This window comes from Streptomyces sp. NPDC019937, assembly GCF_040631655.1.
Classification (GTDB): domain Bacteria; phylum Actinomycetota; class Actinomycetes; order Streptomycetales; family Streptomycetaceae; genus Streptomyces.
This window is the reverse complement of record NZ_JBEYAL010000019.1, coordinates 114,939-166,356: the sequence shown is the minus strand read 5'-3', so window position 1 is coordinate 166,356 and position 51,418 is coordinate 114,939. Positions and strand designations below refer to the sequence as shown.

Sequence of the window (51,418 nt, the reverse complement as noted above, 5' to 3'; positions counted from 1 at the left end):
GGTTGATAGGCCAGATATGGAAGCCGGGTGACCGGTGGAGTTGACTGGTACTAATAGGCCGAGGGCTTGTCCTCAGTTGCTCGCGTCCACTGTGTTGGTTCTGAAATAACGAACTGTGTTGTTATCCGGTTTGTTTGTTTCATAGTGTTTCGGTGGTCACAGCGTTAGGGAAACGCCCGGTTACATTCCGAACCCGGAAGCTAAGCCTTTCAGCGCCGATGGTACTGCAGGGGGGACCCTGTGGGAGAGTAGGACGCCGCCGAACAATTTTTGAAAAAGGCCCGGTCGGGAGCTTCGGCTCCGGACCGGGCCTTTTCGTATATCTTCACCACCTCCCCGGTGAGGGACCCGGGTGGCACTACCGGTAGAGTCATGGGGCATCATTGGCTGATTCCCTCACAGGAGGCCCCCGGGTGGAGGTTCAGGAGACACGGGTCCAGACGGATCGTGTACTCACCATCCCGAACATCCTCAGCACCGCTCGCCTCTTCGGCGTACCGCTTTTCCTGTGGCTGATCCTCCGGCCCGAGTTCGGCGGGCCCAAGAGCGACCTCTGGGCCCTGCTGGTGCTGGCGCTCAGCGGCGTGAGTGACTATCTGGACGGGATGCTGGCCCGTCGCTGGAACCAGATCAGCAGCCTTGGCCGCATCCTCGACCCGGCCGCCGACCGGCTCTACATTCTGTCCACGCTCATCGGCCTCACCTGGCGGGACATCCTGCCGCTCTGGCTGCCGGTGGTTCTCCTCGCCCGCGAGGTCGTGCTCGTTGTCATGGTGTGGATCCTGCGGCGCCACGGCTATCCGCCGCCCCAGGTGAACTTCCTCGGCAAGGCGGCGACGTTCAACCTCATGTACGCCTTCCCCTTGCTCCTTCTGAGTGATGGAAGTGGCCCACTTCACACGACCGCCGCTATTTTCGGATGGGCGTTCGCCGGATGGGGTACAACACTCTATTGGTGGGCAGGAGTCCTCTACGTGGTTCAGGTCCGCCGGCTGGTGAAGGCGGACGCCGCGGCCGACTGAGTTCGCCGCCTTGGGCAGCCCAGGACCGGGTGCCCGTAGCGATTTCACGGGCCATCGGGCGTGCGCGGTCGGCATGACCGTCATCTCTTTCGAGGAGGACGCTTCCGACATGAAGGCCGTCGTAATGGCAGGGGGCGAGGGAACTCGTCTGCGCCCGATGACCGCGACCATGCCCAAACCGCTGCTTCCCGTGGCCAACAGGCCGATCATGGAGCATGTGTTGCGGCTGCTCAAGCGGCATGGCCTGTCCGAGACCGTGGTCACCGTGCAGTTCCTCGCGTCTCTGGTCAAGAACTACTTCGGGGACGGCGAGGAGCTCGGCATGGAGCTCACCTACGCCAACGAGGAGAAGCCGCTCGGCACCGCGGGGAGCGTCAAGAACGCGGAAGAGGCGCTCAAGGACGACGCCTTTCTGGTGATCTCGGGTGATGCCCTGACCGACTTCGACCTGACCGAGCTGATCAATTTTCATAAGGAAAAGGGCGCGATGGTCACGGTGTGCCTGACCAGGGTCCCCAATCCGCTTGAATTCGGCATCACCATCGTCGACGAGGCGGGCCAGGTCGAGCGCTTCCTCGAAAAGCCCACCTGGGGCCAGGTCTTCTCGGACACGGTCAACACCGGCATCTATGTCATGGAGCCCGAAGTCTTCGACTATGTCGATCCCGACGTGCCCGTCGACTGGTCCGGTGATGTCTTCCCGCAGCTCATGAAGGAGGGCAAGCCCATCTTCGGCTATGTCGCCGAGGGCTACTGGGAGGACGTCGGCACCCATGAGAGCTATGTGAAGGCCCAGGCCGATGTGCTCGAGGGAAAGGTCGACGTCGAACTCGACGGCTTCGAGATCTCGCCCGGCGTCTGGGTCGCCGAAGGCGCGGAGGTGCATCCGGAGTCCGTGCTCCGCGGCCCGCTCTACATCGGTGACTACGCCAAGGTGGAAGCCGGGGCCGAGATCCGGGAGCACACCGTCGTCGGCTCCAACGTCGTCGTGAAGAGCGGCGCCTTCCTCCACAAGGCCGTCGTCCATGACAACGTTTACGTGGGCCAGCAGAGCAATCTGCGCGGCTGTGTGATCGGCAAGAACACCGACATCATGCGCGCCTCCCGCATCGAGGACGGGGCGGTGATCGGCGACGAATGTCTGATCGGTGAGGAATCGATCGTCCAGGGGAACGTTCGGGTCTATCCGTTCAAGACCATCGAAGCGGGCGCGTTCGTCAACACCTCGGTCATCTGGGAGTCCCGGGGACAGGCCCACCTCTTCGGGGCCCGCGGCGTGTCCGGGATCCTGAATGTGGAGATCACCCCCGAGCTGGCGGTGCGGCTGGCCGGCGCGTATGCCACGACCCTCAAGAAGGGCTCCACGGTCACCACGGCACGCGACCACTCCCGAGGCGCCCGCGCCCTGAAGCGGGCCATGATCTCCGCCCTGCAGACCAGCGCCATCGACGTCCGGGACCTGGAGAACGTGCCGCTGCCGGTGGCCCGCCAGCAGACGGCCCGGGGCAGCGCCGGCGGCATCATGATCCGTACCTCGCCCGGCGTTCCCGACTCGGTGGACATCATGTTCTTCGACGAGCGCGGCGCCGATCTGTCCGCCGGTGGCCAGCGCAAGCTGGACCGGGTCTACGCGCGCCAGGAGTACCGCCGGGCGTTCCCCGGGGAGATCGGCGACCTGAGCTTCCCGTCGAGCGTCTTCGACTCGTACACCGGCTCCCTGCTGCGGGCCACGGACGTCAGTGGCATCGCCGAGTCCGGTCTCAAGGTCGTGGTGGACGCCGCGAACGGCAGCGCCGGGCTCGTCCTCCCCAGCTTGCTGGGGCGGCTCGGAGTGGACGCGCTGACGATCAACCCGGGGCTGAACGAGTCGCGCCCCACCGAGACCGCCGACGGCCGCCGCTCCGGGCTCGCCCGGCTCGGGGAGATCGTCGCTTCGGCCCGGGCGGCCTTCGGGGTCCGCTTCGACCCCGTCGGCGAGCGGTTCTCCCTCGTGGACGAGCGCGGCCGCATCGTCGAGGACGACCGGGCCCTGCTGGTGATGCTGGACCTGGTGGCAGCCGAGCGCCGCAGCGGGCGGGTGGCGCTGCCGGTGACCACGACCCGTATCGCCGAGCAGGTCGCGGCGTACCACGGCACCCAGGTGGAGTGGACGACGACCGCGGCGGACGACCTGACCCGGGTCGCCCGGTCGGAGACGACGATCTTCGGCGGCGACGGCCGCGGCGGCTTCATCATTCCCGAGTTCAGCAGCGTCTTCGACGGTACGGCCGCCTTCGTCAGGCTCATCGGCCTGGTGGCGCGTACCCAGCTGACCCTCAGCCAGATCGACGCGCGGATTCCGCGGGCCCATGTGCAGCGGCGCGACCTGGCCACCCCCTGGGCGGTCAAGGGCCTGGTCATGCGGCATGTGGTGGAGGCCGCCGGCGACCGGTCCGTGGACACCACCGACGGGGTCCGGGTGGTGGAGTCCGACGGCCGCTGGGTGATGGTGCTGCCCGACCCGGCCGAGGCCGTCACTCATCTGTGGGCGGAGGGCCCGGACGACGCGTCCGCACAGGCGCTGCTCGACGAGTGGGCCGGTGTCGTGGACAGCGCGGGCCGCTGATCCGGGGATCTTCCATGGGCTCTTGAACCCGTTTGAACACGTTGGGGCGCCGTCTCCCGGCCCCGTATCCGGCACGCCGGTGGGGCCATTGGGAGACGGCGCCCCCGACGTGCGACGATGTGCGGCATGTCGCAGCAGCCCCCCGTTCGGAGCACAACAACGTCGAGCCCGCGGCCGCGCCTCGACGCGTCCATGTCGCTGCTGACCAACGTGATGGACCACAGCCTCGACGACGGCTACGCCGAGGCGGCCGCGCGGCGCGGCGAGACCGGCCGGTCCCGCCTGCCGCGCACCCTGCGCGGGCGGCTGACCGTGGCCCTCGGCCTGGTGATGGTGGCGGTCGTGGTCACCATCGGGGCCGCCGAGGCCCGGATATCAGCGCCGACGCTGGCCAAGGAGCGGGGAGAACTCATCGACCGCATCGAGTCGGGGAACGCGAAGGCGGACCGGCTCACCAAGAGCGTGGACACGCTCCGCGGCGAGGTGGAGGAGAAGCAGCGGCAGGCGCTGCAGAAGCACGGGGGAGCCAAGGGCGACCTGGTGGCGCTGCTCTCGGGGGCGACCCAGGTGTCCGGCCCCGGCGTCAAGCTGGTGGTCGACGACGCCAAGCAGTCCGCGTCGGGGAGCGGCGGGGGTCCCAGGGAGAGCAACGACTTCTCCGATACGGGGCGGGTGCGCGACCACGACATGCAGCGCGTCGTCAACGGCCTGTGGGAGTCGGGCGCCGAGGCCGTCGCGATCAACGGACAGCGGCTGACGGCGCTGTCGGCGATCAGGGCCGCGGGAGACGCCATACTTGTCGACAACAAGCCCCTGGCGCCGCCGTACACGGTGCTCGCGGTGGGGGACGGGCAGCGGCTGAGCACCGCTTTCCAGGACAGTGCCGATGGCCAGTACCTGCACGTGCTGCAGGAGAACTACGACATCCGCACGAGCATTTCCGCCCAGGACACGGTGCGGCTGCCGGCCGCGCCGAGCCTGATCGTACGTAGCGCAGAACCGATAGCCGGCGGCGCCGGCAAGGGTGGCACCGAAAAAGGGAAGGGCACATCGTGATCGCGGTATTGGGCCTGATCGTGGGAGTCGTGGTCGGACTGGTGGTCCGACCCGTGGTGCCGACGGTGGTCGAGCCCTATCTGCCGATCGCCGTCGTCGCGGCACTCGACGCCGTGTTCGGCGGCTTCCGGGCGATGCTGGACGGGATCTTCGACGACAAGGTCTTCGTCGTATCGTTCCTGTCCAATGTGGTGGTGGCCGCACTGATCGTCTTCCTCGGTGACAAGCTCGGCGTCGGCGCCCAGCTGTCCACCGGGGTCGTGGTCGTCCTCGGCATCCGCATCTTCTCCAACGCTGCCGCGATCCGTCGGCATGTGTTCCGGGCGTGAGGCCGATGACGACCGACGACACCCCCGAGAAGCCCCAGAACTCCGAGCAGCCCGAGCAGCCCGAGCGGGCGGGAAGGCCCGAGCGGTCCGAGGCACCGCGCGAACCGGAGCGCCCGGAGCGGGCCGAGCCGGCCGAACCAGCCGGGAAGGCCGAGCAGCCCGAACGGCCCCAGCGGTCCGAGCCGGCCGAGAAGCCCCGGTCGGCCGACTCGCCCGAGAAGCGGGCCACGGCCGAGAAGCGCGGCGCCGAGCGGCCCGCCGCGCCTGAGCAGCCCGAGCAGCCCGCGAAGCCGAGCCGGCAGGGCCCGCCCCAGCGGCCCGCCGACTCCGCGCCGCCCGGGAAGCCGCGCGCGCAGGGCGGGCCGGAGCAGCGGGCGGTCCCGCCGCGGCCGTCGCTGCCCAAGCCGCCGGAGAAGCGCGCCGCGACCGGGAGGCCCGAGCAGCCCGGGGCGGCGGAGAAGCGCGAGGCCGCCCCGCGGAAGCCCCCGGCGCCCCAGGCGACGCCCCCCGGCCCGGGCGGCCCCAAGGGCCCCGCCCGCCCCGCCCTGAGGGCCCCGCTGCCGCAGAGCGCCCCGCCCGGCGGTGCGGCCCCCAAGGGCGCCCCGCCCCGGGGCCCGGCCGCCACCGGCCGCCCCCCGGCCCCGGTGCCGAACGGGCGGCGCCCGTCCGATGGCGCGGGCAGCGGCGGCGGATCGGCGAACGGACCGGGGCTTCCCGCCGGGTCCGCGCCCGGCGGGAAGCCCGAGGGCGCGGAGGAGGAGACGCTGACCGGCCGGCAGCGCCTGCTGAAGGGTGTATGGCCGCCCCGGGTGACCCGGGCGCAGCTGATCGTCGCCGTGCTGCTGTTCGGGCTGGGTCTCGGCCTGGCCATCCAGGTGCGTTCGACCAACGAGAACAGCGTGCTGCGCGGGGCCCGCCAGGAGGACCTGGTGCGGATCCTGGACGAGCTGGACTCGCGCACCCAGCGGCTGCAGGACGAGAAGCGCCGTCTGGACAATCAGCGCACCGAGCTGGAGAACAGCTCGGACCAGGCGGAGGAGGCCCGTAAGCAGACGCTCCAGAAGGAGCAGCAGCTGGGCGTGCTCGCGGGCACGGTCGCCGCGCAGGGGCCGGGGATCACGATCACCATCCACGACGCCCAGGGCTCCGTGGAGGCCGACATGCTGCTCGACACGGTGCAGGAGCTGCGGGCGGCGGGCGCCGAGGCGATCCAGATCGGCTCCGTGCGGGTGGTCGCCAACTCCTACTTCTCGGACGTCGGCGGCTCCGTGGCGATCGATGGACGGAAAGTGACGCAGCCGTACGTCATCAAGGTGATCGGCAAGCCGGAGGATCTGGAGCCGGCGCTGAACATTCCGGGCGGAGTGGTGCAGAGTCTGGAGAAGGAGCAGGCCACCGTGTCCGTCCGGCGGGAGAAGAAGATCGTTGTGGATGCCTTGCGGTCGGGGAAGAGCCCTGACTACGCTCGGTCGTCATCACGGTGAGGCGGTTCGATATGAGGGTCTCTCGGGGAGACCATGTGGATGCGGGGGGTCGACGCACCAGAAGAGTCGCGCGTGATGGAAACTGTCTGGTGGTCACGGACGTTGTGAGGATGTCCGGACCGTCTGCTGGTGTGTGCATCGAGGGTTTGTCCTGCCCCACGGGCGGGTCTGTTTCAGTCAAGGGGAATCGCCCGTGAAGTTGTTCGGGAAGTTGTTCGGGAAGAGTGCACGCCAGGACGGCGGCAGCGGCACCGCTCGCCACCGCGCGGGGCGTGCTGCGGACGAGAGCGGAGGGGGGAGCGAGGACCGGCCGCTGTTCCGGGATCAGGTCGGCGGCCAGGGCGGTGACATTTCGGGCGGCCAGGGCGCGTCTTCTGTTGACCCCTCGGCGGCCGGGCGCATAGGTTTCGAGGACTCATCGGCCTCGCGGAGTGCTGGAGGTCCCGGATTGCCTGTTTGTACGAGGTGCGGGCATCGGAACGCGGAGGACAGCCGGTTCTGCTCCAACTGCGGCGCGCCGCTGCGGGGCCAGGCGCCCTCGGAGCGCGCCTCCGAGACCACGTCGACGATCTCCATCTCCGGTATCGAGGCGTACGACTCCGAGGTGACCGGGCAGAATCCGCTGCCGTCGCTCAGCCCGGAGGCCCAGGCCGCCGTGGAGGCGCTGCCGCTGGGTTCCGCGCTGCTGGTGGTCCGCCGCGGGCCGAACTCGGGCAGTCGCTTCCTGCTGGACAGCGATCTGACCACGGCCGGCCGCCACCCCCAGAGCGACATCTTCCTGGATGACGTGACGGTCTCCCGCCGCCATGTGGAGTTCCGGCGCGGCCAGGACGGCAGCTTCACCGTCGCCGATGTCGGCAGCCTCAACGGGACGTACGTCAACCGGGAGCAGATCGACGCGCCGGTGGTCGTGAGCAGCGGCGACGAGGTGCAGATCGGTAAGTACCGGCTGGTCTTCTACCCGAGCCAGCGGGGCGTCGGCATCTGACCCGTCAGGGGAGGTCCGTCCATGCTTCAGACACCGTCGGGCGGTGCCGGTACCGGCACCGCCCCCGCGGGCGGCCGCTCCATGAGCATCGGCGCCGTCCTGAATCTGCTGCGGGACGAGTTCCCCGAAGTCACCATCTCCAAGATCCGCTTCTTGGAGGCCGAAGGGCTGGTGGAGCCGCGGCGCACGCCGTCGGGCTACCGCAAGTTCAGTCAGGAGGATGTGGAGCGGCTCGCTCTCATCCTCCGCATGCAGCGTGACCACTACCTGCCACTCAAGGTCATCCGGGAGCACCTGGAGGCCCTGGAGCGGGGTGAGCGGCCGCAGCTTCCTGCCGTTTCGCAGGGGGCGCGGCCGCATGAGCTGCTGGAGCCAGGAGCCCGGGACATTCCGGAAAGCCCGACCGTGGCCCGGGTGGGCCGGGCCGAGCTGCTGGCATCCGCCCAGGTCAGCGAGGCGGAGCTGGCCGACTGGGAGTCGTACGGGCTGATCGCGCACGGCGCGGACGGCGGCTATGACGTCGAGGCGGTGACGGTCGCCCGGCTGCTCGCCGAGCTGGGCCGCTTCGGTCTCGAGCCACGTCATTTGCGGATCATGAAAGCGGCCGCGGAGCGCGAGGCCGGACTGGTCGAGCAGGTGGTCGCACCGCTGCGGTTGCATCGAAACCCGCAGACCAGAGCGCATGCGGAGGCCAGCGCGCGCGAGCTGGCGACGCTCTCCGTCCGGCTGCACGCGGCCCTGGTGCAGTCGGCTCTGCGGGCCGCCGCACACTGACCGATCCGGCCCCGACTATCCAAACCGGCCGGGCACGTCCTAGGGTTGCTGTGTGAACGAGCTCGACGTCGTGGGTGTCCGGGTGGAAATGCCCTCCAACCAACCGATCGTGCTCCTGCGTGAAGTGGGAGGCGACCGCTACCTCCCCATCTGGATCGGACCAGGGGAGGCGACCGCGATCGCCTTCGCACAGCAGGGCATGGCTCCGGCACGCCCGCTGACCCACGACCTTTTCAAAGACGTACTCGAAGCGGTCGGCCAGACGCTCACGGAGGTCCGGATCACGGATCTGCGGGAGGGGGTCTTCTACGCCGAGCTGGTCTTCGCCAGCGGTGTGGAGGTCAGCGCGCGGCCGTCCGACGCCATAGCGCTCGCGCTGCGCACCGGGACGCCGATCTACGGCAGCGACGGCGTGCTGGACGACGCCGGCATCGCCATCCCGGACGAGCAGGAGGACGAGGTGGAGAAGTTCCGCGAGTTCCTCGACCAGATCTCGCCCGAAGACTTCGGAAGCAGCAGCCAGTGAAGCGGTCTGCCGGTCCTCGCTAGCGCATTCGAGTAGCCTTTCCCGGACGAGGGACACGGGAAACCACTCTCAGGGTGATTATCACTCGGCGTGCCGAGTGTGGCGATCGTTGACGCACCCCGGGTGACTGCCTACCTTCGAGAAGGCAGGTCGAGGACGGAGGTCGGCGTGAGAAGCACCGGCGACGGCACGGCAGCCGGCGGTCCGTATGCGCTCCAGGAGAGCGCACCGGCCGATCCGGCACTGAAGGCTCGGGTCGCGGCACAGCCCACGGCATCACGTGAGCCCGCCGCGGGGGGTACGGAGACGGTCGGCTACCGCGGACCCACGGCGTGCGCCGCCGCGGGCATCACCTACCGCCAGCTGGACTACTGGGCGCGCACCGGCCTGGTGGAGCCGAGCGTGCGGCCCGCGTACGGGTCGGGCAGCCAGCGGCTGTACAGCTTCCGGGACGTGGTGGTCCTCAAGATCGTCAAGCGACTGCTGGACACCGGTGTGTCCCTGCAGAACATCCGGGCCGCGGTCTCGCACCTGCGCACCCGGGGCCTGGACGATCTGGCCCAGATGACGCTGATGAGCGACGGCGCGACGGTGTACGAGTGCACCTCGCCGGACGAGGTCGTGGACCTCCTCCAGGGCGGCCAGGGCGTTTTCGGGATCGCGGTGGGCGTGGTGTGGCGGGACGTGGAGAGCGCCCTGTCCCAGCTGCACGGGGAGCGGGTGGACACCGGCGAGACGCTGGTGGGCCACAACCCCGCCGACGAACTCGCCCGGCGCCGCAACCGGGCGGGCTGAGCGCGCTCCCTCCGGGCGGTTTCCCCGCCCCTGCCGGCGCCGATTGTCAGTGGTGTGCGGCAGCATCGGAGATGTGAGGGGTGCGCCGACGATTCTGCATCTGGACATGGACGCCTTCTACGCTTCGGCGGAGCAGGCGGCCAAGCCCAGCCTGCGCGGGAAGCCGGTGATCGTGGGGGGCCTCGGGCCGCGCGGGGTGGTGGCCACCGCGTCGTACGAGGCCCGGGTGTTCGGGGTGCACTCGGCCATGGCGATGGCGCAGGCCCGCAGGCTCTGTCCGAACGCGGCCTATCTCACCCCCCGCTTCTCCCTCTACCGCCAGGTCAGCGACCAGGTCATGGGGCTGCTGCGGGCGCTGTCGCCGCTGGTGGAGCCGCTGAGCCTGGACGAGGCGTTCGTGGACCTGGAGGCGGGCGGCACCGAGCCCCGGGTTGCGGCGGCGCGGGCCGTGGCGGAGCGGCTGCGGGCCGATATCCGCGCGGTGACCGGGCTGACCGGTTCGGTGGGCCTGGCCGGTTCCAAGATGCTCGCCAAGATCGCCTCGGAGCAGGCCAAGCCGGACGGCCTGACGGTCATCGAGCCCGGCACCGAGCGGGAACTGCTGGGCCCGATGCCGGTGCGCACCCTGCCGGGCGTCGGCCCGGCCACCGCGGAGGCGCTGCGCCGGGCCGGTATCCACACCGTCGCCGAGACGCGGGAGGCGGGCGAGGCGGAGCTGATCCGGCTGCTGGGCCGGGCCCATGGCGCGTCGCTGCACCTGATGGCCGGCGGGCGGGACGAGCGGCCGGTGGTCGCCGAGCGGGACGCCAAGTCCGTCTCCGTGGAGGACACCTTCGACGTCGACCTGACCGACCGCACCCGGGTGCAGCTGGAGGTGGCGCGGCTGGCCGACCGCTGTGTCCGGCGGCTGCGCGAGGCGGGCCGTTCGGGGCGCACGGTCGTCATCAAGGTGCGGCGGTACGACTTCTCGACGCTGACCCGTTCGGAGACCCTGCGCGGGCCCACCGACGACCCCGGCGTGGTCAGGGAGGCCGCGGCGCGGCTGATCGACGGGGTGGACACCACGGCGGGCGTGCGGCTGCTGGGGGTGGGCGTGACGGGGCTCGCGGACTACACACAGGAGGACCTGTTCGCTCAAGCCGCCCAAGCAGCTCACGCCGCTCAGGCCGCTCGGGCCGCCGAGGCCCCCCACGAGGCCCTGGAGGAGCCGGAGGGGGGCTGGGGCACCCGGGCGCCGGAGCCGGAGAGTCCGGGCGTCTCAGAGGCCGCTGAGGGCGCCGGGAGGCCGCGGGTCTGGCTGCCGGGGCTCGATGTGCGGCACACCGAGTTCGGCGCGGGCTGGGTGCAGGGCAGCGGGGTGGGCCGGGTGACCATACGGTTCGAGGTGCCCTGGTCGGGTCCCGGCCGGGTGCGGACGTTCGCCGTGGACGACCCGGAGCTCGAGCCGGGCGAGCCGCTGCCGCTGGTGCGGCCCCCCGAGGGTGCCGACGGCCCGCCCGGGGCGCCCGCGCCGGGCGAAGGCCGGGGGAGGGGTCAGCCGGTGACGTCCAGCCCGTAGTGGTGGTACAGCTGCAGTTCCTGCTCCGGGGAGAGATGGCGGCCGACCCCGAGGTCCGGGGCGTCCTTGATCAGCGCCCGGTCGTACGGCACCCGCAGCGCGTCGCCGACGACCTCGCTCGGTTCGAGCGGTACGAAGACGTCCCGGCTGAACAGGCCGGTGCGTACCGCCGCCCACTCGGGCTCGCCGGTCGCGTCGTCGAGGTAGACCTCGTCCACGGTGCCGATCTTGGCGCCCTCGCGGTCGAATGCCTTGCGGCCGATCAGGGTCCGCGGGTCGATGTCCGTCTGCACGCTCTCTCCCACAGGTGGCGATGGTCACGGTGGCGATGGTCCAGTGATACCTACCAAAAGCCACATCCCCGCACGCGGCCACTCGAGCACCCCCTGGCCCAACCCCCGTCGGCAGACGCGCTGGTACGCTGGCTGTGGCTGCAGACCCCGTGCGGGAGAGTCTTCCGGCGATCGTGCCGGAGGCGCCGAAGGAGCAAATCCTCCCCGGAATCTCTCAGGCACACGTACCGTGCGGGCGAGGTCACTCTGGAAAGCAGGGTGGGCCACGGGGAGCACAGCTCCGGAACCCCTCCTCACCGACGGTGAAAGCCGGTCGAGCGCCTATGACCGGTGAAGCTCTCAGGTTGAGATGACAGAGGGGGAGGCCGTCCGGGCACCCGCACCGCGGTGCCCCTCGCCGGTCGTGCCAGACCAGGAGGCCCCCGCAGATGACCACTCACCGCATCTCGCTCGCCGAACTGGAGCGCGGTACTCCATTCGAGCAGCGCCATATCGGCCCCGACGCCGGAGCACAGGCGAAGATGCTCGCCCAGGTCGGCTTCGGCTCCCTCGACGAGCTGACCGCCGCCGCCGTACCCGAGGTCATCAAGAGCGCCGAGGCGCTGCGGCTGCCGCCGGCCCGCAGCGAGGCGGAGGTCCTCGCCGAGCTGCGCGGCCTCGCCGACCGCAACCAGGTGCTGCCGTCCATGATCGGCCTCGGCTACTACGGCACCTTCACCCCGCCGGTGATCCTGCGCAACGTCATGGAGAACCCCGCCTGGTACACCGCCTACACCCCGTATCAGCCGGAGATCTCCCAGGGCCGGCTGGAGGCGCTGCTCAACTTCCAGACCGTCGTCGCCGACCTGACCGGCCTGGACACCGCCGGTTCCTCGCTGCTGGACGAGGCCACGGCCGCCGCCGAGGCCATGGCGCTCTCGCGCCGCGTCGGCAAGGTCAAGGAGGGCGTCTTCCTGGTCGACGCCGACTGTCTGCCGCAGACCATCGCGGTCATCGAGACCCGCGCCGAACCGACCGGCGTCGAGGTCGTGGTCGCCGACCTGACCGACGGCATCCCGGAAGAGATCGCCGAGCGCGGCGTCTTCGGCGTGCTGCTCCAGTACCCGGGCGCCTCCGGCGCGGTCCGCGATCCGCGCCCGGTCATCGAGCGGGCCCATGAGCTGGGGGCGATCGTCACCGTCGCCGCCGATCTGCTCGCGCTCACCCTGCTCACCTCGCCCGGCGAGCTGGGCGCGGACATCGCGGTCGGCAGCACCCAGCGGTTCGGCGTGCCCATGGGCTTCGGCGGCCCGCACGCCGGGTTCATGGCCGTGCGCGCCGCCCACGCCCGCAGCCTGCCCGGCCGGCTCGTCGGGGTGTCGGTGGACGCCGACGGCGACAAGGCGTACCGGCTGGCGCTGCAGACGCGGGAGCAGCACATCCGCCGCGAGAAGGCCACCAGCAACATCTGCACCGCGCAGGTCCTGCTCGCGGTGATGGCCGGAATGTACGCGGTCTACCACGGCCCGGACGGGCTCGCGGGCATCGCCCGCCGCACCCACCGCTACGCCACCGTCCTCGCCGAGGGGCTGCGGGCGGGCGGCGTCGAGGTGGTGCACGGCGCCTTCTTCGACACCCTCACCGCGCGCGTCCCCGGCAAGGCCGCCGACGTCGTCGCCGCCGCCCGCGAGGCCGGGGTCAACCTCCGGCTGACCGACGCCGACCACGTGGGCATCGCGTGCGACGAGACCACCGGGCGCGCCCAGCTGGCCGCCGTGTGGTCCGCCTTCGGCGTCGACGGCGGGGACGCCCCCGGCATCGACGAGCTGGACGCGGCGGCGGCCGACGCGCTGCCCGCGGAGCTGCTGCGCTCGGACGCGTATCTGACCCATCCGGTCTTCCACCAGTACCGCTCCGAGACCGCGATGCTGCGCTACCTGCGGCGGCTGGCCGACCGGGACTATGCCCTGGACCGAGGCATGATCCCGCTCGGCTCCTGCACCATGAAGCTCAACGCGACCACCGAGATGGAGCCGGTCACCTGGCCGGAGTTCGGCGCGCTGCACCCCTTCGCGCCGGTCGAGCAGGCCCACGGCTATCTGACGCTGATCCGCGAGCTGGAGGAGCGGCTGGCCGACGTCACCGGCTACGACAAGGTCTCCCTCCAGCCGAACGCCGGATCGCAAGGCGAGCTGTCCGGACTGCTGGCCGTGCGGGCGTACCACCGGGCGAACGGCGAGCCCCAGCGCACGGTGTGCCTGATCCCGTCCTCCGCCCACGGCACCAACGCGGCCAGCGCGGTGATGGCGGGCATGAAGGTCGTCGTCGTCAAGACCGGCGAGGACGGCGAGGTGGACGCCGCCGACCTGCGCGCCAAGATCGAGCAGTACGGGGACCGGCTGGCCGTCCTCATGGTCACCTACCCGTCCACCCACGGCGTGTTCGAGGAGCACATCACCGAGATCTGCGCGGCCGTGCACGACGCGGGCGGCCAAGTGTACGTGGACGGTGCCAACCTCAACGCGCTGGTCGGGCTGGCCGAGCCCGGCCGGTTCGGCGGCGACGTCTCCCATCTGAACCTGCACAAGACGTTCTGCATCCCGCACGGCGGCGGTGGCCCGGGCGTCGGCCCGGTCGCGGTGCGCGCGCACCTCGCGCCGTACCTGCCCAACCACCCGCTGCAGCCCGCCGCGGGCCCGGCCACCGGCGTCGGCCCGGTCTCGGCCGCGCCGTGGGGCTCGGCGGGCATCCTGCCGATCTCCTGGGCGTACATCCGGCTGATGGGCGCCGAGGGGCTGCGCCACGCGACCCAGGCCGCGGTGCTCGGCGCCAACTACATCGCCAAGCGGCTGGAGCCGCACTACCAGGTGCTCTACACCGGGCCCGGCGGGCTGGTGGCGCACGAGTGCGTGGTGGATCTGCGGCCGCTCACCAAGGCCACCGGGGTCACGGTCGACGATGTCGCCAAGCGCCTGATCGACTACGGTTTCCACGCGCCGACGATGTCGTTCCCGGTCGCCGGGACGCTGATGATCGAGCCGACGGAGAGCGAGGACCTGGCGGAGCTGGACCGGTTCTGCGAGGCGATGATCGCGATCCGGGCGGAGATCGACAAGGTCGGCTCGGGGGAGTGGCCCAAGGAGGACAACCCGCTGCGGAACGCGCCGCACACGGCCGCCACGCTGAGCGGGGCGTGGGACCACCCGTACAGCAGGGACGAGGCGGCCTTCCCGGCCGGGGTCTCGGCCGCCGACAAGTACTGGCCGCCGGTGCGGCGGGTCGACGGGGCGTTCGGGGACCGGAACCTGGTCTGCTCGTGCCCGCCGATGGACGCGTACGAGAACTGACGGGGACGGACCCCACGCACAACGACGGGGCCGGTTCGGCGCGAGCGCACCGGGCCGGCCCCTGGTGATGCCAACGTCGCCTGGGTGGTCGGCCTAGGCGGCGGTCACGACGTGCTCGGTGGCGAGCGGTCGGCACGGGGCGATGACGCGCCCGTCCGGCAGCAGCTCACCGGTGTCCTCGAAAAGCAGGACACCGTTGCACAGCAGGCTCCAGCCCTGCTCCGGATGGTGCGCCACGAGATGGGCGGCCTCTCGGTCGGCGGAGTCGGCTGACGGGCACGGTGGTTGATGCTGGCACATGGCGAGGTTCTTTCGCTGCGGTGAGGTGTATGTCCTGCTGCTCGCTGCGGCGTTCATGTTGGCCGCCCCCCGGTTGGTGTCGGTCGGATGCTCCCAGTGTTGCCCCGCGGCACGGATTCCGCAGGGATTTCGCGGCACCGGTCCTGCTGGATAATGACGCATCACCCGACCGGACGGTTCACCGTGGCGGGACTGTTACCCGCTCGCAGCAAGGCGCCCCGTGGCCCGGTGGGCCGCGGGGCGGCGGGTCCGGCGCGGAAGGGGCAGGTCAGGCGGGGGAGCCCAGCAGTGGGGCGGGGGTCAGCCGATGGGTGAGGACGGGCAGCAGATCGGCCGCGGGGTGCGGGCGGTGGGCCGCGATGCCGGGCGGTGCCGGGGCCAGTGGCACCAGCAGGTCCCCGGCGCCGAGGCCGCCTTCGGCGGCGTCCGCCGCCGGGTCGCCGTGCAGCCACAGTGCGACCATGTACAGCTCGGGGATGGACAGCAGCCGCGGCTGGTAGGCGGTGGGCAGTGACTCGGCCTGGCGCAGGGCGAGTTCGGCCGAGGCCACGTACGGCCCCTCGGAGAAGTGCGAGAAGGCCCAGCCGTCGGCGGTGAGCATGGCCTCGGCGGCGGCCACCGTGCGGTCGCCGTCGCGGAGCATGAAGCGCCAGCCGGTCAGTCTGACCCGGGGCGGGCCGGCGGGGGTGGTGATGTCGTCCAAGAGGTGGACGGGAAGCGGGAGTTCGGGTTCGAAGGGGCCGGACAGGGAGCTGAGTGCCGGGGTACGGACCTCATGGACGGCGGTGGGGGAGCCAAGGGCCGTGAGGACGCTGCGCAGGGCGGGCGCCGGGGCCGGGGGCACAAGCAGCGGCATGGTGGGTCGCCTCTCACGTCGGAGACACGGTGGAGCGATAGCGGGCCGGGGTAGGGGCACGCGCTGTCGGTGTACAGAGCTCGGAACGCGGGTCAGAGGGGGCCGGGACGAACTGTCCGGGCGTTATCTCTCTGCCTCGTAAAGCGAGTTTATACGACCCATGTTCCGGGCGTGTTTCGGCTAGCCGTCCCCGATATTGCGCACAAGGTGATTTCAGGTCCGCGCAGGTGCGGGGATTTCCCCCGATTCGGTGCCGGATGCACGGATATGACCTGGCAGTTTACGTCCGCCGCGGTAGGCTGGATCCCACCGATCCATTTTCATGGAGCAATGCGCCACTGTTGAGAGCCTAGCGGCTGGACGGGCCGCGCGGGGCGTTATCGATCACATTGGCGGGCATCATCGAGCGTGGTGTGCGCGGTGCGGGCGCCGTTGATCCACTCGAGGAGGTAGCTCCGATGGGGGAGAAGGTCATAGCCGGTGAGTTCGACCCGTCGGGTCGGCAGCGGCAGCGCGGACGCTTGCGGCAGGGCCTCGACGCGCTGTCCCGGCTCCTGGCCGACAAGCGATTCGACCGCCCGAGGAATCTCATGGGGCTGGAGATCGAGCTGAATCTCGCAGGCGCCGACGGGCTGCCGAGGATGATGAACACGGAGGTTCTGGAGCGCATCGCGAGTCACGATTTCCAGACCGAACTCGGACAGTGCAATCTTGAAGTAAATATCGTGCCGCACCGTTTGCACGGCAGGGTTCTCGACCAGCTCTCGGAAGAGCTGCGGACGGGGTTGTCATATGCCGACCGCAAGGCGCGTGAGGTGTCCTCCGAGATCGTGATGATCGGAATTCTGCCGACGCTCGCCGCCGGGGATCTCGGATCGGCCAACCTGTCCTACGACGACCGTTACAAACTTCTCAACGAACAGATGCTGGCCGCCCGCGGCGAGGATTTCCTCATCGATATCGAGGGCCGGGAGCGCATCAGCTACGCCAGCGCCACCATCGCCCCCGAGGCCGCCTGCACCTCCGTCCAGCTGCACCTCCAGGTCACCCCCGGGCGCTTCGCCGCCGTGTGGAACGCCGCGCAGGCCGTGGCCGCCGTGCAGATCGCCATCGGCGCCAACTCCCCCTTCGTCTTCGGCCGCGAGGTGTGGCGCGAGTCCCGCCCGCCGCTGTTCCTGCAGGCCACCGATGTGCGCGCGCCGGAATACGCGACGCAGGGAGTGCGGCCGCGCACCTGGTTCGGAGAGCGCTGGATCACCGACGCGTATCAGCTCTTCGAGGAGAACCTGCGCTACTTCCCCCCGCTGCTGTCCACCGGCGCCGACGAGGAGCCGCTGCGCATCCTGGACGAGGGCGGTGTGCCGGAGCTGCAGGAGCTGGTGCTGCACAACGGCACGATCTACCGCTGGAACCGGCCCGTCTACCAAGTCGTGGACGGCGTGCCGCATCTGCGCGTGGAGAACCGGGTGCTGCCCGCGGGGCCCACCGTCACCGATGTCATCGCCAACGCGGCCTTCTACTACGGGCTGGTCAGGGCGCTCGCCGAGGAGCCGCGCCCGGTGTGGACCCGGCTGCCGTTCAGTGCCGCCGCGGCCAACTTCGACGCCGCGTGCCGGCACGGCATCGACACGGTCCTGCAGTGGCCGAAGCCCGGCCGCTCCTCGTCCCTGGCGCGCGTCCCCGCCGTGCGGCTGGTCCGCGAGGAGCTGCTGCCGCTGGCCGCCGCCGGACTGGACGCCTGGGGCGTCGAGCCCGCCGACCGCGACCGCTACCTCGGGGTGATCGAGCAGCGCTGCGCCCTGCGGGTCAACGGCGCGTCCTGGCAGGCCGCGACCTACCACCGGGCGCGGGACAGCGGGTTGGGCCGGGACGCGGCGCTCGCCGCCATGACCCGCCGCTACTGCGCACTGATGCGCACCGACGCCCCGGTGCACACCTGGCCCGCCGACCTCTCGGCTTGAGAGCCTGGTGCCGCTGACACGACACCCCCTAGGGCGCCCCGGCCTCGCCCGCGGCGACGATGGCCTTGAGCATGGCCGTGTTGATCTGCGCGGGGTCGTTCACCCGCTGTGCCGATCCGCCGGTCGCCCGGGCGATCTCGCGGCACGCGGCCTGGTCGGCGTCCGGGCCGACCGCGATGGCGATGAGCGGTACCGGGCGGTCCGGGTCGACCAGCCCCTTCAGCTCCTTCACCAGCGCGGAGCGCGAGATGCCGTCCGGATCCTGGTTGGCGCCGTCGGTGAGGAGCACCACCGCGTTGAACTTGCCCCGCACGAAGGTGTCCTGGGCGTGTTCGTAGGCGGCCAGCGTGGTGTCGTACAGCCCGGTCGAGCCTTCGGGGAGCGGCTTCAGCGCCTCGAAGGCGGCTGACAGCGCCTCCCGCTGGCCGGTTCCGTCCGGGGTGCGCGCCCCGAGCTGCCGGGCCGCGACCAGTTCCCGGTAGTCGCGGTCGCCGTCCAGCTCGGTCGAGAACTCCCACAGCCCGATCTCGTCCCTCGCGGTGAAGCGCGAAAGGGCCTGCCGCAGCGATGCCTTGGTGACGTCCATCCGGCTCTGGCCGGGGCGGCCCGGCACCGGGTCGTTCATCGACGCCGAGGCGTCGACGACCGTGTTCAGCCGGGCGCTCTGCACGGTGATGGTCCACATGCCCAGGGCCGCTTCGACCTCCCGGGCGGACGGCCCGGGCGAGGGCGTGGCCGTGTACGGCTGGGGGGTGCGGCCGCCCGCGGCCCGCGCCACGTCCTCGCTGACCTTGCCGTCCGGCGTCCGGAAGCCGTCCTTGCGCAGGGCGGCGCGGCCGCGGGCGTCGGTGAGCAGCGTCATGAAGCGGGTGGCGGCCCGCGCCCGTACGGTGGTCAGCTCGCGGTCGTTGAGCACCGTGTACGGGTAGTCCAGCTCGGCCGTGCCGTCCTTCGGGTAGAACAGGCCGAGGCGGGACGCCTTGTCGGCCTTCGCGTTGTGGGCGAAGGCGGCCTGCTCGGACAGGACCACCGCCTCCTCGCGCCGGGGCAGTGACCTCAGCAGGGCGGCGTCGGTCGTGGCGGCCCGCCGGGACAGCAGCTTGGCGTTGGCCGCGGCGCGCGTATCGGCCGCGGCCTTTCCGCCGGCCGCGCCCGCCGTGGCGATGGACCCGTTGATCCGGGCGAGGGCGAGCAGCCCGGTGGCGCTGCGCGCCGGGTCGGCGGTGCTCAGCCGGGGGCCGTCGCCGCCGCTTCCCGCTTCGGCCAGTCGCGCCCAGTCGTACGTCTTGTCCGGCCAGCCCAGCCGGTCGGCCGCCGTGGACGTGGCGGCGACCGTGACCGGCGAGGAGGCGACCCCGCCGAGCGTGTCCAGGGGCGCGGCGCTGACCGGGGAGGTGGCCGCGCGCTCGACCCAGACCCTGGAGTCCGGCACCCACACCTGGAACCCCGGGGAGTGGCCCGTGTCACCGAGCGCGTTCGCGACCTCGTACGCCGGGCGACTGGCGACCTTCACGTCCAGACAGCGGCCATCGGACCGGATGCCCGCCTTCCGGGCGTGGTCGGCCACGGTGCGCAGGGCCGGGGCGATGTCGGGGGAGGCGGCCACGGAGAGCCGCACCGCGTTGCTGCGGCAGGACCCGGCGGACGCCGGCAGCCCGCCGCGTAAGACCACCACGGCGCCGGTCGCGACGGCCAGTACCAGCGCTGTGGAGATCGCCACGGTCCGGCGTCGGGAGGACGCGCCGGGTCTGGACCCCGTATTGTCCGGTGCGGAGTGATCGATGCGTCCGGTGTGATCCGCGTGATCGGTGTGATCGGCGCGGTCCATGGCATCGAAGATGCCGGAGTAGTCGGGACCGTCGGATTCGTCGGGCTGGCTGTGGCGTCCCATGGCGATCTGTCTCTCCTGGAAGATGACGCTGTCGGGCGGGACGGGCGCACCGGCGGATGGCGCCCGGCCCAGCCTGCTCGTGCGCGATCTCGGATGTGTTTTCGAGACCTTAGCGGGGCGGGCGCGCCGATGAGGTAGGAAGAGCGGAAGTGGAGGCAGGAGTGCAGTCAGAGACGCGTGGGGCGATGCTGTCCGAGGGCGACCTGCCGCGGCGGACGCTGCGCGACGAGACGCTGCTCGTGCTGGCGTTGTCGCTCGGCGCGAGCGCCCTGTCCGCGCTGATCAGCTTTATCGGCTCGGTGACCAAGCCCGGCGGGCTCAAGGACCAGGCGGCCACCCTCAACGCCTCCCAGGCACCCGGCCGCCCCTGGCTGGACCTGGCCTGGCAGCTGTTCGGGATCGCGACCGCGCTGGTGCCGGTCGCGCTCGTGGCCCATCTGCTGCTGCGGGAGGGCGCCGGGCTGCGCGCGATCGGCTTCGACCGCACCCGGCCGCGCTCCGACCTGGGGTGGGGCGCCGCGGTGGCGGCGGGCATCGGCGGCACCGGGCTGCTGCTCTACCTGGGCGCGCGGGCGGCGGGGGCCAATCTGACGGTGGTACCCGAGGCGCTGCCCGAGGTGTGGTGGAAGCTGCCCGTGCTCATCGTCTCCGCCGTGCAGAACGCCGTGCTGGAGGAGGTGGTCGTGGTCGGCTATCTGCTGCGCAGGCTCGGCCAGTTGGGCTGGACGCCGATGGCCGCGCTGCTGGCCAGCTCGGTGCTGCGCGGTTCGTACCACCTGTACCAGGGGATCGGCGGCTTCTTCGGCAACATGGCGATGGGCGTCGTCTTCGTCCTGCTCTACCGCAGGTGGGGGCGGGTCGGGCCGCTGGTCGCCGCGCATGCGCTGATCGACATCGTGGCGTTCGTCGGCTACGCCCTGCTGGCGGGCAAGGTGGGCTGGCTGCCCACCGCCTGACCCGAACCGCCTCCCCCGGCGGGCCGTTCACACCAGCAGCTCCCCGTCGATGACCGTGACGGCCCGGCCGGCCAGCAGCGTACGGTCGCCGCGCAGGGCGGTGCGGACCAGCCCGGTGCGGGCGGAGGCCTGGAGTCCGGTCAGTTCCCCGCGGCCGAGCCGGGCGGACCAGAAGGGCGCGAGCGCGGTGTGCGCGCTGCCGGTCACCGGGTCCTCGTCGATGCCGACGCCGGGGGCGAAGACGCGCGAGACGAAGTCATGGCCGCGGGCCGGGTCCTCGGGGAGCGCGGTCGCGATGACGGCCCGCCTGACGAGCCGCCCGAGCGCCGCGAGGTCGGGGTCGAGGGCCCGTACGGCCTTCTCGTCGGCCAGCTCCACCAGCAGATCGCCGACCTGGGGGCCGGTGTCGTGGGCGGAGACGACCGTGGCGCCGAGCGCGTCGGCCACCTCGCCCGCGACCGGGACCTCGGTGAGCGGGGCGGTCGGGAAGTCCAGGGTGATCGTGCCGCTGGGGTCGCCGGTCGCGGACAGCACCCCGCTGAGCGTGGCGAACCGTACGGTGCCGGTCGCGGCGCCCGTCGTACGCAGCACATGGGCGGTCGCGAGCGTGGCGTGGCCGCACATGGCGACCTCGGTGGCCGGGGTGAACCAGCGCAGCGCCCAGTCGGCCCCGGCCCCGGGGGGAAGCGGGTGGGCGAAGGCGGTCTCCGACAGGTTGACCTCGGCGGCGACGTCCTGGAGCCAGGTGTCGTCCGGGAAGGCGTCGGTGTCCAGGAGGACGACTCCCGCCGGGTTGCCCGCGAAGGGGCGGTCGGTGAAGGCGTCGACGATTCGTATCCGCATGGCCCGACCGTAGGCGGCGGCCGGCGCGCCGGACCATGGCCAATCCCCGAAGGGTGGACTCGTTCCGGCATTGTCATCCGATCGGTTCCGATATATCGTTGAGGCATCGTGATGGATCGACGATGGAAGGAGCGTCACGATGAGGCATCACCGTGGACATGAGCACCGCGGACCCGGCCGACGCGACCGGGGTGACTTCGAGGAGCGGCGCGCGGCCTTCGGGCCGTTCGGCCCCGGACCCGGCGGCTTCGGCGGATCCCCCTTCGGCGGGCCTCCGTTCGGCGGCCGCGGCCATGGCGGAGGCGGGCGCCGCGGCCGGGCGCGGCGCGGCGATGTGCGCGCCTCGATCCTGGCCCTTCTCAAGGACCGCCCGATGCACGGCTACGAGATGATCCAGGAGATCGCCGAGCGCAGCGGGGGAGCGTGGAAGCCGAGCCCCGGCTCGGTTTATCCGACGCTGCAGCTCCTCGAGGACGAGGGGATGATCAGCAGCGAGAGCGACGGCGGCAAGAAGCTGTACGCGCTCACCGAGGCCGGGCGCGCCGAGGCGGAGGCGGGGCCGCAGGCTCCCTGGGAAGAGGCCGGGCGCGGCATCGACTGGGAGGCCATGCAGGAGGTCCGGCAGGCCGGGTTCGGGCTGATGGAGGCGTTCGCGCAGGTCTGGAAGACGGGCAGCCCCGGGCAGCGGCAGAAGGCGCTGTCCGTCATCAACGAGTCGCGCAAGCGGCTGTATCTGATCCTCGCCGAGCAGGACGACGAGGAAGGCGACGAGGGCTGAAAAGGGCGGTGGCGGCTACGCCACCAGCGCGGCGAGCTTGCGCAGCGACTCGTTCAGCGCCGCGGTCGCCGAGTCCTTGAGCTTTCCGGCCATCAGGGACACCGCCGCCCCCGTGAAGTCGCCGTCGACGCGGACCGTCGTCGCGTCCCCGTCCGGCGCCAGCGCGTAGCGCGTGCCGAGGTTCACCCCCATCGGGCCCTTGCCCCGGGTGGCGAGCACCCGCCCGGGCGCGTACTCCTCGACGGTCCAGGTCACTTCGGCGGGGAAGCCCATCAGCCGCATGTTCTCCTGATAGGTCGCCGCGGCCTCCAGCGAGGCGGGGGCGCCCTGGGGGAAGCCGGTGTGGGTGACGTTCCAGTCGCCGTACGTGGAGAAGTCCGTGAGCTGGGCCCACACCTTCTCGACCGGTGCCTCGATGCGTAACTGAGCGCTGACCTCGGTCATGGGGTCATGTCCCTTCCGGGTGTCCGGCGGCGGGGCTGCGCACCGTAACCCCGGCGCCGGGAACATTCAATACTGACGATCCGTCAGCCATCGGCTTCCGGTGCGGCCGCGGGCGCCGCAGGCGGCGCGCCCGGGGAGGGCGCCGCAGCAGCCGGTCGACGTGCTCCCGGCGCAGCCCGTGCGCGGGGTCGACCGGCAGCAGCAGCCGGTCGCGCCGCAGCCGGGACCGGGTCACCAGCCGCTCGGGGATCACATCGTCCACCCAGGCGAACGGGCGGCCCGCGGCGTACCGCAGGATCGGCGCCCACTTGCGGCCCGAGAGGAGGTCGAGCACCGGCAGCCGCGGATCGTCCGGCCGCGGCTCGTAGCCCGTGAACTCCACGACCGGAAGCCGGGGCAGTTCGAGGAGTGGCGCGATATGGCGGTTGGCCTCGTGCTCCCAGGTCGTGGCCCAGACGAGTTCGTAGGTGGCGGACAGCTCGCGCAGCCAGTCGGCGTGGGTGACGGAGAGGAGGACGGTGAAGTCGAGTACGTCGTGGGCGGCGAACCCGTCGGTCGGCAGAACCGGGTTGAGAACACCGTCGATGTCCAGGAAGAGCAGCGGCCGGGCGGTCATCGTCACTCCTTGGCGGCACTGTGCGGCGGAAAGGCGCGGTTGTGAGTGGGGGACGGCCCCGGAGCGGCGCAGGTTGCGTGTCGCGGGGGTTTCGAGGGGGTTCCGGGGTCGGGAGGAAGGCCGGGTCCTCTCCTCCCCGAGGATGATTTCCGGTCATCCGTGCCCAACTACCGTGGGACCCGCACATGCTTCCCGCTGAGGACGCTTCGGCCTCAAGGGACTGATGGGGTGAGAGCGTGCGAAGTCCTGCCCTTTCCGCTTCCGTCGACCCGGCCGGTGCCGGGTTCGAGGACCGGCTGAGCGAGCCGTTGACCGCCGTGGTCACGGGAGCCCACCGCCGCGCCGTACGCGACGGGGACAACCAGCTCGACACGGCCCATCTGCTGCACACCCTGGTGGAGAACGACCCGCGGGTGTGGGGCGCGTTCGCCGGTGGCCCGCCCCAAGTGGCGCGGCTGCTCGGCTATCTGGTGCAGCGCACCATCGGCTACGGGCTCCGGTGGAGCGGCACGGTCGAGACCTCCGCGACCGGCGCCGGTGACGAGGTGCCCGGCTGGTCCCCGGCCGCCGCTGCCGCCATGGCGTCGGCGGTCGGGCGCGCCGGGGCGCGGGGCGCGTTCCTCGCCGAGGGCCCCGACCTCCTCGCCGCGCTCACCTACGACCGGGAGTGCCGGGCCGTGGAGGTGCTGCGGCGGGCCGGGGTGGATGTGGACCTGCTGGTGACGGCGCTGGACGGCGCGCCGTGCCAGGCGCGTACGGGGTGACGGTCCTGACATCGGGCTGACATGATGGCCCGATGCACCACACGCGAGGACAGGGCCATGAGCAGGGCAGGGGGGTCGGCCTGGGGCTCGCCCTGGTCTCGGCGCTCGCGTTCGGCGGCTCGGGCGTCGCCGCCAAACCGCTGATCGGGGCGGGGCTGGAACCGCTGCAGGTCACCTGGTTGCGGGTGGCGGGCGCCGCCCTCGTCATGCTGCCCCTGGTCTGGCGCCACCGCCGCCTGCCGCTGCGGCGCCCGGGACTGCTCCTGGGCTTCGGTCTGCTGGCCGTGGCGGGCGTCCAGGCCTTCTACTTCGCCGCGCTCTCGCGCATCCCGGTCGGGGTCGCGCTGCTCGTCGAATACCTCGCGCCCGCGCTGGTGCTGGGATGGGTCCGGTTCGTCCAGCGGCGGCCGGTGAGCCGGGCGGCCGCGGCCGGCGTCGTCCTCGCCGTGGGCGGGCTCGCGTGCGTGGTGGAGGTGTGGTCCGGGCTGAGCTTCGACGCGCTGGGGCTGGCGCTCGCCCTCGGCGCCGCCTGCTGCCAGGTCGGCTACTTCGTCCTGTCCGACCACGGCAGCGAGGGGCAGGACGCGGCCGATCCGCTCGGGGTCATCGCCTACGGGCTGCTGATCGGCGCCGCGGTGCTGACGCTGATCGCCCGGCCGTGGGAGCTGCACTGGCCGGTGCTCACGGGGCAGGCCGACCTCGCGGGCGCGCGGGTGCCCGCGGTGCTGCTGCTGTGCTGGATCGTGCTGGTGGCCACGGTGGTCGCGTATCTGACCGGGGTGCTCTCGGTGCGCCGGCTGTCGCCGCAGGTGGCCGGGGTGGTGGCCTGTCTGGAGGCGGTGGTCGCGACGGTGCTGGCCTGGGTGCTGCTGGACGAACACCTGGGCGTGGCCCAGGTCGTCGGCGGCGCGGTGGTGCTGGGCGGGGCGCTGATCGCGCAGACGTCGGCGCCGAAGGCGGCGGGGGCGGAGCCGGTGGCGGCGGGGCCGGCGCCCGTCGAGCCCGCGGCCGCCGCGGCCGAGCGGGGGCACCGTCGCGCGGTGGCGGACGAGCCCCCGGAGGACCGCCCCGGGGACCCGGCCCCGTAAGCCCTCTGACACCCCCTATTCCAGCGACGCGAGATAGCCGGGCAGGGGCGTGCCCGGCGCCAGGTCGTCCGCGGGGATGGGCGCGCCGTAGGCCGGGGCGACCGGGATCACGCCGCTCCAGTACGGCAGCGTCATGTCCTCCGGGTCGTCGTTGGGGCCGCCGGCGCGGATCTTGGCGGAGACCTCGTCGAGGTCGAGGCGGAGCACGGCGGTGGCGGCCAGCTCCTTCGCGTTCGCGGGACGGGAGTCGGCGGCCCGGCCCGGCACCACATGGTCCACGATCGCGTCGAGTGCCGCCGCGCGCTCGGTGTCGTCGAGCACCTGACGGGCGGTGCCGTGCACCACCACCGAGCGGTAGTTGATCGAGTGGTGGAACGCCGAACGGGCGAGCACCAGGCCGTCGACGTGGGTGACCGTCAGGCACACCGGCAGCCCCGGGTCCTCGGCGCCCGCCATCCGCAGGGGGCGCGAGCCGGTCGAGCCGTGGACGTAGAGGCGGGTCCCGGACCGGGCGTAGAGGGTCGGCAGGACGACCGGGGCGCCGTCGCGTATGAAGCCCAGGTGGCAGACGTACGCCGCGTCGAGGATCCCGTGCACCACGTCGGCGTCGTACGAGGCGCGCTCCCGGGCGCGGGTCGGGGTGGTGCGGTCGGTCGCCGCGTAGGCGGTGTCGCCCGGCTCGGTGGTCGCACTCATTTGCGCACTCCCATTGCACTAGTGCAAACTGTGTTTTGTGCTAGGAGAATATCCGATCGAAGGCCGTGGCGCAGCGGAGATCGCGGCCAGTGTGGAGCGGGCGGTCGGCGCCGGGTCGCTGTCGCCCGGCCAAGCGCTGCCGCCACAGCGGGAGTTGGCCACGCGGCTGGGGGTCAACCCGAACACCGTCGCGGCCGCCTATCGCGTGCTGCGCGAGCGCGGGGTCATCGAGACGGCGGGCCGCCGGGGGACCCGGGTGCGGGCGCGCCCCGCGAGCACGCCCCGCGAGTGGCTTCGGGTCGAGGCCCCGGGCGCGCGCGATCTCGCGGCCGGCAACCCCGACCCCGCCCTGCTGCCGCCGCTCGGCCCGGCCCTCGCGGAGGCCGCCGCGCGCGCCGCCGACGGCCCCACGCTGTACGGCGCGCCGGGGGTCGCCCCCGCCCTCGGTGAGTCGGCGCGCGCCGCCTTCGACGCGGACGGCGTGCCGGACGGGCCCGTCGCCGTCACCTCCGGCTCGCTCGACGCCATCGAGCGCGTCCTCGCCGCTCATCTGCGGCCCGGCGACGCGGTCGCCGTCGAGGACCCCGGCTGGGGCAGCCTGCTCGACCTGATCCCGGCGCTCGGGCTGCGCACCGTGCCCGTCGGGCTCGACGACGACGGGCCGCTGCCGGAGGAGGTGGAGCGGGCGCTGCGCCAGGGGGCGCGGGCGCTGGTCGTCACCGACCGGGCGCAGAACCCGACGGGCGCGGCGGTGAGCGCGGCGCGCGCCCGTGAGCTGCGTGCCGTCCTCGCGGACCACCCCGGTGTGGTGCTCATCGAGGACGACCACGGCCACGGCATCGTGGACCTGCCGCTGCGTCCGCTCGCTGGCGGCACGGACCACTGGGTCCTGGTCCGCTCCACCGCCAAGGCGTACGGCCCCGATCTGCGCCTGGCGGTGCTCACCGGCGACGCCGTCACCCTGGACCGGCTGCGCGGACGGCAGCGCCTCGGCCCCGGCTGGGTGAGCCATCTGCTGCAGGACGCCGTGACGTGGCTGTGGCGCACCGGCGCGGTGGACCCGGCGGCGGTCGCGGCGGCGTACGACGCGCGCCGCGACGCCCTGGTGAGCGCTCTGCGGGAGCGGGGAGTCGCCGCGCACGGGCGCAGCGGGATGAACGTCTGGGTCCCGGTGCCCGACGAGACGGGCGCGGTGGCCCGCCTGCTGTCCGCGGGCTGGGCGGCCGCGCCGGGCGCCCGGTTCCGGGTGGCCTCGGGGCCGGGGCTGCGGCTGACGGTCTCTCCGCTGCGCGCCGAAGAGGTGGCCGGGCTCGCCGACGCGGTGGCGTCGGCGGTGGCGAGGGGGCCGGCCCCGGCGGGCCGGATGGACTGATGGGTTACGTGCTTCCCGGTGATCTACCGGCGCTGGGTGAGGGCCGCGCCGACGAGGATGATCAGCGCGCCCACGGGCGTGTTCCAGTCGAGGTGTTCGCCGAGGATCAGCACGCCCGCCGCCGTGGCGATCACCGGGACGAAGTACGTCACCATCATCGCCGTCGTCGGGCCGACCTCATCCACCAGGCCGTACTGGATCAGGAAGGCGACACCGGTGCCCAGGGCGCCCAGGGCGAGGACCGACAGCAGGGGGAGGACGGGGTAGGACCCGGGGGCCGGGGCGGCGAGCGGGGCGGCCACCGCGAGCTGGACCGTGCCGAGCAGCAGCTGGCCGGAGGACATGGCCAGATGGGAGTTCCCGGTCCCGGCGAGCGTGCGGCGGACGTAGGCCCAGCCGATCGCGTAGCTGAGCGAGGCGGTGAGCGCGAGGGCCGTGCCCACCGGGTCCTGGCCGGAGAAACCCTGCCACGCGCCCAGCACGATCAGCACGCCCGCGAAGCCGAGGCCCAGGCCCGCCACGCGCTGCCGGGTCGGGCGGTCGTCGGAGACGACGGCCACCGCGACGACCATGCCCCACAGGGGCGAGGCGGCGTTGCAGATCCCGGCCAGGGTGGAGGGGATGGTCGTCTCGGCGTAGGCGAAGAGCGAGAACGGAAGGGCGTTGAGGAAGAACGCGGCCACGGTCAGATGGCCCCACACCCGGGCCCCGCGCGGCAGCCGCTCCCGCTTCGCCACCACCACCGCGAGGAGGACGGCCGTGCCGAACAGCATCCGGCCGAGCGTGACGTACAGCGGCGCGAACGCCTCGGTGCCCACCTTGATGAACAGGAAGCTGAAGCCCCAGACCAGGGCGAGCACGCCGAAGCGGATCCGCCAGTCGAGCAACCGCCGTGGGCGGGCGGCGGGTTCGGGGGACTGTTCGGCGGGCTGCCCGGTGGCGGGGGAGGACGCCGCGGTGGTCGCTGAGGTCATGGCATCTACAGTGCTGGCCACGACTTCTTAGAACAAGCGAGAATTCATGTGCGTTTTCGCGTAGCATTCCTTACATGAATCTGGATCGCCTGCGCACCTTGTACGCCGTGGCCCGGCACGGTTCCGTGAGCGGCGCGGCCGAGGGGCTGCACGTCACCACCTCGGCCGTCTCCCAGCAGCTGTCCAAGCTGGAGCGGGAGACCGGACAGCAGCTGCTCGCCAAGAACGGGCGGGGGGTGCGGCTCACCGACGCCGGGCGGCTGCTCTCCGACCACGCGGCGCGGATCCTGTCCCAAGTGGAGCTGGCCCAGGCGGACCTGGAGGCCCAGCGCGGTCACGCCGTCGGCGAGCTGCTGCTGGGCGCCTTCCCGACCGCCGTCCGCGGCCTCTTCCCCGCCGCGCTGGAGCGGATGCGGTCCGAACACCCGCAGCTGCGCGCCCGGTTGCAGGAGATGGAGCCGGACGAGTCGGTGCCCGCGGTGGTGCGCGGCGACATCGACCTGGCCGTCGTCCTCGACTGGTACAACAAGCCGCTGCCGGTGCCCGGCGGGCTGGTCAAGGCGGCGCTGCTGGACGACCTGGTGGACGTGGCGATGCCCGCGGACCACCCCTTCGCCGACCGCTGCGCGGTCGAGCCGGAGGACTTCGTGGACGACGAGTGGGTGTCCTGGCCCGAGGGCGGGTTCTGCTACGACTGGCTGATGGTGACCCTGCGCGGCAAGGGCATCGAGCCGCACATCCGGCACACCGCGCGGGAGCACCAGACCCAGCTCGCGCTGATCGCCTCCGGGCTCGGCATCGGCGTCATCCCCCGGCTCGGCCGGGGCCCGGTGCCCGAGGGTGTGCGGATGGTGCCGGTCAGCCCGCCCACGATGCGCCGGCATGTCTACGCGATCTGGCGCGCCGACGCCGACCGCAGGCCCTCCATCCGCGCGGCGGTGGACGTGCTGCGGTCGGTGGGGGAGAAGATCGTCGACTGACCGGCTGAGCCGGGTCCGTACGACATGCTCAGCCCTGGGGCAGCTTGCGGAAGTCCCAGGAGCTGACCGTGTCCGGGACCAGCCGCAGCCACGCGTGGCGCCCGTCGTGCGGCATGGCGTCCAGCCCGAAGTACTTCGCCGCGAACATCCGCTCCGGCGCGTCGAGTTCGGGACACGGCGCGCCCGAGCGCGGCGCCTCGCCGACGAAGGCGGCCTCGCCGCTCAGCTCGACGCCGCGTAACTCGCCGTAGTCGTGCCCGTCGTCGACGATCACCGAGAGTCGCGGATCGCGGCGCAGCTCGGCCCAGCGGCGGCTGCGGGTCAGGGAGTAGAGCCACAGGGCCGTGCCGTCCCAGGCGAACCACAGCGCGCTGATGTGCGGCCGCCCGTCCGCGGACACGGTCGCGACCCGGCAGGTGCGCTGTTCGGTGAGGAAGGCGTCCAGCTCGGCCGGGGTCATCATGATGCGGCGTCCCCGCCGCTGGGTGACGGTCATCCGCACAGAATCGCGACTCTTCCCTCCATGCGCAATGGCCGTTACCCTCCCGGCGCGAGACGCCAGGAGGCCGCCGTGTCGCTTTCCGAACTCCTTCGGCCCGAGGGCTGCGCCCTGCTCACCGTGGAGTGCCAGCGCGGCGTCGTGGGCCCGGGCAGCGCGCTGCCCGAACTCGCCGCCGAGGCCCGGGAGTCCGGCGCGCTCGGGCGTGTCGCCCGGCTGGTGTCGGCCGCCCACGACATGCGCGTACCGGTGCTGCACGCGGTGGCCGAGCGGCGCGCCGACGGGCGCGGCGCGAACCGCAACGCGCCGCTGTTCCGGGCCGCCGAGCGGCTGCCGGTGCGGCAGCTCACCGGGAGCGACGCGGTACGGATCGCCGAACCGGTCCCGGTCGGCGCGGAGGATCTGCTGGTACGGCGGCTGCACGGCCTCTCGCCGCTCGCCGGGACCGGGGTGGACGCGCTGCTGCGCAACCTGGGCTGCCGCACCCTGGTCGTCGTCGGTGTGTCGGCCAATGTGGCGATCCCCAACGCCGTCTTCGACGCGGTCAACCTCGGCTACACGGCCGTGGTGCCCGCGGACGCCATCGCCGGGGTGCCCGCCTCGTACACCCCGGCGATGGTCCGCCACACCCTCGCCCTCGTCGCGACCGTCACCTCGACCGAGGACGTCCTCGCCTGCTGGCAGCCGCTCAGGCCATCTTGATCGAGGTGCCCTCCACCTTGATCTTGGCGCCGGGCAGCGGCTTGGTGGCCGGTCCGCCCTTCGGGCTGCCGTCGCTGATGTCGAACTTGCTCTGGTGGCAGGGGCAGTTGATGGTGCCGTCCGACACGTCGCCGACCGAGCACCCCTGGTGGGTGCAGATCGAGGAGAACGCCTTGAACTGCCCCGACGAGGGCTGGGTCACCACGACCTTGTGTTCCTTGAAGACCATGCCGCCGCCCTCCGGTATCTGGGAGGTCTTGGCCAGCTCCATCCCGCCTCCGCCGCCGCCCGCCGCGTCGCCTCCCGCTCCGGCCGCGCCCGACTGCCCGGCGCCGGCCGACTCCTGTGCGGAACCGGCGTTCTGCGAGTCGCCCGACCCGCCGCCGTCGTCCTTACCGCAGGCCGTGAGGGCGGCGGCCAGCCCGGCCGCTCCGGCAGCGGAGACGACGGCGCGACGGGTGGTGCCCCATCCGGTGGTTTCCGGCTGCGTCATGGTGGTGCCTCCTGATCCAGGGACGTTTCGCTTCCATACGCAGCCCGGCGCTCACGTGTTCAACCATCGGGCGTCTTCTTGGCCAAGCACGCCCGGAAAGGCTTCGCGATGATCAGGAGGACGATCGGCAGCCCGGGCGGATGCCAAGGGCCCCGTGGGCGGTGGGCTCGTCAGCCACGGCGCCGGTCTTCGACCGGAGACCGGCCGCGGACATGCAGGTGGCCGTCCAGGGGGTACGAGGGCGGCGCCGCGGGCAGCACTCTGTCCAACTCGTAGGCGCTCTCCTGAGCGACGCGGCATGATGCCAGGTTGTCCACTTGGTGCAGGAGTTCAAGGCTCTGAAGTCCGTCGGTGTGGAAGGTCTCGAAGGCCCACGCCGTGAGAGTCTCCAAGGCCCTGACGGCTATGCCGCGGCCTCGCGCTTGTGCCGATGTCCAGTAGCCGACCTCGGCGGACCGCTTGCCCGATGCGACCTCCTTGAGAATCACGTCGCCCACCAAGCGCTGTGAACCCATGCCAGGGTGCGCTTCAAGGACGGCGAAGCTGAACCGGTTGTCTGCCGTCCAGCCCTGCTGCTGGGCCTGCACCCACCGCAGTCCCTCGGCGTCATCGGCCACCCGCGTGCTGCTCCAGTGACGCAGGACCGGATCGCGGTATGCCTCGACCATCGGGGACGTCCTCCGCGCACCGGGGGCGGAGAACCAGCGCGGGCGCGACCGGCGTCGCGGGTGCCTCGAGTATCACAGGAGTGGTCACCGACGGATCATCCCCAAGCGGCCATGTCTACGTCACGGCGTACGCGAGACCTGCCGACGGCTGCGCTGCCCCCCGGTGACAGAACTGTGACGCGGTGAGGCCACAACCAACCCGGAGGCCGTCTGGTCTCACGTCACGGACCACGTCAACGAGGGACCACATCAACGAGGGGAACCCCATGAAGCTCGCACGTCGCACCGCCGCCGTCACGACCGTCGCCATCGTCGTCGGTGGCGGTGCCCTGGCCCTTGCCGGGCCCGCGTCCGCGGCGGAGTCGGTCGGCCCGGTCGCGAAGTACAACGGGGCCTGTGGCGCCGGCCACAAGGTGATCGACTCCGCCGACATGGAGAACCTGGGCACGACCTTCCTGACGTACAACCAGACGACCGGCGAGAACTGTGTGGTCACCATTCGCGCCAGGGCCGGGGCGGCGGTGTACATGTTCGCCTCGCTCAGCTCGGAGCGGGAGGGGAAGGCGACCGACAGCGGCCAGTTCACGACCTATGCCGGGCCCGTCTACCTTCAGGCCCGCGGGCAGTGCGTGACCTGGGAGGGCGGCATCACCACCTATTCCACGAAGGGCACCGGCCACTGCGGCTGATCCCTGTGGAGGATCGCGAGGTCGGCGCGTCGGACAGCTTGGGGAAATGCTGACCGAAGTCACCGCGACCCGCCCTCACGCCGTTGCGTGAGGGCGGGTCGCTCCCCGGCATCGTCGAGGCCGACGATCTACACTTGATCAGCGCTCGATGACGGTCCCGACCGTGCGGGGCCAGCCAGGAGTCCATGGGCGCGAGCCCCTGCTTGCCTGCTTCCGGCATGAAGTGGGCGTAGCGGTCGAGCGTGATACGCCGCCACCAACGCCGGCACCACGCCCGTGCGGGCGACGGCGAGGGCGCGCACGCGCAGCCGTCGGGGCTGCTCGGCGAGTGCACCCACCCGGCCGCCTGCGGCGGACAGCGCGGTGACCCGGATCCGGTCGGGATGGCGCAGGATCAGGTCGATCGCCTGGGTGCCGATGGATCCCGTCGAGCCCAGGATGACGATGTCCTGAGGACTGTCAGCCTTCCCAGGCCCGGCGGGGTCGGACACGACGTGCGGATCGGCCAGAGGAGCGGGAGACCTCACGCCCGAACCGGCTGCTGGGCGACGACCGGATGGTCATCCTCGATCAGACCGAGTTTGCTGGCGCCTCCTGGGGAGCCCAGAGGGATGAAGAACTCCACATTGGCCTGGTGGTAGCCCGCCCACTCCGGCGGGGTGTCGTCCTCGTAGAAGATGGCCTCGACCGGGCAGACGGGTTCACAGGCGCCGCAGTCCACGCATTCCTCGGGGTGGATGTAGAGCATCCGTTGCCCTTCGTAGATGCAGTCCACGGGGCACTCCTTGATGCATGCCTTGTCCTTGACATCCACGCAGGGCTGCGCGATGACATAGGTCACGGGTAACTCCTCATTTCACGAGCGCTGGAAAGGTTCACAAAGCTGCCGGCTTGCGGCGGACGTTCAGCCGACGACCGTCCAGGTGTCGTTGCCGGCGAGCAGGGTGGCGAGGTCGCCCTTGCCCTTCTGCTCGATGGCGGCGTCCAGCTGATCGCTCATCCCGGTGTCGTAGACGGGCCGGTCCACGCTGCGCAGCACGCCGATGGGCGTGTGGTGCAGGGTGTCGGCGTCGGCGAGCCGGGAGAGGGCGAAGGCCGTGGTGGGGGAGGGGTTGTGCGCGTCGTGCACGAGCACGCCCGCGGTGCCCTCCTGGGCGACGTCCATGACCCGGAGGTCGCCCGTAGCCGGGTCGCGGACGACGCCCTTGGCCCCGAGGCCGTCCTCGGCCGGGGCGCCGAACCGGATCGGCTGCCCGTGCTCCAGCCGGATGACGGCCTCCTGGGCCTGCTCCTTGTCCTTCAGCGCCTCGAACGCGCCGTCGTTGAAGATGTTGCAGTTCTGGTAGATCTCCACCAGCGCCGTGCCCGGGTGCTCGGCGGCCCGGCGGAGCACCGAGGTGAGGTGTTTGCGGTCGGAGTCGACGGTGCGCGCGACGAAGGACGCCTCGGCGCCGATCGCCAGCGAGACCGGGTTGAAGGGCGCGTCCAGCGAGCCCATCGGCGTCGACTTGGTGATCTTGCCGACCTCGGAGGTGGGCGAGTACTGCCCCTTGGTCAGCCCGTAGATCCGGTTGTTGAACAGGAGGATCTTGAGGTTGACATTCCGCCGCAGGGCGTGGATGAGGTGGTTGCCGCCGATGGAGAGCGCGTCGCCGTCACCGGTGACCACCCACACCGACAGGTCGCGCCGGGAGGAGGCGAGGCCGGTGGCGATGGCCGGGGCGCGGCCGTGGATGGAGTGCATCCCGTAGGTGTTCATGTAGTACGGGAAGCGCGAGGAACACCCGATGCCGGAGACGAAAACGATGTTCTCCTTCGCCAGGCCGAGCTCGGGCATGAAGCCCTGCACGGCGGCGAGGATGGCGTAGTCGCCGCAGCCGGGGCACCAGCGCACTTCCTGATCGGACTTGAAGTCCGATCTGGACTGCTCGGCCTCGGCCTTGGGCACCAGGGAAAGCGCCTCGATCTGCGCCGCGCCCTCCGAGATCGTCTCAGTCATCGAGCATCTCCTTGAGAGCAAAGGCAAGCTGCTCTGCCTTGAACGGCATGCCGCTGACCTGCGTGTGCGAGCGGGCGTCCACGAGGAACTTCGCGCGCAGCAGCATGGCGAGCTGGCCGAGGTTCATCTCGGGGACGACCACCTTGCCGTAACTCCCCAGCACCGCACCGAGATTCCCCGGGAAGGGGTTGAGGTGGCGCAGATGCGCCTGGGCGATGCTCCCGCCCGCCCGGCGCACACGGCGCACGGCCGCGGTGATCGGGCCGTAGGTCGAACCCCAGCCGACGACCAGGGTGTCGGCCTCGCCCGAGGGGTCGTCGACCTCGACGTCCGGCACCTCGATGCCGTCGATCTTGGCCTGCCGGGTGCGCACCATGAAGTCGTGGTTGGCCGGGTCGTAGGAGATGTTGCCCGTGCCGTCCTGCTTCTCGATGCCGCCGATGCGGTGCTCCAGGCCCGGAGTGCCGGGCACCGCCCACGGCCGCGCCAGGGTCTGCGGATCGCGCTTGTACGGCCAGAAGACCTCGGTGCCGTCCGCCAGCTCGTGGTTGGCCGAGGTCGCGAACTGCGCGCGCAGGTCGGGCAGTTCGTCGACCTCAGGGATGCGCCAGGGCTCGGAGCCGTTGGCCAGGGAGCCGTCGGAGAGCAGGAAGACCGGCGTGCGGTACGTCAGCGCGATACGGGCCGCGTCCAGCGTGGCGTCGAAGCAGTCGGCCGGGGTCTTGGGCGCGACGATCGGCACCGGCGCCTCTCCGTTGCGCCCGTACATCGCCTGCAGCAGATCGGTCTGCTCCGTCTTGGTCGGCAGCCCTGTCGACGGGCCGCCGCGCTGGATGTCCACGATCAGCAGCGGCAGCTCCAGGCTGACGGCCAGGCCGATCGTCTCCGACTTCAGCGCCACACCCGGGCCCGAGGTCGTCGTCACCGCCAGCGAGCCGCCGAACGCCGCGCCCAGCGCCGCGCCGATGCCCGCGATTTCGTCCTCCGCCTGGAAGGTCCGCACACCGAAGTTCTTGTGCTTGGACAGCTCGTGCAGGATGTCGGAGGCCGGGGTGATCGGGTACGAGCCCAGGTACAGCGGCAGGTCCGCCTGGCGGCCCGCGGCGACCAGTCCGTAGGACAGGGCCAGGTTGCCGGAGATGTTGCGGTACGTGCCCGTCGGGAACGCCTTCGTCGCCGGCGCCACCTTGTAGGAGACCGCGAAGTCCTCCGTGGTCTCACCGAAGTTCCAGCCCGCCCGGAACGCTGCGACGTTGGCCTCGGCGATCTGCGGCTTCTTGGCGAACTTCTGCCGCAGGAACGCCTCGGTGGACTCCGTCGGACGGTGGTACATCCATGACAGCAGGCCGAGCGCGAACATGTTCTTGGAGCGCTCGGCCTCCTTGCGGGAGAGACCGAACTCCTTGAGCGCCTCGATCGTCAGCGTCGTCAGCGGCACCGGGTGGACGTTCCACGACTCCAGCGAGCCGTCCTCCAGCGGGCTGGTGGTGTACCCCACCTTCGCCATCGGACGCTTGGTGAACTCGTCGGTGTTCACGATGATGTCCGCGCCGCGCGGCACGTCCGCGAGGTTGGCCTTCAGCGCCGCCGGGTTCATCGCGATCAGGACGTTGGGCGCGTCACCGGGCGTGAGGATGTCGTGGTCGGCGAAGTGCAGCTGGAAGCTGGAGACGCCGGGCAGCGTGCCGGCGGGGGCCCTGATCTCGGCGGGGAAGTTCGGCAGGGTCGACAGGTCGTTGCCGAACGAGGCCGTCTCGGAGGTGAACCGGTCGCCCGTGAGCTGCATACCGTCACCCGAGTCACCCGCGAACCGAATGACCACCCGGTTCAGGTGACGCACTGTTCCTTTCACAGTCGTCCCTTTCCGTTCTGTACGGTCGCGCCCGGCACCGGCCCGACAGTGATTGCCGCGGTGCGGCAGGTGCCTGACTTTTCCAGTTGGGCCTTGATGTGCTCGGCCACGCGGGCGTCCTTGGCCAGGAAGACACAGGTCGGCCCGGAGCCTGAGACGAATGCCGCGCACGCACCCGCGCGCCGCCCGGTACGCAAGGTGTCCGCGAGGGCGGGCCGCAGCGAAAGGGCTGCTGCCTCCAGGTCGTTGACGTCGGAACGTCCGTCGTCAAGGGATGCGCCGAGGGCGGCTGCCAACGAGGCGACGTCATTGTCGCGCAGGGCTCGCAAGAGGGCGGCATCGGGCCGGATGCCGCCCCCAAGCAGGTGCGGTGGGAGAACCGACGGCGCCAGCAGGTCCGCCTTACCCAGCCGGGTGTCCCACAGGCTGTTGCAGGCCAGCAACGCCGCGGCCGCATCGGCGCTGCCTCCGGCCATTCCTCCTGCCACGGGAATGTTCTTCGTCAGGTGCAGGCGCGCGCCTCGCACGGTCCCCGTCCGCGCGGCGAGCAGCCGGGCGGCGCGCACCGCGAGGTTGCGGTCATCGCCCGGAAGGGCGCCGCTGCCCTCCCCCTCCGCGGTACTGGACACGCCCCTGCCGTCGGTCGCGTACACCTCATCGCACAGCCCCACAGCCATGAAGACGCTGAGCAGCTCGTGGTAACCGTCCGGCCGAGGCCTCCCCACCGACAGCTGGAGGTTGACCTTGGCAGGCACGCGCACGGTCACCCCGCCCCGATTCCTCACAGCGCGAGGATGGCGGCGACCAGGGAGAGTGTGTACCACTGCTCGAACCTCCGGTACGTCACATGGTCCTGCTTCGGTTTCCTGAGCACGACCACCCGAATGGCGACCAGCCAATTGAGCCCGGCCAGGACGGCGTCCAGGCCCCAGATCCACGGCGAGTGGGCGGGCCGCAGCAGCAGTGTGTGGACCACCACGGGCAGGGCGGCGAAACCCAGGGCGAGATAACCACGGGCGAACTTCTCGCCCAGGGCGATGGGAAAGGTCCGGCGGCCGTTGACCACATCACCCTCCACATCCCGCAGATCCTGCAGCGGGATCAGCAGCCAAATGGAGACGGCGAGAGTGAGGATCCAGCGCCAGGCCGTGTCGGTGAGCGGTGTGACCAGCGACCACGCGGCGGCCAGCTGCACCGTCACGCCTATCCCCATCGACAGGTTCTTGATGAACCAGTGCCGTTCCCAGCGCGCCACATTGGTCAGCAGATAGGTGGCCTCCCAGATCAGGGCCCACGGCAGGACGCCGAACCACCAGGCGAGCACGGGGAAGGCACAGAGCACCACCACCGCCCGCCGCTGCGCTCCGCGGTAGCTGGAGCGTCCTGTGACAAGAGGGCGGAAGGGTTTGTTGACGCGGTCCTCCTCCACGCCGTACAGCTGATTGGTCAGCGTGAAGCCGTAGATGTAGAGCCAGAAGTACACCGCGCCGCGCAGGAAATCGGCGGCGAGCCGGCCACCGGTGTGCCCGCTGGTGAAGGCCGCCGCGAGCACGAACGACGTGGCGGGCAGGACCGTTGTCCATACATCGTTACTGATGAACCTGCCGCTGACGGCGATCTCGTTGAGCACCGCCCGGACGGCGGTGTGGGCGGGGCTGCGCCGCGGGCCGGGCCGGGCCGACGTCGTCGGTGCGCTCACGAGGACCTCACCGTCGCCGCCCGTGCGATGTCCTTGAGCGCCGCCGTGACCGCCGGCGGGAACTCGCTTTGTTCCAGTGCCTGCAGGGCAGCGGTGTAGCGCTGGGTGATCATTTCCTCCGCGCGCTGCCGGGCACCGGTGGCCTCCAGGACGCCGCGGATCGCGGCGGCGTCCTCCTCATCGAGGTCGGGCCGCCCCAAACCGCCTCGCAAAACGGCGAGTTGCCGCTCATCGGCTCGCTGGACCGCCATCGCCACCAGCGGCGTGCGCTTGCCCTCGCGCAAGTCATCAAGGTCGGACTTGCCGGTCTCCCGGGGGTCGCCGAAGACGCCCAGGAGATCGTCCCTCAGCTGGAACGCCTCCCCGATCGGCAGGGCGTAGGCGCTGCACACAGCAAGGTCGGCGGGAGAACCGCCGGCCAGAACCGCGCCGACGTGCAGCGGGCGTTCGACGGTGTACTTGGCCGTCTTGTAGCGGACCACGGCCATGGCCTGCTGGAGGTCACCGGTCACTGTGCCGGTGGCGAGAAGGTCGAGGTACTGCCCTTGCATGACCTCGCTGCGCATGACGTCCAGGACCGGCCGCACCGCCAGGTGCTGTCCGGCCGTCATCGGGGCGCCGGTCAAAAGCTCGTCCGACCAGATCAGTGCGAGGTCGCCGAGCAGGATCGCGCTGCTGATGCCGAACCACTCGGCAGCCTTGGCGTCGCTGCCGTCGCGCACCGCCTGCAGGGCCCGGTGAGCGCTGGGATGCCCCCGGCGGGTGTCGGAGCCGTCCATCACGTCGTCGTGGATGAGGGCGAAGGCGTGAAAGAGTTCCAAAGCCGCGGCGGCCCGCAGTACGACCTCCAGCCCGGGGCCGCCGCGGGCGGCATGCCAGCCGCAGACACACAGCAGCGGGCGAAGACGCTTGCCGCCGGCGCGAAGAAATCGGTCGAGCACACCAATGACGTCGACCATCTCATCGGCCTCGGCCGTCTTGAGTTTGTCCGCGAGGAAGTTCTCCAGCGTCCGGTCGACGGCCGTGCGAACGGCCGCGAGGTCAAGGGTGTCCGCTACCGGGGCGGGGGCGGTCATGACGTCTCCTCAAGGGGGGCGGACAGGAGCCGGTCGCTGAGTTTCACGGCCTCTTCCACCAGCGTTTCGACGATGCGGGATTCCGGCACCGTTTTGATCACCTGGCCGCGTACGAAGATCTGGCCCTTGCCGTTGCCCGAGGCCACACCGATATCGGCCTCGCGGGCCTCCCCGGGGCCGTTGACCACGCACCCCATGACGGCCACCCGCAGCGGCACGGGAAAGCCGTCGAGTGCCGCGCTCACCTGGTCCGCGAGACGGTACACATCGACCTGCGCGCGGCCGCAGGAAGGGCAGGAAACGATCTCCAGGCGGCGTTCGCGCAGCCCGAGGGATTCAAGGATGGCCGTGCCGACCTTGACCTCCTCGACCGGCGGCGCGGACAGGGAGACGCGCAGCGTGTCCCCGATGCCCTCGGCGAGCAGTGCGCCGAAGGCGACGGATGATTTGACAGTGCCCTGAAAGGCGGGCCCGGCCTCGGTCACGCCCAGGTGCAGCGGGTAATCGCAAGCCTCGGACAGCTGTCGGTAAGCGTTGATCATCACGACGGGGTCATGGTGCTTAACGGAGATCTTCAGGTCGCGGAAGCCGTGCTCTTCGAAGAGGGAGCACTCCCACAGGGCGGACTCGACCAGTGCCTCGGGCGTGGCCTTGCCGTATTTGCGCAACAGCCGGTCATCGAGCGAGCCGGCGTTGACGCCGATCCGGATGGGCACGGCGGCGTCCGCGGCCGCCTTGGCGATCTCTTTGACGCGGTCGTCGAACTGCCGGATGTTTCCCGGGTTCACCCGCACCGCCGCGCATCCCGCCTCGATGGCAGCGAAGACGTACTTCGGCTGAAAGTGGATGTCGGCGATCACCGGGATCGGCGACTTGGCGGCGATGGCGGGCAGGGCGTCGGCGTCGTCCTGGCTGGGCACGGCGACGCGTACGATCTGGCAGCCGGCCGCACCGAGCTCCGCGATCTGCTGCAGCGTCGCGTTGACGTCAGCGGTCTCGGTGGTGGTCATCGACTGGACGGACACCGGGGCTCCCCCGCCGACGGGCACCGCGCTGGGGCCGGTGCCCACGGTGATCCTGCGGGTTGTGCGGCGTTCGTTGAGCCGAAGGGGAGTGGTGGGGAGCGGGAGTGTGACGGTGGTGCTCATCGACGTGCCTCCTCCTGAGATACGCGGAGATCACCCAAGCGCCTGGCGACCGTCTCCGCGATGCCCGGCCCGTCCAGGCCGTTGCGGCGCAGAATGGCGTCTCGGCTGTCGTGCGGTACGAACGCGGCGGGCAGCGCAAGCGTGCAGGTGCGGGGAGCGGCGGGCGCTTCGGACAGGGCGTGTGCGATGCGGCTGCCCAAACCCGCGGTCTCGATGTTGTCCTCCACCGTGACCACGAGCCGGTACTCACCGGCCAGCCGCACAAGCGCCGGGTCGACAGGGTGGACCCAGCGAGGATCGGTCACGGTCACACCGATGTTCTGCTCACCCAACGAGTGGGCCGCCTCAAGGCCGCTTTGGGCAAGAGGGCCGGCCGTCACGAGGAGCACGTCGCGCGCGCCGTGGCGGTGCAGGACGTCGGTGCTCCCCACCCGTTCCATGGCAGGTATGTCCGGCCCCGCCGATGCCTTGGGAAAACGGATCGCCGTGGGACCGTCGTGCACCGCCAGGGCCTCGCGCAGCAGTTCCCGCAGCCGGGCGGGGTCGCGGGGGGCGGCCAGCTGCAGTCCCGGGACCAAGGAGAGCAGCGAGGAGTCCCACAAGCCGTGGTGGCTCGGACCGTCTGGGCCGGTGACACCGGCGCGGTCCAGGACGAAGGTGACCGGCAGCCGGTGCAGTGCCACATCCATCAGGACCTGGTCGAAGGCGCGGTTGAGGAAGGTGGCATAGACGGCCACCACCGGGTGCATGCCGCCAGTGGCCAAGCCCGCCGCGCTGGCCACGGCGTGCTGTTCCGCCAGCCCCACATCGAAGACCCGGCCCGGGTGGTCCAGAGCGAACGGCAGCAGCCCGGTGGGCCGGAGCATGGCACCCGTCAGACAGACGACGTCCTCCCGTTCGGAGCCGACGGCCCGCATCTCCTCGGCGAAGACGGTGGTCCACGTGGGTGCCGTGCGGTAGTGCGGCCGTCCCGTCTCGCGATCGACCACGCCCACCGCGTGCAGGCAGTCCGCCTCGTCGTCCTCCGCCGGGGGATAGCCCTTGCCTTTGACAGTGCGGCAGTGCACCACGACGGGGCGTTCGGCAGCCACCGCCTTGTGCAGGGCCGCCTCGAGGGCTTCGATGTCGTGCCCGTTGATGGGGCCGAGGTAGTCCAGCCCCAGTGCGCCAAAGAGTTCGGCGAGCGCCGTGCAGTGCGCTTGCGGGGGAGCAGCCGGCCCGTCCGGCCACGGCGTTCCGAAGGGTCCCACGGTCGGCTCATAGGAGCGACCGTTGTCGTTGAGGACCACGATGACAGGGCGTTCGGGGGCCGCCCCGATGTTGTTCAGCGCTTCCCAGGACATGCCGCCGGTGAGCGAGCCGTCACCGACGACGGCGACGACCTTGCGGTCGGCGGTGCCGGCGAGGGCGAACGCCTTGGCGAGACCGTCCGCGTAGGACAGGGCCGTGGAGGCATGGGAGTTCTCGATGACGTCGTGCGGGGATTCGGCACGGGAGGGATAGCCGGAGATCCCTTGTCCCTGCCGGAGCCCGGCGAAGCCGTCCTTCCTGCCGGTCAGCAGCTTGTGCACATACGTCTGGTGGCCGGTGTCGAAGAGGATCGCATCCCGGGGCGAGTCGAAGACCCGATGCAGGGCCAAGGTGAGCTCGACCACGCCCAGGTTCGGGCCCAGATGCCCTCCTGTGCTGGTGACGCTGTCGATGAGAAAGGTGCGGATCTCCTCGGCCAGCACCTCCAGGTGGGCGGGGGACAAGGACCGCAAAGCGTCCGGTGAGCTCACGGAGTCCAGCAGAGGCTGGGCGGTCCGCACCGCTGTGCCTGTCCTCATTTCGCACGCACCGTCCTCGGCAAAGCGAACTGCACATTCTCTTGGGTCACTTCTCGCTCCTCAACGGAGATCGCTCCCAGGCCCGCAAGGCTGTCGATGACCTGCTCCACCAGCCGCGGCGGCGCCGACGCGCCCGCGGTGAGGCCCACGGTGACAACCCCGTGCAGCCGACGCGGATCGATCTCGGACGCATCGTCGATCAGCTGAGCCGGAGTGCCCTGGCGGGCGCTCAGCTCCACCAGACGCTGGGAATTGGACGAATTGACCGAACCCACGACGAATACCAGGTCGGAGTCGGCAGTCACGGCGCGCAGCGCCTCCTGCCGGTTGGTCGTGGCATAACAGATGTCCTCGGAGTGCGGGGCGCGCAGCGCCGGAAACCGTTCCTTGAGCGCCTCGATCACTTCGGTTGTCTCATCGACCGCCAGCGTCGTCTGGGTGAGATACGAGACCCGAGCCGGGTCGGGTACCCGGAGCGCGGCGACATCGGCAGCGCTCTCCACCAGCACCATCTGGCCCGGCGCCTCGCCCAAGGTGCCTTCCGTCTCCTCGTGACCCGCATGCCCAATGAACACGACGGTGTCACCACGGCCGGCGAAGCGGCGCGCCTCCGCGTGAACCTTGGTGACCAGCGGGCAGGTCGCGTCGATCACTCGCAGGCCCCGTCGGTCGGCTGCTGTGCGGACGTCGGGGGAGACGCCGTGCGCGGAGAAGACCACGGTGGCCGCGGGCGGAACCTCATCGAGTTCGTCGACGAACACGGCGCCACGGCGCTCCAGGTCCCGCACGACGTGCACATTGTGGACGATCTGCTTGCGCACGTATACAGGGGCACCCTCCTGGGACAAAACGCGTTCCACGATCTCGATGGCACGGTCGACTCCCGCGCAGAAGGACCGGGGAGAGGCCAGGAGGACTGTCCGCGACCGGAGAGCACCCTCCACTTCACACAGCGCGCTCTGTGCGGCGTCCCGAGCTGCCCCGTCGTCCGGAGCCAAGGCCACTGCGGCGATCTGTTCGGTCGCGCCATGCGGTGTGTAGGCTCCCGCGAGCAGGACCGGGTCCAGGGGGTCCGAGGGCGGCACCGCCTGCACCGGGCCGCTTCTCACCGCAAGCCCACGGCGGCGTAAAGCACCCTCCAGGAGAGGCGCAACACGTGACCGGATGGGGTGCGTCCCGTCCTGCCGCCCCAGCGAGGTGGCCACCATCGCCTCGCCGCGCCCCAGGGACAGGTCGGCGTGGCGCACGGCCAGTATTTCGGTGTGCATGGAATGAGTCACTGACGAACCTTCCCGTTCCTGCTGAAGAGCAGCACTTACAGGAAAGCCGATGGCGGCGTGGCGGACTACAACTTCATTTGCCCCTCGGATGGCAACGAGCATTGGGGCGGGTACTGGGAATCAGCTATTCGTCCGGGCTCCCGAACGAAGCGAGCGTGGCACTCCGGTGAATGGGCCGGAGTGCCACGCTCGTTATCTGGGCGGTGTTCAGCCTCGGGGAATGGCCACCGCGGTGTAGGGCGTGGTGGGAGTCGGTTCTGTGGTGGTGCGTGCGTTCGGCAGGTAGAGCCGGTCCCCGCGCACCGCTATCCGTGTCGGGATGTCGAAACGGCTGTCAGTGGTGCGGCGTACGAGTTCCGCGGTCTTTCCGGAATCGTCGAGGCGCAGCGTCGCGACTTCGTTCTTCCGGTTCTGTGCGACATACAGCGTGTGGTCGCTGAGCAGCAGGCCGTCGGGGTTGGTGAGCGTTTCACCACCGGTGTTCACCTCGTGCGTGGTACCGCTGGGCAGGTCCACTTCGAAGAGTTTTCCGGTGCTGATCTGGGCGATGACAAGCCCGTCCCCTCCGGGAGCCGGTGCGATGCCGCTCACGTTGAAGCCCTCGCCGTAGTGGAGGTCACCGGTCAGGGGCACGGTGACGACTTCGCTCTGCTGTGGAAGCGAACCGTCCTGATGCCGGGGGACCTTGTACACGACGGGGTTGAAGGAGTCGGTGAACCAGGCCGCGTCCCGTGTCAGTACGACGTCGTTGATGAAGCCGCTCGATGCGGGGAGCTTGTAGTTGGCAAGTACCTTTCCCGAATCCGCGTCGACGATTCTGCCGTCGCCGACCGATCCGCCCGCAACGTAGAGTCGGCCGACGCCGTCGAGTTTCATTCCCGTGGCCATACCGCCGGTGTCGGAGGTGATCACTTTGCCGGCGCCGGTGGCCAGATCGACTTTGTAGATGGCGCCGTTGTTGAGCGAACCGAAGTAGGCATACGGCTTATCGCCGATGGCGATGCCGTCGGGCCGGAAACCCTCCGGGAGTTGCAGCGTCGTCGGGCCTTCCGTTGCACTGGTCGGGACGGTGGCTTGGGCCGGCCCGGCAAGGCCGAGCAGGGCCAAAGACCCAGCCGCCGAAGTGATGAGTAGCTTACGGAACATTGCTTCCCCCGTTTATTCTCGAGTTGACGCCTGGTAAGGGCGTCGATCTGAAGCGTCAGTCCCCTGTCGATCAGAGGAAAACACGCGTACGGCGCTGCATCAGCGGCCGTTCATGTGCATGACGCTTTCCGGATAGCGCGTCCCGGCGATTGCCGCTGCCGGCAGTGCCTCGTCCAGCCGCCGCATCATCTGGGCATCGAGCTTCAGCTGAGCGGAAGCCAGGTTCTCGGTCAGCGTGACGCGCCGTTTCGTGCCGGGGATCGGCACGATGTCCCCGCCCTTGTGCAAAAGCCAGGCGAGGGAGACTTGGGCGGGCGTGGCCGACAGCTCGCGGGCGAGCTCGCGTACCACGTCGGCGGCGGCGGTGTTGGTGTCGAAATTGGTGCCCTGGAAACGCGGGTCGTGCTTGCGGTAGTCGGTCTCCGGGTAGTCTTCCGCACGCATCGCCGATCCGGTCAAAAAACCCCGGCCCAGCGGGGAGTAGGCGACGAGGCCGATGCCGAGTTCACGGATCGTGGGAAGAATCTCCTGCTCCAAGTGGCGTTCCCACAGGGAGTATTCGGTCTGCAGCACCGCCACAGGGCAGACCTTGTTCGCCCTTGTGATGGTTCCCGCGCCGGCCTCGGACAGTCCGAAGTGGGCCACCTTTCCCGCCGCGATGAGGTCGCCGACGGTGCCCGCGACCTCCTCGATGGGGACCTCCAGGTCAACCCGGTGCTGGTAGAGCACATCGATGTGGTCCGTGCCCAGTCGGGACAGCGAGGCGTCCACGACGCGGCGGATGTGTTCGGGCCGGCTGTTCAGTGCGCCGCGCCGGGTTCCTTCGTACTCCCAGCCGAACTTCGTCGCGATCACCGCTTGTTCCCGCCGTCCGCGCAGCGCCCGGCCGAGGAGTTCCTCATTCACGAACGGGCCGTATGACTCCGCGGTGTCGAAGAAATTACAGCCCATCTCGAGGGCGTGGTGAATCGTGGCGATGGACTCGTCATCGTTGGGAGTTCCGTACGTCTGACTCATCCCCATGCACCCCAGGCCGAGGGCGGAGACTTCCAGTCCTGTTCGGCCCAGACGGCGGCGCGGAATCGGTAAGGCGCTCAACTCGGTGGGTCCTTTCATCGGATTCGCGTGGGATTCTCTGTACGGCCCGGACCCGGCCCGTGTGAAGCGCTCTAGAATCCGACCGCAGGATCGGGGGAGACGATACGGAACGGTCTCCCCGATTGTCAATGTTCAAACAGGAGACATGTATGGCGAATCAGGATGAAACGTCGAGGACTGGCAAGCCTTCTCCCCACCAAGCGGGGGGAGGCCCCCGCTTGGCTACTCCTCTGCGCTCCGATGCCCAGCGCAACCGGGCGCGCGTACTCAAGGCCGCCCAGGAGGCGTTCGCTTCGGAGGGCCTGGCGGTTCCCCTGGATGAGATCGCCCGACGCGCGGGGGTGGGGTCCGGCACCGTCTACCGGCACTTCTCCAGCAAAGAGGTGCTCTTCGAGACGATCATCTTGGGCAGGCTGCAACAACTGGTCGCCCAGGCGGAACAGTTGATAGATGCCGCTGAGCCGGCCGAGGCGCTGCTCACCTTTCTCTCCCTGACCATCGAGGAGGGCAGCGTCCGCAAGGACATGATGGACGCACTCGCCGGCGACGACATCGAACCGTCTGCCGCGGTGCCACAGGCCCGCCTCCATCTGCGCCGCGTCATCGGCAAGTTGCTCTTCCAGGCACAGCAGGTAGGGGCCATCCGCGACGACATCAGCGTGGCCGATCTCATGGCGCTGATCACCGGCCTCATCCTCGCCCGACACCGCAACGACGGTGGCATGGCCGGGCCCCAGCGAGTTCTCGGGGTGGTCTGGGACGGCCTGCGCGCCGGCTGTTCCGGACCGGTCACACGATCCCCGCGCTCTCCGCGAGCTGATGCAGATCGCGCCGCACCGTGACGCTGTCCTGAGAGATCGCCTGGCGGAGCAGATGCCGGGCGTAGACGTTGCACCGCATCTCCTCCCCGCAGTCGCGGTCCGCCTGCATCAGGGCGAGCACGGCACCCGACTGGTCGCGCGCCTGCAAGTGTGCGCGGGCCAAGGTCAGGTAGAACCGGACCCGCCCCTCGCGATGCAACGCGTCGACCTCCTCCACCTGTTCAGCCAGGCGCAGTGCGCGTGCCGTACGGCCGAGCACGGCCTCTACCCGGACCCGGTGAGCGGCGACGTCCACCGGCGTCACGGGCGTTGCGGTCCGTATGTCACTGCCCCGGAGGCCCCCCGCCAGCTCTTCTGCCATGTCCATCAGACGCTCAGCCTCGTGATGGTCCTGCTGAAACGCGGCGGCCTCGGCGGCAGTGAGATACAGCCAGGTGCGCTCCGCCCCCACCTCCTCTGCGGCGATCTCCCCGTCCAGAGCCAGACCGTCGGCCTCGGCCACACACAGCTCACGCGCCTGGCCGGCGGAGTGCAGTCGCAGCAGCACATCACCGAAGCCGCGCAGACACGCCGCGGCCAGCAGTGCTTCCCCCGCCTGCCTGGCCTCCGCGAGCGCCCGGTCCGCGGCCAGCAAGGCATGCGGCAACTCTCCGGTACTGTGCAAGAATGCCGATGTCAAACGGTGCACCTGAGCGCTCAACGGCAAAGCCTGCCGTGCAGAGTGCCAGGCATGGCAGCCATAGACCCGGGCCAGCAGCCCGGGCAGCCGCGCCCGGACCAGGGAGTAGCGGTGCGCGGAGTGGTGCCAGGACGTCCAGGCATCGTTCACGTCGCGACACAGCCGCGTGAGGTCGCCGGGGGGAACCGCCACGCCCGCCACGTCCGCGGTCCGCTGGCCGAGCAGGGCCGCACGGATGTCCGGCTCGCCTTCTTGGATGAGTTGTTCCACCCTGTCCTGCGGCACCGCCACACCCATGAAGGCGGCCACGTCCTTGACGTGGAGGACTTGCGCCAACCTCAAAAGCGTCGAAAGACGGTCCACCTGGCGCCCTTTGCGCTCCACCTGCCGCAACCACTCGGAGCTGTAGCCCACGAGCGAGGCGAGGGTCTGCCGGGAAAGCCCGCGTCGGCGCCGCAGCAGCTCGATACGTTCGCCGATCGTCATGTCCAGGCCGGCCGTCATGCTTGACAGCCCCCTCTCTCCCGCGGGTGACCGACCGGGTCGCCGCTGATGACCTCGTCTCCGTAACCGGCCAGATGGGTGAACCCGCCATTGACGAAAACGATGTCTCCGGTGGAATAGCTGGACGCCGCCGAGGCCAGAAAGATCGCCGCGCCGACGGCTTCGTCCGCGCGGCCGCCCCGGCCCATGGGAGTCGCCTTGCGCAGTTCCTCCGTACGAGGCACCCCGTCGGGCGTCATCGTTCCGGGACACAGGCCGTTGACCCTGATCCGTGGGGCACAGTCCCTCGCGAAACAGCGAGTGAGCATCCACAGGGCGGCCTTGGAGACGCTGTAGGGAGCGGCCAGCGGCACCGGGGCGAAACCGGCCCCCGACAAAAGGTTCACGATGACGCCCTCGCCGTCCCCCACCAAGGTCCGCACGAACGCTGCGGAGAGACGCGCCGGCGCCAGGAGATTGACGTCGAGCGCAGCCTGCCACTCATCCAGCGTCACATCGGCACTGTGCGTGCCGGCGGCCCCGAACGCCAGCGCGTCGTTGACGAGGATGTCCACCACGGTGAAGTGCTCCTGCGCCACCGCGAGAATTTGCTCCACTGCGGAGGCCGCACCCACGTCACAGTGCACGACGGCGACATGTCTGCCCGTTGTCCTGCGAACACCTTCGGCGACGGCGTCCACTGCCTCCTTGTCCTTGTCGACCAGAAGCAGGTCGGCGCCGGCCTCTGCGTAGCCCTGTGCGATGGCCGCACCGATGTTGCGGCCTGCTCCGGTGATGAGTGCCGTCCGGCCCGTCAGCCGGAAGCGATCGAGGACATCAAGCTGGTTCACTGCGGTTCGTCCTTTCGTTCCCGTCGCGGGCCGTGGCGGAGGGCGCGCGTGCGGTGCGTACGGGGGAAGCCGGAAGGGCCAGGGCCAGCGAGGCCGTGGCGGCGAGCAGTACCGCGTCGATGCGGAAGACCGGGGCCACCCCGCCGGAGCGGTACGCGAACGCGGTCAGTGCCGCCACACCCACCGCGCCCCCCAAGTGGCGAGCGGTGTTGACCAGCCCGGAGGCGAGACCGGCGTCGGCTGCGCGCACGCCGCCGGTGGCGGCCAGGGTCAACGGCGTGCTGGAGATGCCAAGGGCGAAGGTGATGAGGAAGCCCGGCAGCAGCACATGCGTCAGGAACGAGGCGTGCGCGCTGGCACCTGCCAGCCAGAGGAACCCTGCGCACTGCAGCGCCGACCCCGCCAGCAGGACCCGCCGCGTGCCATAGGCCGGGATCAGCCGGGGCGCCAGCTGGGCTCCGGCCACCACGGCCAGGTACTGCGGCAAAAAGGCCAGCCCCGTCGCCAGCGGGCTGAAGTGCCGCTCGTTTTGCAGGTGCAGGGAGAGGAAGTACCACATGGAAAAGGTGGCGGAGGCGGTCAGGAACATGGCCGCATTCGCCCCGGCCACCGATCGGCTGCGGAGCACGGTCAGCGGCAGCAGAGGATCCCTGGCCCACTTCCCCTCCCACAACAAAGCGGCGCACAGCAGCCCCCCGCCGGCGAGGAGCGGCACGAGGTCCGCGGACAGGGCGCCGTAGACGCAGAGCCCCAGCGCGGCGGTCAGCGACAGCGCGCCGACCACGTCCGGCGAACGGCGCGCCCCGGACGCGGGCCGCCGGGGCACCGCACGGCACGCCAGGGGGTAAAGGGCCAACCCCACGGGCACGTTGAGCAGCATGGTCCAGCGCCAGTTGAGGAACTCGGTGACCAGGCCACCCACGAAGACTCCTGCTGCACCTGCAGCCGCCGCCACACCGCCCCACACCGCGAGGGCGCGGGTGCGCTGCCGCTCCTCGGTGATCTCCCGTGTCAGCAATGTCAAAGACACCGGGGACAGCGCCGCCGCTCCCACGCCCTGCACGGTACGGGCCAGCACCAGTACCTCCGGTCGCCAGGCGAGGCCGGCGACCAGGGCGGCGACGACGAAGACGGTGAGTCCGCACATCAACACGCGCCGGGTGCCGAAGAGGTCGGCCAGGCGCCCGCCGAGCAGCAAGGCGCCTCCGAAGGCGAGCATGTAGCCGGTGACCACCCACTGCAGTCCGGCAGTGTCAAAGCCGAGCGCCGCGCGGATCGAGGGCAGCGCCACGTGCACGACGGAGACATCGAGCACCACCAGGAACTGAGTGGTGCACGCCACCACCGTCAGCAGCACCGGCAGCCTTTCCTCTGTGCGCCTCGGCGGGCTCGCGTTTTCAGCCATGGAGCACGACCGGCAGGCGCTGATAGCCGTTCAGCATCGGGCTGGGGCTGCGGTGGGCCGGCCCGGCACCCGACACCTGGCGATAGCGGGCGGCGAATTCCTCCAGGACAATGCGGATCTCCAGCCGGGCGAGTTGGGCCCCGATACAGAAGTGCGTGGCGTGTCCGAAGGACACGTGCATCCGGGCAGAGTCGCGGCCGATGTCAAAGCGGTAGGGGTCGCGGAACACTGAGGGGTCCCGGTTCGCCGCGCTGTAGAGCATCAGGACGTAATCACCGGGCCGCAGCCGATGCCCGGCGAGTTCCACGGGCCGGACCACGGTGCGTCCCCCGTAGCGCGCGGGCGTGCTCCAGCGCAGCACCTCCTCGGCCGCCGCGGCCGCCATCCTCGGTTCCTTTGTGAGCCGTTGGTACTCCGCCGGGTTGGCGGCGAAGGCTTCCACACCACCGGCGATGGCATTGCGTGTGGTCTCGTTGCCCGCGACCAGAGCGGTCCAAAGGTGCATCAGCAGTTCCGGGTGCGAGAGCCACTGCCCGTCGAGCTCGGCGAAGGCCAATGAGGTGATCAGGTCATCGCGGGGCGACTGCCGCCGTTCGGCGATCAGCACGTCCAAGTAGTCAAAGAACTCCGACAAGACCTCCTGGCGCGACCGTGCGCCCGCGGCGTCGGACACCGCCGCGAGTTCGTCGGACCAGCGGCCGAGAAGCGGCACATCGGCAAGCGGCACACCCAGCAGTTCGGCGATCACTTGCAGCGGGATCGGCGCTGCAAAGGCGCTCACCGCATCCGTCTCCCGGCCTACGGGGACTTCGTCGAGCACCCCGCGAACCAGAGCCCGCACGGCGGGTTCGAGCCGCTGGACTCGGCGCGCGGTGAGACTGCGGCTGATGAGTTTGCGGTGCTTGTCGTGTTCCGGTGGGTCGATGTTGTGCAGCAGCGGAGTGTCCTGCCTGGGGTCGGCGGGCCGGCCGCCCGCCGAGCCAGGGCTTTCGTCGATCATGTGGCCGTGTGCGCTGCTGAAGTCGGCCGGTGCCCCTGAGACTCGGCGCACATCCACCCAGCGGGAGACCAGGTGCATCGGCCGCCCCTTCGAAGACACCCACGGGTGCACCGGGCTGTTCTCCTGCAGCCAGCGGAAGGCGGTCTCGCCATTCCAGTAGAAGTCGGGGCGGTCCGGTGCGATGACGGGCGGTGTCGCGGGGCCGGTGGCGTCGGTGGTCGTGGTCATAGGAGACTCTCGACAGGGCGGCACGGCTCGCCGGGCTCGAACTCCACGGGCAGAGAGCGGATGCTGCGGACGAGGCCGGGCGGCTGGTCGATGTGTGCCCCCGCCTGCAAGCGCAGCCCCGGAAGCCGGGTGTGGATTTCGGTGACGGCCACCTTCAGCATCAGCCGGGCGAAGTGGGCGCCCATGCAGCGGTGCGGCCCGGCACCGAACGCCATGTGGGGGTTGGGCTTGCGAGCGGGATCGAACCGGTCGGGTCGTGCAAAGACTCGCTCGTCCCGGTTGGCGCCGGCCCACAGCAGGAAGACGCGTTCACCAGCTGGGATCCGCTGGCCCGCCACCTCCGTCACCCGCGTCGTCACCCGTGAGAGGCCGAAGGAGATGGATCCGTAGCGCAGCAGCTCCTCAACGATCTGCTCCACGGACTGCTCGTTGTCACCGAACAGCTGAGCCAGCGCGGGATCATTGATCATGTGCAGGGCGATGTCGCCGATGCTGTTG

49 protein-coding genes, 1 rRNA gene, 1 pseudogene and 1 riboswitch (1 of these 52 running past the window's edge) are annotated in these 51,418 nt (G+C 70.7%); of the genes and pseudogenes, 22 read left to right on the top strand and 29 right to left on the bottom strand.

What is annotated here, in order from left to right; translation table 11 throughout:
• The first annotated feature begins 148 nt into the window (after nucleotides 1-148).
• The 11 genes from rrf to ABZ562_RS20900 all read left to right on the top strand — a co-directional run bounded on the left by rrf (nucleotide 149) and on the right by ABZ562_RS20900 (nucleotide 11,137).
• Nucleotides 149-265: ribosomal RNA gene (gene rrf / locus ABZ562_RS20950) — 5S ribosomal RNA — on the top strand.
• 148 nt (nucleotides 266-413) lie between these two features.
• Nucleotides 414-1,022, top strand: coding sequence for a CDP-alcohol phosphatidyltransferase family protein (locus ABZ562_RS20945; protein ID WP_361481618.1), 609 nt, complete (start codon nucleotides 414-416; stop codon nucleotides 1,020-1,022).
• Nucleotides 1,023-1,131: 109 nt separating this feature from the next.
• Complete coding sequence (locus ABZ562_RS20940) at nucleotides 1,132-3,627, top strand: mannose-1-phosphate guanyltransferase (RefSeq protein WP_361481615.1); 2,496 nt, start codon at nucleotides 1,132-1,134, stop codon at nucleotides 3,625-3,627.
• Nucleotides 3,628-3,744: 117 nt separating this feature from the next.
• Nucleotides 3,745-4,683, top strand: coding sequence for a DUF881 domain-containing protein (locus ABZ562_RS20935; protein WP_361481612.1), 939 nt, complete (start codon nucleotides 3,745-3,747; stop codon nucleotides 4,681-4,683).
• On the top strand, nucleotides 4,680-5,012 hold the full coding sequence (locus tag ABZ562_RS20930) for a small basic family protein (protein ID WP_014058688.1): 333 nt from the start codon (nucleotides 4,680-4,682) through the stop codon (nucleotides 5,010-5,012). Before ABZ562_RS20935 ends, ABZ562_RS20930 begins: the two co-directional genes overlap by 4 nt.
• Before the next feature lie 644 nt (nucleotides 5,013-5,656).
• Nucleotides 5,657-6,496, top strand: a complete 840-nt coding sequence (locus ABZ562_RS20925; protein ID WP_361481648.1) for a DUF881 domain-containing protein — start codon at nucleotides 5,657-5,659, stop codon at nucleotides 6,494-6,496.
• A gap of 133 nt (nucleotides 6,497-6,629) precedes the next feature.
• Nucleotides 6,630-7,484 carry an FHA domain-containing protein gene (locus ABZ562_RS20920; protein ID WP_361481609.1) on the top strand — a complete coding sequence of 285 codons (855 nt, stop codon included), beginning with the start codon at nucleotides 6,630-6,632 and terminating at the stop codon, nucleotides 7,482-7,484.
• 21 nt (nucleotides 7,485-7,505) lie between these two features.
• The gene (locus tag ABZ562_RS20915; RefSeq protein WP_361481606.1) at nucleotides 7,506-8,258 is read left to right on the top strand and encodes a MerR family transcriptional regulator; all 753 of its coding nucleotides are present in this window, start codon (nucleotides 7,506-7,508) and stop codon (nucleotides 8,256-8,258) included.
• Nucleotides 8,259-8,310: 52 nt separating this feature from the next.
• Nucleotides 8,311-8,784 carry a bifunctional nuclease family protein gene (locus ABZ562_RS20910; protein WP_009713203.1) on the top strand — a complete coding sequence of 158 codons (474 nt, stop codon included), beginning with the start codon at nucleotides 8,311-8,313 and terminating at the stop codon, nucleotides 8,782-8,784.
• Between the two features lie 168 nt (nucleotides 8,785-8,952).
• Complete coding sequence (locus tag ABZ562_RS20905) at nucleotides 8,953-9,579, top strand: MerR family transcriptional regulator (RefSeq protein WP_361481602.1); 627 nt, start codon at nucleotides 8,953-8,955, stop codon at nucleotides 9,577-9,579.
• Nucleotides 9,580-9,652: 73 nt separating this feature from the next.
• Nucleotides 9,653-11,137 carry a DNA polymerase IV gene (locus ABZ562_RS20900; protein ID WP_361481599.1) on the top strand — a complete coding sequence of 495 codons (1,485 nt, stop codon included), beginning with the start codon at nucleotides 9,653-9,655 and terminating at the stop codon, nucleotides 11,135-11,137.
• Here the strand turns inward: ABZ562_RS20900 and ABZ562_RS20895 are convergent.
• On the bottom strand, nucleotides 11,113-11,430 hold the full coding sequence (locus ABZ562_RS20895; RefSeq protein ID WP_039936641.1) for a PRC-barrel domain-containing protein: 318 nt from the start codon (nucleotides 11,428-11,430) through the stop codon (nucleotides 11,113-11,115). The two genes, ABZ562_RS20900 and ABZ562_RS20895, sit on opposite strands and share 25 nt — an antisense overlap.
• A gap of 142 nt (nucleotides 11,431-11,572) precedes the next feature.
• Nucleotides 11,573-11,670: riboswitch (glycine riboswitch) on the top strand.
• 188 nt (nucleotides 11,671-11,858) lie between these two features.
• On the opposite strand from ABZ562_RS20895, the gene gcvP reads away from it, so the two are divergent.
• The gene (gene gcvP / locus ABZ562_RS20890) at nucleotides 11,859-14,756 is read left to right on the top strand and encodes an aminomethyl-transferring glycine dehydrogenase (RefSeq protein WP_361481595.1); all 2,898 of its coding nucleotides are present in this window, start codon (nucleotides 11,859-11,861) and stop codon (nucleotides 14,754-14,756) included.
• 93 nt (nucleotides 14,757-14,849) lie between these two features.
• Here gcvP and ABZ562_RS20885 read toward each other — a convergent pair whose 3' ends face one another.
• Nucleotides 14,850-15,056: a DUF5999 family protein gene (locus tag ABZ562_RS20885; RefSeq protein WP_055551180.1), complete on the bottom strand. Its 207-nt coding sequence runs from the start codon at nucleotides 15,054-15,056 to the stop codon at nucleotides 14,850-14,852.
• Nucleotides 15,057-15,324: 268 nt separating this feature from the next.
• Entirely contained in the window at nucleotides 15,325-15,912 is a 588-nt protein-coding gene (locus ABZ562_RS20880; RefSeq protein WP_361481593.1) for a hypothetical protein, read from the bottom strand.
• Between the two features lie 458 nt (nucleotides 15,913-16,370).
• Here ABZ562_RS20880 and ABZ562_RS20875 point away from each other — a divergent pair, with 458 nt between their 5' ends.
• Nucleotides 16,371-17,873: a glutamate--cysteine ligase gene (locus tag ABZ562_RS20875; RefSeq protein WP_361481591.1), complete on the top strand. Its 1,503-nt coding sequence runs from the start codon at nucleotides 16,371-16,373 to the stop codon at nucleotides 17,871-17,873.
• A gap of 28 nt (nucleotides 17,874-17,901) precedes the next feature.
• Here the strand turns inward: ABZ562_RS20875 and ABZ562_RS20870 are convergent, their stop codons facing one another.
• Complete coding sequence (locus ABZ562_RS20870; protein WP_361481588.1) at nucleotides 17,902-19,764, bottom strand: substrate-binding domain-containing protein; 1,863 nt, start codon at nucleotides 19,762-19,764, stop codon at nucleotides 17,902-17,904.
• Nucleotides 19,765-19,949: 185 nt separating this feature from the next.
• Here ABZ562_RS20870 and ABZ562_RS20865 point away from each other — a divergent pair, with 185 nt between their 5' ends.
• Entirely contained in the window at nucleotides 19,950-20,720 is a 771-nt protein-coding gene (locus ABZ562_RS20865; protein ID WP_361481644.1) for a CPBP family intramembrane glutamic endopeptidase, read from the top strand.
• Between the two features lie 27 nt (nucleotides 20,721-20,747).
• Here ABZ562_RS20865 and ABZ562_RS20860 read toward each other — a convergent pair whose 3' ends face one another.
• Complete coding sequence (locus ABZ562_RS20860; RefSeq protein ID WP_361481585.1) at nucleotides 20,748-21,563, bottom strand: PhzF family phenazine biosynthesis protein; 816 nt, start codon at nucleotides 21,561-21,563, stop codon at nucleotides 20,748-20,750.
• 139 nt (nucleotides 21,564-21,702) lie between these two features.
• On the opposite strand from ABZ562_RS20860, the gene ABZ562_RS20855 reads away from it, so the two are divergent.
• Nucleotides 21,703-22,341 carry a PadR family transcriptional regulator gene (locus ABZ562_RS20855; RefSeq protein ID WP_361481582.1) on the top strand — a complete coding sequence of 213 codons (639 nt, stop codon included), beginning with the start codon at nucleotides 21,703-21,705 and terminating at the stop codon, nucleotides 22,339-22,341.
• 15 nt (nucleotides 22,342-22,356) lie between these two features.
• On the opposite strand, the gene ABZ562_RS20850 is transcribed toward ABZ562_RS20855, so the two are convergent.
• Complete coding sequence (locus tag ABZ562_RS20850) at nucleotides 22,357-22,785, bottom strand: SRPBCC family protein (protein ID WP_361481579.1); 429 nt, start codon at nucleotides 22,783-22,785, stop codon at nucleotides 22,357-22,359.
• A gap of 4 nt (nucleotides 22,786-22,789) precedes the next feature.
• Nucleotides 22,790-23,401: an HAD domain-containing protein gene (locus ABZ562_RS20845; RefSeq protein WP_361481576.1), complete on the bottom strand. Its 612-nt coding sequence runs from the start codon at nucleotides 23,399-23,401 to the stop codon at nucleotides 22,790-22,792.
• 236 nt (nucleotides 23,402-23,637) lie between these two features.
• Between ABZ562_RS20845 and ABZ562_RS20840 the strand changes: the two genes are divergently transcribed.
• Nucleotides 23,638-24,165 (top strand): Clp protease N-terminal domain-containing protein, encoded by a 528-nt coding sequence (locus ABZ562_RS20840; protein WP_361481573.1) that lies wholly within the window; start codon nucleotides 23,638-23,640, stop codon nucleotides 24,163-24,165.
• Nucleotides 24,166-24,197: 32 nt separating this feature from the next.
• Nucleotides 24,198-25,253 (top strand): DMT family transporter, encoded by a 1,056-nt coding sequence (locus ABZ562_RS20835; RefSeq protein WP_361481570.1) that lies wholly within the window; start codon nucleotides 24,198-24,200, stop codon nucleotides 25,251-25,253.
• Nucleotides 25,254-25,268: 15 nt separating this feature from the next.
• On the opposite strand, the gene ABZ562_RS20830 is transcribed toward ABZ562_RS20835, so the two are convergent.
• Entirely contained in the window at nucleotides 25,269-25,949 is a 681-nt protein-coding gene (locus ABZ562_RS20830; RefSeq protein WP_361481567.1) for a pyridoxamine 5'-phosphate oxidase family protein, read from the bottom strand.
• A 37-nt stretch (nucleotides 25,950-25,986) separates the two neighbouring features.
• On the opposite strand from ABZ562_RS20830, the gene ABZ562_RS20825 reads away from it, so the two are divergent.
• Nucleotides 25,987-27,321: an aminotransferase class I/II-fold pyridoxal phosphate-dependent enzyme gene (locus ABZ562_RS20825; RefSeq protein WP_361481564.1), complete on the top strand. Its 1,335-nt coding sequence runs from the start codon at nucleotides 25,987-25,989 to the stop codon at nucleotides 27,319-27,321.
• Nucleotides 27,322-27,344: 23 nt separating this feature from the next.
• Here the strand turns inward: ABZ562_RS20825 and ABZ562_RS20820 are convergent, their stop codons facing one another.
• On the bottom strand, nucleotides 27,345-28,295 hold the full coding sequence (locus tag ABZ562_RS20820) for a DMT family transporter (RefSeq protein ID WP_361481560.1): 951 nt from the start codon (nucleotides 28,293-28,295) through the stop codon (nucleotides 27,345-27,347).
• 74 nt (nucleotides 28,296-28,369) lie between these two features.
• Between ABZ562_RS20820 and ABZ562_RS20815 the strand changes: the two genes are divergently transcribed.
• Nucleotides 28,370-29,275 carry a LysR substrate-binding domain-containing protein gene (locus tag ABZ562_RS20815; RefSeq protein ID WP_361481557.1) on the top strand — a complete coding sequence of 302 codons (906 nt, stop codon included), beginning with the start codon at nucleotides 28,370-28,372 and terminating at the stop codon, nucleotides 29,273-29,275.
• 28 nt (nucleotides 29,276-29,303) lie between these two features.
• On the opposite strand, the gene ABZ562_RS20810 is transcribed toward ABZ562_RS20815, so the two are convergent.
• Nucleotides 29,304-29,771 carry a pyridoxamine 5'-phosphate oxidase family protein gene (locus ABZ562_RS20810; protein ID WP_361481554.1) on the bottom strand — a complete coding sequence of 156 codons (468 nt, stop codon included), beginning with the start codon at nucleotides 29,769-29,771 and terminating at the stop codon, nucleotides 29,304-29,306.
• A 75-nt stretch (nucleotides 29,772-29,846) separates the two neighbouring features.
• Here ABZ562_RS20810 and ABZ562_RS20805 point away from each other — a divergent pair, with 75 nt between their 5' ends.
• Nucleotides 29,847-30,476 carry a cysteine hydrolase gene (locus tag ABZ562_RS20805; protein WP_361481551.1) on the top strand — a complete coding sequence of 210 codons (630 nt, stop codon included), beginning with the start codon at nucleotides 29,847-29,849 and terminating at the stop codon, nucleotides 30,474-30,476.
• Here the strand turns inward: ABZ562_RS20805 and ABZ562_RS20800 are convergent.
• Nucleotides 30,463-30,969 carry a Rieske (2Fe-2S) protein gene (locus tag ABZ562_RS20800; RefSeq protein ID WP_361481549.1) on the bottom strand — a complete coding sequence of 169 codons (507 nt, stop codon included), beginning with the start codon at nucleotides 30,967-30,969 and terminating at the stop codon, nucleotides 30,463-30,465. The two genes, ABZ562_RS20805 and ABZ562_RS20800, sit on opposite strands and share 14 nt — an antisense overlap.
• 170 nt (nucleotides 30,970-31,139) lie before the next feature.
• On the bottom strand, nucleotides 31,140-31,637 hold the full coding sequence (locus ABZ562_RS20795; RefSeq protein ID WP_361481546.1) for a GNAT family N-acetyltransferase: 498 nt from the start codon (nucleotides 31,635-31,637) through the stop codon (nucleotides 31,140-31,142).
• A 266-nt stretch (nucleotides 31,638-31,903) separates the two neighbouring features.
• Between ABZ562_RS20795 and ABZ562_RS20790 the strand changes: the two genes are divergently transcribed.
• Complete coding sequence (locus ABZ562_RS20790) at nucleotides 31,904-32,326, top strand: spore-associated protein A (RefSeq protein WP_361481543.1); 423 nt, start codon at nucleotides 31,904-31,906, stop codon at nucleotides 32,324-32,326.
• A gap of 257 nt (nucleotides 32,327-32,583) precedes the next feature.
• On the opposite strand, the pseudogene ABZ562_RS20785 reads toward ABZ562_RS20790, so the two are convergent.
• The 12 genes and pseudogenes from ABZ562_RS20785 to ABZ562_RS20730 all read right to left on the bottom strand — a co-directional run.
• Nucleotides 32,584-32,853, bottom strand: a pseudogene (locus tag ABZ562_RS20785) (1-deoxy-D-xylulose-5-phosphate reductoisomerase); the annotation flags it as partial.
• The gene (gene fdxA, locus ABZ562_RS20780; protein ID WP_361481540.1) at nucleotides 32,850-33,167 is read right to left on the bottom strand and encodes a ferredoxin; all 318 of its coding nucleotides are present in this window, start codon (nucleotides 33,165-33,167) and stop codon (nucleotides 32,850-32,852) included. The gene fdxA and the pseudogene ABZ562_RS20785, both read right to left, overlap by 4 nt.
• A 63-nt stretch (nucleotides 33,168-33,230) precedes the next feature.
• A complete protein-coding gene (locus ABZ562_RS20775; protein ID WP_361481537.1) occupies nucleotides 33,231-34,325 on the bottom strand; it encodes a 2-oxoacid:ferredoxin oxidoreductase subunit beta in 1,095 nt (364 codons plus the stop codon).
• Nucleotides 34,318-36,177, bottom strand: coding sequence for a 2-oxoacid:acceptor oxidoreductase subunit alpha (locus tag ABZ562_RS20770; protein ID WP_361481534.1), 1,860 nt, complete (start codon nucleotides 36,175-36,177; stop codon nucleotides 34,318-34,320). Before ABZ562_RS20770 ends, ABZ562_RS20775 begins: the two co-directional genes overlap by 8 nt.
• Nucleotides 36,174-36,944 carry a 4-(cytidine 5'-diphospho)-2-C-methyl-D-erythritol kinase gene (locus tag ABZ562_RS20765; RefSeq protein WP_361481531.1) on the bottom strand — a complete coding sequence of 257 codons (771 nt, stop codon included), beginning with the start codon at nucleotides 36,942-36,944 and terminating at the stop codon, nucleotides 36,174-36,176. Before ABZ562_RS20765 ends, ABZ562_RS20770 begins: the two co-directional genes overlap by 4 nt.
• A gap of 14 nt (nucleotides 36,945-36,958) precedes the next feature.
• Entirely contained in the window at nucleotides 36,959-37,876 is a 918-nt protein-coding gene (locus tag ABZ562_RS20760; RefSeq protein WP_361481528.1) for a UbiA family prenyltransferase, read from the bottom strand.
• Complete coding sequence (locus tag ABZ562_RS20755; RefSeq protein ID WP_361481525.1) at nucleotides 37,873-38,952, bottom strand: polyprenyl synthetase family protein; 1,080 nt, start codon at nucleotides 38,950-38,952, stop codon at nucleotides 37,873-37,875. Before ABZ562_RS20755 ends, ABZ562_RS20760 begins: the two co-directional genes overlap by 4 nt.
• A complete protein-coding gene (gene ispG / locus ABZ562_RS20750; RefSeq protein ID WP_361481522.1) occupies nucleotides 38,949-40,100 on the bottom strand; it encodes a flavodoxin-dependent (E)-4-hydroxy-3-methylbut-2-enyl-diphosphate synthase in 1,152 nt (383 codons plus the stop codon). The genes ABZ562_RS20755 and ispG overlap by 4 nt, the downstream gene beginning before the upstream one ends.
• A complete protein-coding gene (locus ABZ562_RS20745; RefSeq protein ID WP_361481519.1) occupies nucleotides 40,097-41,929 on the bottom strand; it encodes a 1-deoxy-D-xylulose-5-phosphate synthase in 1,833 nt (610 codons plus the stop codon). The genes ispG and ABZ562_RS20745 overlap by 4 nt, the downstream gene beginning before the upstream one ends.
• On the bottom strand, nucleotides 41,926-43,197 hold the full coding sequence (gene ispH, locus ABZ562_RS20740; RefSeq protein WP_361481516.1) for a 4-hydroxy-3-methylbut-2-enyl diphosphate reductase: 1,272 nt from the start codon (nucleotides 43,195-43,197) through the stop codon (nucleotides 41,926-41,928). The genes ABZ562_RS20745 and ispH overlap by 4 nt, the downstream gene beginning before the upstream one ends.
• Nucleotides 43,198-43,416: 219 nt before the next feature.
• Entirely contained in the window at nucleotides 43,417-44,316 is a 900-nt protein-coding gene (locus ABZ562_RS20735) for a superoxide dismutase (RefSeq protein ID WP_361481513.1), read from the bottom strand.
• 138 nt (nucleotides 44,317-44,454) lie between these two features.
• A complete protein-coding gene (locus ABZ562_RS20730) occupies nucleotides 44,455-45,471 on the bottom strand; it encodes an aldo/keto reductase (RefSeq protein ID WP_361481510.1) in 1,017 nt (338 codons plus the stop codon).
• A gap of 200 nt (nucleotides 45,472-45,671) precedes the next feature.
• Here ABZ562_RS20730 and ABZ562_RS20725 point away from each other — a divergent pair, with 200 nt between their 5' ends.
• Nucleotides 45,672-46,295 (top strand): helix-turn-helix domain-containing protein, encoded by a 624-nt coding sequence (locus ABZ562_RS20725; RefSeq protein WP_361481507.1) that lies wholly within the window; start codon nucleotides 45,672-45,674, stop codon nucleotides 46,293-46,295.
• On the opposite strand, the gene ABZ562_RS20720 is transcribed toward ABZ562_RS20725, so the two are convergent.
• The 5 genes in view from ABZ562_RS20720 to ABZ562_RS20700 are tightly spaced (at most 40 nt apart) and all read right to left on the bottom strand, a layout consistent with a single transcriptional unit that may run on beyond the window.
• Entirely contained in the window at nucleotides 46,243-47,457 is a 1,215-nt protein-coding gene (locus ABZ562_RS20720) for a helix-turn-helix domain-containing protein (protein WP_361481504.1), read from the bottom strand. The two genes, ABZ562_RS20725 and ABZ562_RS20720, sit on opposite strands and share 53 nt — an antisense overlap.
• On the bottom strand, nucleotides 47,454-48,287 hold the full coding sequence (locus ABZ562_RS20715) for an SDR family oxidoreductase (RefSeq protein ID WP_361481501.1): 834 nt from the start codon (nucleotides 48,285-48,287) through the stop codon (nucleotides 47,454-47,456). The genes ABZ562_RS20720 and ABZ562_RS20715 overlap by 4 nt, the downstream gene beginning before the upstream one ends.
• Nucleotides 48,274-49,644, bottom strand: a complete 1,371-nt coding sequence (locus ABZ562_RS20710) for an MFS transporter (protein ID WP_361481499.1) — start codon at nucleotides 49,642-49,644, stop codon at nucleotides 48,274-48,276. Before ABZ562_RS20710 ends, ABZ562_RS20715 begins: the two co-directional genes overlap by 14 nt.
• 40 nt (nucleotides 49,645-49,684) lie before the next feature.
• Nucleotides 49,685-50,920, bottom strand: coding sequence for a cytochrome P450 (locus tag ABZ562_RS20705; protein ID WP_361481496.1), 1,236 nt, complete (start codon nucleotides 50,918-50,920; stop codon nucleotides 49,685-49,687).
• On the bottom strand, nucleotides 50,917-51,418 hold the 3' end of the coding sequence (locus tag ABZ562_RS20700; protein ID WP_361481493.1) for a cytochrome P450. 725 nt of this gene lie beyond the right edge of the window; only the last 502 of its 1,227 coding nucleotides appear in the window; the start codon falls outside the window, past its right edge — the gene reads right to left on this strand; it ends in the stop codon at nucleotides 50,917-50,919. The genes ABZ562_RS20705 and ABZ562_RS20700 overlap by 4 nt, the downstream gene beginning before the upstream one ends.

Coding starts and splice junctions, on each gene's coding strand:
- ABZ562_RS20940 (WP_361481615.1), top strand. CDS start 1,132: ATGAAGGCCGTCGTAATGGCAGGGGGCGAGGGAACTCGTCTGCGCCCG.
- ABZ562_RS20935 (WP_361481612.1), top strand. CDS start 3,745: ATGTGCGGCATGTCGCAGCAGCCCCCCGTTCGGAGCACAACAACGTCG.
- ABZ562_RS20915 (WP_361481606.1), top strand. CDS start 7,506: ATGCTTCAGACACCGTCGGGCGGTGCCGGTACCGGCACCGCCCCCGCG.
- gcvP (WP_361481595.1), top strand. CDS start 11,859: ATGACCACTCACCGCATCTCGCTCGCCGAACTGGAGCGCGGTACTCCA.
- ABZ562_RS20885 (WP_055551180.1), bottom strand. CDS start 15,056: ATGTGCCAGCATCAACCACCGTGCCCGTCAGCCGACTCCGCCGACCGA.
- ABZ562_RS20880 (WP_361481593.1), bottom strand. CDS start 15,912: ATGCCGCTGCTTGTGCCCCCGGCCCCGGCGCCCGCCCTGCGCAGCGTC.
- ABZ562_RS20875 (WP_361481591.1), top strand. CDS start 16,371: ATGGGGGAGAAGGTCATAGCCGGTGAGTTCGACCCGTCGGGTCGGCAG.
- ABZ562_RS20870 (WP_361481588.1), bottom strand. CDS start 19,764: ATGGGACGCCACAGCCAGCCCGACGAATCCGACGGTCCCGACTACTCC.
- ABZ562_RS20865 (WP_361481644.1), top strand. CDS start 19,950: ATGCTGTCCGAGGGCGACCTGCCGCGGCGGACGCTGCGCGACGAGACG.
- ABZ562_RS20860 (WP_361481585.1), bottom strand. CDS start 21,563: ATGCGGATACGAATCGTCGACGCCTTCACCGACCGCCCCTTCGCGGGC.
- ABZ562_RS20855 (WP_361481582.1), top strand. CDS start 21,703: ATGAGGCATCACCGTGGACATGAGCACCGCGGACCCGGCCGACGCGAC.
- ABZ562_RS20850 (WP_361481579.1), bottom strand. CDS start 22,785: ATGACCGAGGTCAGCGCTCAGTTACGCATCGAGGCACCGGTCGAGAAG.
- ABZ562_RS20845 (WP_361481576.1), bottom strand. CDS start 23,401: ATGACCGCCCGGCCGCTGCTCTTCCTGGACATCGACGGTGTTCTCAAC.
- ABZ562_RS20835 (WP_361481570.1), top strand. CDS start 24,198: ATGCACCACACGCGAGGACAGGGCCATGAGCAGGGCAGGGGGGTCGGC.
- ABZ562_RS20830 (WP_361481567.1), bottom strand. CDS start 25,949: ATGAGTGCGACCACCGAGCCGGGCGACACCGCCTACGCGGCGACCGAC.
- ABZ562_RS20820 (WP_361481560.1), bottom strand. CDS start 28,295: ATGACCTCAGCGACCACCGCGGCGTCCTCCCCCGCCACCGGGCAGCCC.
- ABZ562_RS20815 (WP_361481557.1), top strand. CDS start 28,370: ATGAATCTGGATCGCCTGCGCACCTTGTACGCCGTGGCCCGGCACGGT.
- ABZ562_RS20810 (WP_361481554.1), bottom strand. CDS start 29,771: ATGACCGTCACCCAGCGGCGGGGACGCCGCATCATGATGACCCCGGCC.
- ABZ562_RS20800 (WP_361481549.1), bottom strand. CDS start 30,969: ATGACGCAGCCGGAAACCACCGGATGGGGCACCACCCGTCGCGCCGTC.
- ABZ562_RS20795 (WP_361481546.1), bottom strand. CDS start 31,637: ATGGTCGAGGCATACCGCGATCCGGTCCTGCGTCACTGGAGCAGCACG.
- ABZ562_RS20790 (WP_361481543.1), top strand. CDS start 31,904: ATGAAGCTCGCACGTCGCACCGCCGCCGTCACGACCGTCGCCATCGTC.
- ABZ562_RS20775 (WP_361481537.1), bottom strand. CDS start 34,325: ATGACTGAGACGATCTCGGAGGGCGCGGCGCAGATCGAGGCGCTTTCC.
- ABZ562_RS20755 (WP_361481525.1), bottom strand. CDS start 38,952: ATGACCGCCCCCGCCCCGGTAGCGGACACCCTTGACCTCGCGGCCGTT.
- ispG (WP_361481522.1), bottom strand. CDS start 40,100: ATGAGCACCACCGTCACACTCCCGCTCCCCACCACTCCCCTTCGGCTC.
- ABZ562_RS20745 (WP_361481519.1), bottom strand. CDS start 41,929: ATGAGGACAGGCACAGCGGTGCGGACCGCCCAGCCTCTGCTGGACTCC.
- ispH (WP_361481516.1), bottom strand. CDS start 43,197: ATGCACACCGAAATACTGGCCGTGCGCCACGCCGACCTGTCCCTGGGG.
- ABZ562_RS20730 (WP_361481510.1), bottom strand. CDS start 45,471: ATGAAAGGACCCACCGAGTTGAGCGCCTTACCGATTCCGCGCCGCCGT.
- ABZ562_RS20720 (WP_361481504.1), bottom strand. CDS start 47,457: ATGACGGCCGGCCTGGACATGACGATCGGCGAACGTATCGAGCTGCTG.
- ABZ562_RS20705 (WP_361481496.1), bottom strand. CDS start 50,920: ATGACCACGACCACCGACGCCACCGGCCCCGCGACACCGCCCGTCATC.